We start from the raw sequence: 55,383 nt of genomic DNA on the forward strand, positions 1-55,383 counted from the left end.
TCCGCGATCCGCGCCATGGAAGACACGCTAGACCAGGCCCGACGCGGCCACGCCGGGCTGTGATCTGCGTTGCATCCGGGTTGCGGAGCGCGACCTTGCCGTATCCCGGCTTAGGCTGGCAGATGTGACCGACGTCATCCGAGTGCCGAACGCCAAGATCGCATTGTCCACCGCGTCGGTGTATCCGGAGCGCACTCCGGATGCCTTCGAGCTGGCCGCGCGCCTGGGTTACGACGGCGTCGAGGTCATGGTCGGCGCCGATCCGGTGAGCCAGGACATCGACGTGCTCGAGCGGCTCATCGACCACTACCAACTGCCGGTGCTCGCCGTGCACGCGCCCTGCCTGCTCGTCACGCAGCGGGTGTGGGGCCGCGACCCGTGGGCCAAGCTGGTCAAGGCGCAGAAGGCCGCCGAGCGGCTCGGCGCGCGCACGGTGGTGGTGCACCCGCCGTTCCGCTGGCAGCGCGACTACGCCCGCGACTTCGAGAACGGCCTCGCCCGCATGCAGGACGAGACCGACGTCGTGTTCGCGGTGGAGAACATGTTCCCCCTGCGCGCCCGTGGCGCCGAGGTGGTGCCGTACTCCCCCGGGTGGGACCCTGTCGACCAGGACTTCCCCCAGGTGACGCTCGACCTGTCCCACACGGCCGTGTCCGGCTCCGACGCCCTGGCGATGGCCGAGAAGCTCGGCGACCGACTCGCCCACGTCCACCTGGCCGACGGCATCGGCACCACCAACAAGGACGAGCACCTCGTGCCCGGCAGGGGCAACCAGCCGTGCGCCCGCATCCTGGAGCGCCTCGCCACCGCCGGGTACGGCGGCCTCATCGTGCTCGAGATCAACACGCGCAAGGCCTCCGGGCGCACCGAGCGCATCGACGACCTGGCCGAGGGTCTCGCCTTCGCCCGGCTGCACTTCGCCGCGTCCTCCACGGCATGACCACCGGCGCGGCCGCCAGGGGCGGTGTGGAAGGGGGTGGCGCCACGGCCGAGAGGCGGCGTCCCGGCCGTCGTCCGGGTACGGCCGACACCCGCGGCGAGATCGTCGCCGCCGCCCGCAAGATCTTCGCGGAGAAGGGCTTCGACAAGGCCACCATCCGGGGCATCGCCCGCGAGGCCGGGGTCGACCCCGCCCTCGTCCACCACTACTTCGACACCAAAGAGGGCATCTTCGTCGCCGCGCTGCAGCTGCCGGTCGACCCGACCACCGCTGTGCCGCTCATCCTGCAGGGGCCGCGCGAGGAGATCGGCGAGCGGCTGGTCCGGTTCGTCCTCACTCTGACCTCCGACCCGCAGGCCCGCGAGCCGGTCATGGCGCTGATGCGCAGCGCGATGACCAACGACCAGATCGTCGCGATGATGCGTGAGTTCATCACCGGCGCCGTGCTGAACCGCGTGGTGGAGGCCCTCGGCATCCGGCCGGTCCGCATGGAGGTCGCCTTCGCGCAGATGATCGGCGTGATCCTGATGAGATACGTCCTGCGCCTGGAGCCGCTGGCGTCGGTCGACCTCGACGAGCTCGTGGAGCTCCTGGCCCCCACCATCCAGCGCTACCTCGACGGCGACTGAGCGCGAGGGGCCGCCCCCTCGGGGAGGCTTCGAGCCCGCCGAGCGGAGCGAGGCCGTCGGCAGGGGCGCCCCTCGCCCCGCCGAGCGGAGGCGAGACCATGAGCAGGGCGACAAGCACTGCTTTTTCCCAGAGCATCGTTCTAGCATCGGTCGGAACGACGATGCGGCATGCCGCTTACCGCCGGTAAGTTACCGGCCGGTACCATGCGTAGTGGTCTTGCCGTCACCGTGGATGACCCTGCGTGCCCGCGCCGGGCAGCCAACGCCATAGTTTGGAGGACCCGTGCTCCTTGTAGCGATCATCGGGCTCTTGATGACCGCCGCGGCGGTCGCGCTAGCGGGTCGCCGCGCGCGCTTCCTCTATCGGCTCGCCACCAGCGGCCAGCCCGCGCCCGAGCGTGTGACCTACGCCAGGGAGAACGTCGGCACCGAGCTGAAGGCGCAGCTCGTCGAGGTGTTCGCCCAGAAGAAGCTGCTGAAGTGGACCCCCTCGGGTGCTGCCCACTTCGTGGTGTTCTGGGCGTTCGTGATCCTCGCGTCCGTCTACCTCGAGGCGTACGGCTCGCTGATCCAGGGCGCGATCACCGGCACGCCCGACTTCCACATCCCGCTCATCGGCACCTGGCCCGTCCTCGGATTCCTCCAGGATTTGATCGCGGTGGCCTGCCTCGCCGGACTGGTGTCCTTCGCGGTGATCCGGCTGAAGAACTCGCCGAAGAAGCTCGGCCGCAAGTCGCGTTTCGCGGGTTCCCACCTCGGCGGCGCGTGGCTGATCCTCTTCATGATCTTCAACGTCATCTGGACGCTGTTCCTGTTCCGCGGCGCGGCGATCAACACCGGCAACTTCCCCTACCGCTCCGGGGCCTTCGCCTCCGAGGCGGTCGCCAAGATCCTGCCCACCAGCGAGGTCCTGGAGGCCGTGGGCCTGCTGCTGCACATCGGCGTCATGCTGGTGTTCCTGGTGATCGTGGTGAACTCCAAGCACCTGCACATCTTCACCGCGCCGCTGAACGTCATGTTCTCGCGCCGCCCGGACGGCCTCGGCGCCGCTCCCGAGATGCGCAGCAACGGCAAGGCCCTCGACTTCGAGGAGGCCGACCCCGACACCGACGTCTTCGGCCGGGGCAAGCTGGAGGACACCACCTGGAAGGGCTTCCTCGACTTCTACACCTGCACCGAGTGCGGCCGGTGCCAGTCGCAGTGCCCCGCCTGGAACACCGACAAGCCGCTGTCGCCCAAGATGCTCATCCTCGACCAGCGCGACCACGCCTTCGCGATCGCGCCGTACCTGCTCGCCACCGAGGAGGAGCGCGAGAAGCTGCCCGAGGACGTCCTGGCCCTGGCCGGCAAGCCTCTGGTCGGCGAGGACGGCGTCATCCACCCCGACGTGCTGTGGTCGTGCACCAACTGCGGCGCCTGCGTCGAGCAGTGCCCGGTCGACATCGAGCACATCGACCACATCATCGACATGCGCCGCTACCAGGTCATGATCGAGTCGAACTTCCCGTCCGAGGCGGGCGTCATGCTCAAGAACCTCGAGAACAAGGGCAACCCCTGGGGCATGTCCGAGATGAAGCGGGCCGAGTGGATCGAGGAGCTCGCCTCCCGCGAGGTCGACCCGATCGAGGTCCAGGTCATCGACGAGAAGGCTCCGGACGACCTGGAGTACCTCTTCTGGGTCGGCTGCGCCGGCGCCCTGGAGGACCGCGCCAAGAAGACCACCAAGGCGGTCGCCGAGCTGCTGCACATCGCCGGGGTGAAGTTCGGGGTGCTCGGGCCGATGGAGGCGTGCACCGGAGACCCGGCGCGCCGCCTGGGCATGGAGTTCCTGTTCAACATGCTCGCCCAGCAGAACATCGAGACGCTCAACGAGGCCGGGGTCAAGAAGATCGTCGCCACCTGCCCCCACTGCTTCAACACCCTCGCCAACGAATATCCGCAGCTCGGCGGCATGTTCGAGGTCGTGCACCACACCCAGCTGCTCGCCAAGCTGGTCGAGGAGGGCAGGCTCACTCCGATCACCCCGATCGAGGAGAAGATCACCTACCACGACCCGTGCTTCCTGGGACGCCACAACAAGGTGTACGCCCAGCCGCGCGACATCATGGCCAAGGTGCCGGGCGTGCAGACCCAGGAGATGCACCGCTGCAAGGACCGCGGCTTCTGCTGTGGCGCGGGCGGCGCGCGCATGTGGATGGAGGAGCGCATCGGCAAGCGCATCAACACCGAGCGCGTGGACGAGGCCCTCACCACCGACCCGGACACCGTGTCCACCGCCTGCCCGTTCTGCCTGGTGATGCTCGGTGACGCGATCAACGAGAAGAAGAACAGCGGCCAGGCCAAGGAGTCGCTGGAGGTCGTCGACGTCGCCCAGTTGCTCATCACCTCCGTGAAGGGCCAGCCGGTCAAGGCCTGACGAGGAACGTCCTCGTTGTCCCCTCGCTCCGCCCGGCGGGGCGAGGGGCGCGGCGCCCCTCACGAATCCACATGGATGGGCGTCCTGATAGCACAGACCCGAAAACCTTTCTCCACATAACGGAGAAATCACGGTAACCTCAACGTCGCGGCTCAATCGACGGGGAGGGGGCGCGGTGCGCGTTGTCGTTACCGATGCCGAAGTCACGTTGGCCGATGTCCTCTCGCTCCGCCTCACCATCGAGGAACCCCTCGCCGAGGGCACGCGGCTGATCCTCCGGCAGCGGGGCACCGGCGTCGAGTGCGGGGTGACGCTCGGCACGTCCGGGGCCGAGGTGCGCGAGGCCTCGCTGGCGGTGTCGCTGGCACCGCTGGGGCTGAGCCCGGGCAGGTGGGACGCCCACCTCGAACACCAGGGCCGGCGCGTCCGCATCCACAGCGTGGACCCCGGATTCTCCCTCGACCGGCTCGACGCCTACGCGCTCAGCCGGCGCACCCTCGCCTACCGCGCCTACCGCACCCTCAACGGATACCTCGCCGTCAAGATCTCCGAGGCCGGCCCGGTGGCGGACGTGCGCGCGGTGTGGTTCCGCGAAGGACGCTTCGAGGTGACGGGCCTGCTGGCCTACACGGGCTTCTCCGACGACGACTCCCAGCACACCGCCCGGCTCGCCCTCCGGCGCGCCGGAGGCCCGGAGACGGCGGTGACGGCGACGGCCACCGTGAAGGGCGTGCGCTTCCACGCGGCCCTCTCCCTGTGCGACGTGATCGCCGCCACCCCCGAGTACGAAGGGCTCTGGGAGCCGTCCCTGGAGGTCGACGGGCTGGAGGCGCCGCTGCCCCTCGGGGCGCGCCTGGACGACGTCGACGGCAAGCGCCGCCGCGTGCACTACCCCGACACCGAGGTGGACGGGGTGCCCGTGCGCCCCTGCTACACCGTGGACGACGAGCTCCGTCTCGAGGTGGGCGGATGAAGATCTGTTTTCTGGTCCCCTCGGCGTACGGCATGCGGGGCGACACCAGCGCCGTGCTCAACCTCGCCACCGAGCTGGCCTCCCGGCACACGGTGGAGGTCGTCAGCGTCAAGCGGGTGCGTGAGAGCCCGTTCTTCCCGGTGGACCCGCGCGTCTCGCTGCGCTGGCTCGTCGACGCGCGGCCCGGCGTACGGCACCTGCTGCCGCGCGGTCAGATGCGCACCGAGATGGCGCTGTGGCGTATGCTGCGGGGCCTTCGCTGCGACGCGCTGGTGACCACCAGGCCGGGCCTGAGCGTCCAGGCCGCCCGGCACGTGCCCCGCGAGACGGTGCGCGTCGCGCGCGAGTGGAGCCGTCCGGCGGTGCCCGGGCCGGTGGGCCGCTTCTACCCGAAGCTGGACGCGGTGGTCGCCTCGACGGAGACGACCCGGGAGGAGTTCGAGCGGCTCCTGGGCGAGTCCGGCGGCCCTCCGGTGGAGGTCGTCCCCGACGCCCTCCCGCCGGGCCTGTGGCCCCGCTCGCGCATGGACAACCGCATCGTCTCGGCCGGCGGCCGGTTACTCCCCGGCAAGGCGTTCGACCTGCTCATCCGGGCCTTCGCCATCGTGGCCGACAAGCGTCCCGACTGGCGGCTGCGCCTGTACGGCGGCGGGCCCGAGGAGAAGCGCCTGCGGGCGCTGGTGGGGCAGCTGAACCTCCACAACAACGTGTACTTCATGGGCACCACTCCCGACCTGCGCGGCGAGTTCGCCAAGGCCTCGCTCGTGGCCGTGACCTCGCACGCCGAGACGCCGGGCATGACGGTGATCGAGGCGCTCGGCTGCGGCGTCCCCGTCGTCGGCTTCGAGGGCGCGCGCGGCCCCGGCGACTTCGTCACCCACGGCCGCGACAGCGTGCTGGTCCCGAGGGGCGAGGGGGAGGTGGAGGCGTACGCCGCGGCGCTGCTGGCGCTGATCGACGACGAGCGGCGCCGCATGGTGCTGGCGGCAGGGGCCCTCTCGACGGCCGCCGCGCACGCCGCCCCCGCCGTGGCCGCCCGTTGGGAGACGCTCCTCGAGTCCCTCGCGTCCAAGCCCGGGAGGAAGGGCGCGCGGTAGGCGGGACGCCTTCACGGCCGCCGTGGGTGATACCCCGAACAGGTACCCTGGGCGTATGCACGGCTACAGCGGAGACAAGCAGGCCTACCTGACCAGGCTTCGGCGGATCGAAGGGCAGATCCGCGGTCTGCAGCGCATGGTCGAGGAGGATTCGTACTGCATCGACATCCTCACCCAGGTGTCGGCCGCCACGCGCGCGTTGCAGGCGGTGGCGCTGGGCCTACTGGAGGATCACATCGGGCACTGCGTGAGCGACGCGATCACCGCCGGTGGCCCCGAGGCGGAGGAGAAGGTCAAGGAGGCCTCGGCCGCCATCGCGAGGCTAGTGCGGTCGTAGCGGCTTTCGCGGGTTTCCCGGCCCGGGTGGACTAGTCCTGTTAAGTGATCATGGGTTCTTTCACAAAACCGTCCCGAACCCCCGAGGAGTTCGGGACCAGTTCTGCGAGAACCTTCAGTGACTCACCGAAGTGCGCAATCCGAGCGCGTTGTCGAGCTCATCCAAGGTCAGCTGTCGCTCGCTGACGGCGACGGCGCTGAGCACCTCAGCGTAGAGCGCGATCTCGTCCAACGCGACACGGTCATGGACCCGTGAGTCCAGGTTGTCGTGCCCCACCGCGTCGTCCTTCCTTCCGCAGCCCACACCCACTTCGAGGTTACGACCGGGTGGCCTTTCGCCGACATGGCCCATCGGGACCATTCGTCACGCCCGCCCGTGTCCCCGTGGAACCATTTCCCGGAACGGGAGATCACAATTCAGCCAAATCCGCGGATGAGGGGGGTGGGAATGATATACGCGAAGTAAGGATTAAATAGCCAAATATCCCGTTTAGATCACGCTGAGTCGGTCAGCTGTGACGAATCCATTCCGATGGGGCATCAGGGACGCCCGGCTGCGTCTCGTGCGGGTCGTCCCGCTGATCCATCAGACAGCTCACCATGGCCGCCGACGACGGGAAACCGCGCGGCGGTGGCGGCGTCCCCGTCAGGCCGCACCACGCGAGCCCCGTCGCGTACGCGGCTCCCAGCAGGGCCGCCGCCGACGCCCTGTCGGGCGGCCGCAGCGCCTCCGGAGGCTCCCCGTCCCGGGGCCAGCAGCCGCGCAGCGGGTGATCGGGCTGCGCCAGCGCCACGTAGTACGTATGACGCAACTCGGCGTCCAGCCAGGGGTACAACTGAGGCGCCACCGCGGGCGCCACGGCGTGGACGTCGGCCGCGAGCAGCGACGCGGCCACCGCCCGGGGGTCGGCGCCGTGGGCCGCCACGAACGAGAGCGCCCGCACCATGTCGTACAGCGAGTGCCGGAAATGATCACCCGGCGAGGTCTCGTGCACCACGGCCCCCCTGAGATGCGCCGGGCAGCGCGCGAGCCAGGCGCGCCGTATGCCGGGAGCGTCCCGGGCCGGGTGATCGAGCCACGGCTGCGCCCGCAGGGGTTCCACCATGGCGAGCAGCGCGGCGGAGCGCGGTGCGAAGCGCGGGTCGGCGGCCAGCACGCGCGCGGTGTCGCGCATCAGCCCGGCCAGGCGCAGCGCGGTGCCCTGCGCGCCCCGGCCGAGCCGCTCGGCGTACAGGGCGACCAGCGCCGAAAGGGGCGTGGCGGGCAGCCAGCGCACCCAGTCGTCCCCCGGCAGCGGCCTGGAGAGGAACTCCCCGAACATCGACAGCAGTCGCTCGTTGCCGTCGAACGCCGGCGCGTAGGCGCACCACATGATCGTGCCCCAGATCGCGGCGACCGTCCCCTTGACGTCATTGCAGAACACCTCGGCGAGCGGCCCCACCACCGCGGGGAACTCCTCCTGCAGGCCCCGCTGCTGGTCGAGCAGCCCCCTGACCTGCTCGGTGACCCGGCGGGGCACGTCGGGGCCGACGAACGCCTGCGTCGAGCCCCGGTCGAACGCGAAGTCGGCCGACGCGGGAAGCATCTCGACGGGGATCGCCGGCGCGGGGTGGGCCGGGCGCGCCGCGGCCCGCACGCGCGGATCGGCCGGAGGAGCCGACAGGTGCCACTGCCCGTCGGCCTGGTCGTGGCGGTACCAGCGGGCGTGCGAGCCGAACAGCCAGTGCCCTCCGTCGGCGGTGAGCAGCAGGCGCGCCGCCATCGCCTGCGCCTGCGTGGGTGCGGGGACGTCGGCCCAGCGGGGGTCCGTCACCATGGCACGGACATCCCGCTCGATCGCCTCGAATGGGTCCCACTGCACGGCGGCCATGCTACTTCGGACGTCCCGTCCGATCTCAGAGCCGTACCGCCGTGCTTGATGGCCTCGCTGCGCTCGGCGGGCTCGGGGCCTCTTTGAGGCGGCGGCTTTCGTCGTCGTACGGGCTCGTCCCTCACCCTCCCTCCTCCTCAAGCCACCGCCGGCCCCGAGCCGGCTTGATGGCCTCGCTGCGCTCGGCGGGCTCGATGGCCTCGCTGGGCCAGGCGGCGAGGGGCGCTCCCGCAGACGGCTCAGGTGGCGATCGTGGGCGGGACCGGTCTGGCGGCGCGGTGGCGCGCGGCCTTCGCCATGTAGTTGTCGGGCGTGCGGGCGAAACCTGCCCGGTCGTCGTCGGTCAGCTCCCGGACGACCTTGCCGGGCACCCCCGCGACCAGCACCCCCGCCGGGATGCGCTTGCCCGGCGTCACGACGCACCCCGCCGCGACGAGCGAGCCGGCGCCGACGCGGGCGCCGTTCAGCACCACCGCCCCGATGCCGACCAGGGCGCCGGTCTCGATGTGGGCCCCGTGCACCACGGCCCGGTGGCCCAGACTGACGCGGCTCTCGAGCACGGCGGGCAGCCCGGGGTCGGCGTGCAGGCAGCACAGGTCCTGGATGTTGCACTCCTCGCCGACGTCGATCTCCTCGTCGTCGCCGCGCAGCACCGAGCCGTACCAGACGCTCGCGCCGCGCGCCAGCCGTACCCGTCCCACGACGACCGCGGTCGGCGCGACGTACGCCTCGGGGTGGACGAACGGCGTGCCGGCGTCGAGCGCGGCGATGTACGGCGGGGCCGCCGGGCCCGGAAAAGTCGGCTCGCTCATGACATCGATGATCCCACGTGACCATCCGCTGGTTTCCCGGGCTTTACTGGTGGAAGAGACTCATTCGACCGCAAGAGGTCAGGCGTTCGGGTTGCGGACTTGGGCAGATGGCAGGAAAGTCGTGTCCTGACGTCTCGTAATCAGAGCACGACCCCCACCCGAAACAAGACCCCCAGGGCTCAGCCATGACGAACCAGCACGACAGCTTTCCGGACATGATGCACGAGGACCTCGGCTTCGAGGTGGTGATGCGTGGATACAGCCGCCGCCAGGTCCACGAGCACATGGCCCGAACGCGCAACCAGATCCGTGACCTGGAAGAACGGCTGGCGCGCGCCATCGATCAGGCCGAGCAGGGCCGCATCGAGCTCGCGGAGGCCCGGCGCCGCCTGGCCGAGGCCCCGCAGGACTACGACGAGCTCGGCCAGCGCCTGAGCCAGATCCTCAAGCTCGCCGAGGAGGAGGCGATCTCCAAGCGCGAGACCGCCGACGCCGAGGCCACCAAGGTGCGTGAGGACGCCATCTCCGAGGCCGAACGCATCCTTTCGGCCGCCCAGGGCGAGGCCGAGCGCCGCGTCCACGAGGCGACGGCCGCCGCCGAGCGCCTGCTGGCCCAGGCCGGCTCCGACGCCGAGGAGACCCTCGGTGCGGCCCGCTCGGAGTCCGAGGAGACTCTGCGCAACGCCCGCGCCGAGGCCGACCGCCTCCTGACCGCCGCGCAGCACGAGGCCGAGCGGCTGGTCAACGAGGCCGCCGCCCAGGGCGAGGCGACGCTCTCCTCGGCGAAGGCCGATGCGGAGGCGACGCTGGAGTCCGCGCGCAACGAGGCCGCCGAGACCCTGGCGGCCGCCGAGCGGCGGGCCGCGTCCCTCGACGAGCACACCGGACGCCGGGTGACATTCCTCACTGACACCCACACCGAGGTCGTGCGCCGCCTCCACGAGATGGGCTCGGTGCTGGGCGACCTGCTGCAGCGTGAGAGCGCCGCCGGGGCGCTGGTCGACGAGTCCGCGGTGCTGCCTCCGCGCCCGGCCATCGGCACGGTCGACGACCTGCGCGCGATCGAGGCGCCCGCGGCCGAGGAAATCGAGTCGGTGCGGGTCGTGATCGACGACTCCGGCGACGCCCCCGAGGTCCACGACGGCGAGACCCACGCGAGGGACGACGCTCACCGTCCGCAGGACGCGGACGATCCCCAGGACGCCCGTGAGCCGCAGGACGCGGACGGATCGCAGGACGCCCGTGAGCCGCACGACGACCACGACGAGGACGCCGTCGTCGTCCGCGACCCGGCCGACCCCTTCGACGCCCGTGACCCCCAGGAGACGGTCGATGTCAGCGGGCACCCGCACGGTGCGAACGACGTGCACGTCGCCAACGACCACGACGTCCACGCGCCGGGGCGCATCCGCGGGTTCTTCGAGAGCACCGAGGTCCACGTGGCGCGGGTCGACCAGCCCGGCGGCGACGAGGTACCGGCCCAGCGGCAGTGAGCGGCGCGCGGGAGGGCTCGGCGGTGACCGCCGGGCCCGCCGGAGCGGCCGGCCGCTGACCGGGCCGGTCGTGACGCCGTAGAAGCGGAAACCTCCGCCCCCGATGGGTCGGAGGTTTCCGCCCCTCCCGATCTCCGGCCGCAGCCGTGATCAGGCCTGTTCCCGATCGCCGATCAGGTGTCCCCGTCGACGGAGGAGATGCACTCCTGCTGTTCGAGCAGCCGGTCGCGTAACCCCTCCGGATCGTCGGCGTCGATCGTCATCGCGCATCCCGCGTCACGTTCCCGCTCGGTGAGCGGGTGGTGCCGCGTGGCCCACCACCGTCCCGCGTCGCTCCTCCAGATGGTCCAGTCGGGGAACTCCCGGGCGATTTCGGCGAGGTGCCGGTCGAACGACATCCCGTCCACCCTTTCCGCGGCAAGCGGCCTGGTTTGTACGATTCCCCCTCACGTTGCGGGACATCTCTAGAGAAATCAAGGTTCGGGGTGGACAGGTCAACCTAACGCTTGACTCAGGCATCGAAGTCGTACTGAAGTACATACGACGCGGCGTCCATGATCATCATGTTCAGCTCGACGGCCCTGCCGGCGCGGGAGAAGGCCGACCGGCACACCAGGATGACGGGCGTCCCGGCGGGAAGCCCCAGCTTGCGGGCCTCCTCGGGTGTGGGCATCCTGGCCCGCACCTCCTCGGTGAAGTGCGCGGGCGCGTGCCCGAGGTCGCGCAGGCGGGCGTAGACGCCGCCGGGTCCGGTGTCCTGCGTGGTGATCGCCGTGCCGGCCACCAGTTCGGCCGGAAAGTATGAGGCCGCGAGCTGTACCGGCCGCCCGTCCACCGAGTAACGCCGCCGCCGTACCCAGACCTCCTCGCAGCCGAGCACCCGCGCGGCGTCCTGGGCGGCCGCCTCGCGGGTGATCGTCATGTCGTCCACGACGTACGGGCGGCCGGTGGTGTCGGAGTCCCAGATGGCCCTGCCGGCGCCCCACTGCTCGCGTGACAGGCGCCGGGAGCCGTGGCGGCGGATCGGGCGGAACTGCCGTACGTAGACCCCTGAGCCTCGTCTGGCCACCGCCACGCCTTCGTTGATGAGGACGGCGAGTGCCTGCCTCGCGGTCGCCCGGGCGACGCCGTATTCCGCCATGAGGGCGTTCTCGCCCGGTAAGCGATCCCCATCGCGGAACTCGCCCGCCGCGATCGCCTCGCGCAGGCGATCGGCGATGCGGCGATAGATCGGGGGTTCGTGAGGTACCGGGGATTCCATCACGCTCTATCACCCTCAGTCACAGACGCGGTCCGCGTCTCCAGAGAACTTGCCCCGCCTTGTCCACGATCGCACAGATACGCACGTTGGTCCCGTGCTTCTTTTGAGCGAATCGTGCCCGTGTGACGATCGACGGGGGTTTTGTGCGGCGTTTACCGTGGAGCGGTCCCGGCGTCCGCGCGCGCGGCGTGCCACGGCCACGTGGCCAGCGCGGCCAGTACGGCACCCAGCGTGTTCAGGATCACGTCGTCCACCGACGACACTCGCCCCAGGCGCAGCCCGTACTGCAGCACCTCGACGGTGGCCGACAGCGCCGCCGCGAGAAGGCCGACCCGCCACACGGCCGCGAAGCGCGCGGAGCGGACCGGCAGCAGCGCCCCGAGCGCCGCGAAGACCAGCAAGTTGCCCCCGACCTGCGCGAACGCCGCGCCGAACGGTCCGTGTGCCAGCTCGGCGAGATCACGCAGCGGCACCAAACTCACACCCGAGGCCCGCCCCGGAGTGAGGATCATCCACAGCCAGGGGACCGTCCCGGAGACGATGAAGACGTCGGCGTACGCCGTACGGACCGGATGGGGACGGCCCTGTCGCGCCCGCCGTCGCGCCAGCAGCCACGCCACGCCGAACGCCGCCGGCAGCCACAGAACTGTGGCCAGGACGACATACCGCCACAGGTGCAGTTCGAGGCGCACGGCGGAACGTTCAGCCGGCGAAACCGAGGCGGCGGCTGATGTCGGCCGCGCCCGCGATCAGGATGGGCGCCACCTCACGCATGCGCTCCTCATCGAACCGGTAGGCGGGCCCGCAGGCGCTCACCGCCGCCACCACGTCCCCCTCGTAGCTCCGGACGGGGGCCGCCATCGCGTTCAGCCCGATCTCGTACTCCTCGAGCGTCACGGCGTACCCCCGCGCCCTGGCGTCCTCCAGATGCGGGCGCAGCTCGGCGAGCGAGGTGATGGTCGCCGGGGTGAACCGCGGCAGGCCCGCCGCCGACAGCAGCCGTTCACGGTGCGGATCGTCCAGGTGGGCGAGCAGGACCTTGCCGCTGGAGGTCGCGTGAAGCGGGGTCAGCTGCCCCACCCAGTTGTGGACCGTGACCGCCGACGGTCCGCGCACCTGGTCGAGGTTGACGGCGTAGTGGGAGCGCACGACCGCGATGTTGACCGTCTCCCCGATCTCCTCGGCCAGGCGGCGGCAGACCGGCCGCCCCTGCTGGGTGAGATCGAGACGGGAGGCCACCCCGCCGGCCAGGCGGATCACGCCGAAGCCGAGCCGGTACTTCCCGCGGTCCTCGCTCTGCTCGACCAGACTCCGCGCCTCCAGCGCGCCGAGGAGCCGGAACGCCGTCGACTTGTGCACGCCGATCTCCAGCGCGATCTCGGTGACACCCGCCTCGCCGCGCGCCGAAAGGATCTCCAGCACGCTGATCGCCCGGTCTACCGACTGCACGCCGGCCGAGGAGTCGTTGGTCATAGCTGGGGACTGTAGGGGAGCCGCGACCACGCCGTCCATGTGGCGAAGGGTCGGCCTACGACCCGCTTTCTCGGGACTCGTCTCCCGAGTGCGATGGCTCATGTGCGTATTTTGAATAGGGTTGTGCCATGAGCAACGAGGGCGAGCGTGACAGCACGGGGGTCCAGTCCGTCGACCGGGCCCTGTCGGTACTCAAACTGCTGGCCAGGCACGGCGAGCTGGGCGTGAGCGAGATCGCGGCGGAGCTGGGGGTGCACCGTTCCACCGCGTTCCGTCTCGTCGCCACCCTGGAGAACCACGATCTGGTCCACCAGAACGACGAGCGCGGCCGCTACCGCCTGGGCGTGGGAGTTCTCCGGCTCGCGGGCGCCACCACCGCCCGGCTCGACGTCGTCCAGGAAGGACGCCGGATCGGCACCCGCCTCGCGGCGGAGATCGGCGAGACCGTCAACATCGCCATCCTCGACCGCCGGCAGGCCCTCTACGTCGACCAGATGGCCGGCACCTCGGCCCTCCAGGCGCACAACTGGACAGGCAGGCGCATCGCCCTGCACGCAACCTCGAACGGCAAGGTGCTGCTGGCCCACGCGCCCGACGAACGCTTCGAGGAGGTCGTCGCCGAGCCGCTCCCGCGATTCACCGACCACACCATCACCGACCCCGCGCTCCTGCGCGAGGAGCTCGACGGCGTGCTCCGCCAGGGGTACGCCACGGCCGTCGACGAGCTGGAGGTGGGCCTGACCGCGGTGGCGGCACCGATCCGCGGCGCCGACGGCACGGTGGCCGCCTCACTCAGCGTGTCCGGCCCGACGTTCCGCCTTCCCGCCGACCGCCTCGCCACCGTGGCCGCCCAGGCCGTGACCGCCGCCACCGAGATCTCCTCTCGCCTCGGCTGGTACGGATCGCTCTAGCTGAGGCCGGATCAGGGCTGGGGGGCGTCGAGCTGGGCGACCAGGCGCTTGGGGGCCACGAGCCGGTAGCTCTCCTCCACCCAATCGCACAGCAGCTCGACGTCCGGCGCCTCGTCGGTGAAGGACACGGTCACCCAGCCGGCCCTGCCGAGGCCGTACCCGGTGGGGGCCGCGCCCGGCAGATTGAGCGCGTGCCCGTTCGACTCACGCAGCTTCACCGAGAACCGGGGCTTCCACTTCTCGGTCTCCTCCTCGATCCCGAGGAAGACGAAGACCTTCTTGTTCACCTTGACGACGCTCTCGCCCCAGGGGAAGTCCTCGTAGGCGCCGGGAAGGCCGAGGGCGAACTCGCGCAGCCGGTCACGCGTCTCCTTCCACTGCTTCATGCCCCCATTGTGGACTCCGGGGCCGCCGCCCGTTCCCGGCCCTCGGCGAAGAAGGCGAGCAGATCCGGCACCTCGCCCAGCGGGCGCGCCGCGCCGAACGGCGCGTTCCAGAAGGGACCGCTCCTCGGCTCCCACGGCCCCACATACGCGTACGGCACCGGGATGTACCCGTCGCCGAGCGAGACGCCGTAGTTCACCTTGTCGACGGATATCCCGAGGTCGAAGTGCTCGGGCCACAGCACGGGGATCTCCCCGGGGACGAGCTCGCGCAACGCCGCGTCACCGTGGGCCAGGCTCTCGGCGAGTCGTGCGGCCGCGTCGGCATCGACGCGCAGGACGTCGTCGAGGGAAGCGCCGGAGCCGTCGGAGTAGAGGTTCTCCGGGGCGCCGGGCGTCACCCCTGCGGCGGTGCCGAGCGCGCGGAGCGACGTGCCGTTCAGCGGGACGCGTTCGTCTCCCGTCAGCAACTCGCCGCCCTCGACACGCAGGACGGGCGCGGCCACCGTCGCGAAGCCGCCGGGCGTGACCCGCAGCCGGATCGTGCCGCTTCCCCGGTACTGCGGGCCTGCCATTATCAGCTCCGCGACCGCGTGCAGAGATCTCCGTGTGTCGATCAGGTCGTTCTCATTCATACCCACAGCCTGGCCGACTCGGGGAAACGCCGCTAATCGCCCCGCTTGCCCCACCTCTCTGGAAGACGGTGTCCGATCTCGGCCAAGGCCGTCTCCGACTACTGTCTGTGATTGCTCGATATCCTTTGAGTCACTAGCCTGAACGCATGGGAACCCTCGCTGCCATCTCCGTGTGCGAGCCGCCATGCCGGTGACGATCGCAGAGCTGAAGGCCCGCTACAGCAAGGAGTGGCTGATCTCCGACGCGGTGGGCGGCGGGTGGTACGCCGTGCGCCGGCACGGCCTGTCGCGCGACGTCGTCCAACGCGGCCTGTCGAACGTCTACTGTGGCGCTTCCCTGGAAGAACTCGCCACGCACCTCGCCTCCGAGACGCAACTCGAGACCCGTCTCATACGCGGCTGCCACCACGCGGAGACTCCCTTCAGCTGCGGCGGCACCGCTCACACCTGACAGCAGAGCCCGACGCACGGTGACTCAGCGTGACATCTTTCAGTAGAGCGACTTCATGGCCGCCCGTACCTCGTGGAGGGTGTCGTCGGCGATGGCGTTGGCCCGGCGGTTGCCCTCCCGCAGCACCTTCCGCACAAACCCGCGGTCGCGGTCGTACTCCGTCCGCCGGGCGCGGATGGGCGCCAGGCGGTCGTTGACCGCCTCGGTCACCACCTGCTTCAACGCGGCGGCTCCCCTGTCGCCGATCTCCTCGGCCACCTCGTGCGGGTCCCGGTCCAGGCACAGCGCGGCCAGGAGGACCAGACTGGAGACCTCGGGCCGCGCCACCGGGTCGTAGGTGATGCGCCGCTCCGCGTCCGTCTTCGCGCCCCGGATCAGCTTGGCGGTCTCGTCCGCGCTCGCGGACAGCGCGATGGCGTTGCGACGGCTCTTGCTCATCTTGGTGCCGTCGGTGCCGAGGAGCAGCGGAGCCACCGACAGCAGAGCCTCCGGCTCGGGGAACACCGGCGCGCCGCCGTCGCCGTACCGGTTGTCGAAGCGACGGGCGATGGTACGGGCGATCTCCAGGTGGGGCAGCTGGTCCTGGCCCACCGGCACGAGGTTCGCCTTGCAGAACAGGATGTCGGCCGCCTGGTGGACCGGGTAGGTGAACATCAGCCCGCTGACGGACGCCTGGCTGGAGTGGGCGATCTCGTCCTTGACCGTGGGATTGCGGCCGAGCTCGGCGGTCGAGACCAGGCTGAGGAACGGCAGCAGCAGCTGGTTCAGCGCCGGGACCGCGCTGTGGGCGAAGATCGTGCTCCGTTCCGGGTCGACGCCGATCGCCAGGTAGTCGAGCAGCAGGTCCTCGACGTATTCCGTCAGCCGTTCGGCGACGTCCCGATCGGTCAGCACCTGGTAGTCCGCGATCAGCACGAACACCTCCACCCCCATGTCCTGCAGCCGGACCCGGTTGTGCAGCGTGCCGAAGTAGTGCCCGAGGTGCAGCCGTCCCGTCGGACGGTCCCCGGTCAGCACCCGGAACCGCCCCGGGTCCTTCCGGATGGCCTCCTCCAGCTCGGCGCTGCGCAGCTGGGCGGCGGGCACGTCGAGGTGATCGTGCGCGGGGGCCGGGACGGCGAGATCGGTGGTCATGTGGTCCTCCTGGTCGGTGAAAGGTGCCGCCGCTCTGGACGACGGCCCTGTGACCAGGGAGGAAACGCGAAGGGCCGTTCATCCGAACGGCCCGGTCATGCGTCAGGTGCGGCCGCTCCTACGTGGAGCGCCACCAGCTGAGACATGACGGACGACGCATGGCCATCAGTGTAACGACATCGACTTCAGAGAGCGAGATCTTCTTCGTCCTGTGGGCTCCCCGGTCACGTCCGGTCGATCTATCGGGGAGTTAATGAGTCGCCTCTGCTTTCCCGGCTCCTGATAGGAAGCCGGAATGGTCATAGGAGAGCGTGTACGACTTCGCGCCATCGAACCGTCGGACGGGGAGGCGCTGTGGCGGTGGCACGGCGACCCTGAGGTGATGCGGTGGATGAACGCGCCCTATCCGCCGTCGCTGGCCCGGACCGTCAAGCAGATCGAGGAGCGCGCCCCCGACACCTACGGCGACCTGCAACTGATGATCGACACCCTGAACGGCCGGGCCATCGGTATCGTCGCGCTGCGCGAGGCCGAACCGGAGACCGGTGACGCCACCCTGGACATCTATCTCGGCGAGAAGGACACCTGGGGCCAGGGCTACGCCACCGACGCGATGCGGGTGATCTGCCGCTACGGCTTCGACACGATGCGGCTGCACCGCATCTCGCTGACCGTGGTCGCCGACAACACCAGTGCCCGCCGGGTCTACGAGAAGGTCGGCTTCGTCGAGGAGGGACGCCGGCGCGAGGCGTTCCGGCGCGACGGGAAATGGCACGACAAGATCATGATGGGCCTGCTGGAAGGCGAGCTACGCTGACCCGTGCTCCGTCGGCTCGGTGCTCAGAAGTGGGTGGTGATGCCGAACGTCTCCCGGAGCCGGGCCATGTCCTGACGGTCCCGGTCGCTGGGTTCGTATCCCTGGTGGAAGTGGTTCTGCTGGGTGGCCGACAGGCACCGCACCCGCACGCCGTCGATCGTCCCCGTGACGAAACAGTCCGCCGGGTACGTCAGCGTGCCGCCGCGGGTGTCGAGCCGCTGGACGGCCGAGCCGTCCGGGGCGAACAGCAGCGGGTGGAGGTCCAGCTCCCGGCCGTCCCGATCGGCCATGACGAACCGCGCAGGTCGCCCCGGCGAGATGCCGGACCGCTCGGCGAACCCGGCTGATTCCAGCGTCCGGATCAGCAGAGGTTCCTGTTCGACGCGGTGCAGCAGGTCGAGGTCGCGGTGTTCCCGGGTGATCCTGCCGACCAGGGCGTCGACGCCCCATCCCCCCGCGATCCAGACGTCACAACCCGCCTCGGTGAGCAGGTCCATCGTTCGGATCACTTTGGCTGCTTCGAACACCGGAACACCTTGTCAGCTCTGCCCGAGCCGCGTCGATCGGTTTTCGAGGCCGCCGCGTGACGAGAAGAAGTACCGGCGTGACCACGAGCAACGCGATCATCATCTGGATCGCGCCCTCTGTCAGCGCGATCCGAATGTCGTGATGGTCGACGAACCGCCGTCCGGCCGTCCCTGCGAAGACGGCGACGCTCAGGGCCGCGCCCCTGATGATGGCGGTACGCGCGTTTCTCGGGTAGGCCATGAGCTGAGGGTAATCGCGAGCCCCGGTCCCGGCACCTGGCTGTTTCCACACCGGTGCACTCACCGGCGTAGGGCGGCGTGGATGCCGACCATCCGGCTGTCCCGCGCGATCCAGCCCGCCGTTCTGTGACATGGAGGCACCCACGTCACAGGCGGCCGGGCTGTCTCGTCTCGAATAGCGGAGACAGACACTTGCGTCGGGAAGGTGACGTCATGCGGGTGTTCGTGGCGGGCGGGGCCGGGGTGCTGGGACGGCGACTGGTGCCGCAGCTTGTCGCGCGTGGCCACCAGGTGACGGCGACGACGACGAGTGCGGCCAAGCTGGACCTGCTGGAGCGGTTGGGCGCCGAGGCGGTCGTGATGGACGGGCTGGATGCGATGTCGGTCGGTGAGGCGGTGGCCGCTGCCCGGTCGGATGTGATCGTGCACCAGATGACCGCGATCTCCGGCACGCCCGATATCAAGCACTTCGACCGCTGGTTCGCCGCCACCAACCGGCTGCGTACCGAGGGGACGGACCACCTGCTGGCCGCCGCCGAAGCGACCGGTGTATCCCATTTCGTCGCGCAGAGCCACGCCTCCTGGAACGGCATCCGCAAGGGCGGATGGGTGAAGACCGAGGAGGACCCGCTGGACCCGACGAGCACGGGCAAGGGGGCGGAGGCGATCCGCCACCTCGAGGAGGCCGTCGTCAAAGCCGGTGGCGCGGTCCTGCGGTACGGCGCGTTCTACGGACCGGGTGCCACCGGCGATCAGGTCGAGCTGGTGCGCAAGCGGCAGTACCCGGTCGTCGGGAACGGCGCCGGCCACAGCTCGTGGGTGCATCTCGACGACGCCGCGAGTGCCACCGTCCTGGCCGTGGAGCAAAAGGCCAGGGGCGTGTTCAACATCGTCGACGACGAGCCGGCCCCGGCCGGCGAGTGGCTGCCCTACCTGGCCGCGTGCGCGGGAGCCAAACGGCCGATGCGGATCCCCACCTGGCTGGCCAGGCCACTGGCGGGGAAAGTGGCGGTGACGATGATGACCGAGGGGCGGGGCTTCTCCAATGCCAAGGCCAAGCGGGAACTCGGCTGGCGGCTGCGCTACCCCTCCTGGCGGCAGGGTTTCAAGGAGGAACTGGCGTGACCCGGGCCGAGGAGTTCGAGGCGTAGGCCCGCCGGCCGATGGATTGAACGCCGGAGGGGACCGTCCGGCGTGCACCGGCTTCCACGCAGGAGGGCCGCACGTTGATACCCGTCGGATACACGGCTGCGCGCCCGCGGATACCCGGTCGATACGGGGCCGCAGGAAAGGGCCTGCACAGTGGCCAGATGTGGTGAAGGGCGCCAAGATCACAGCGAGAGGAGTCGTCCGCCGCGCGTCGGACCCGGGACATGGGCGTACGGCCGGCCGTCAGGGCGCCTGCCGGCCGGTGCCGTCATCGGGCTGCTCGCAGGCCTGCGTGCCGCTTAACTGGAACCGGTCAGCACACGTCGGTAGATATGGTGCATTTTCGTGACATCCCTGCTGCTCGTCGAGGACGACGCCGTCATCCGCGCGTCGGTCAGCCTGGCCCTGGAACGCTACGGCTATCGCATGACCACCGCCGCTGACGGGCTGAGCGGTCTGGAGGCGGCCCTGGCAGGCGGCCACGACCTCCTGCTGCTGGATGTGATGCTGCCCGGCCTCGACGGCATCAGCTTGTGCCGCAGGATCCGGGAGACCAGCCAGGTGCCGATCCTCATGATGTCGGCGCGCGGCGACGGCCTGGACATCGTCGCCGGGCTGGAGAGCGGCGCCGACGACTACGTGGTCAAACCGGTCGACCTGCCGGTGCTGGTGGCCAGGATCCGTTCGCTGCTGCGCCGGGCCACCATCGCCCAGCCCCAGCCCGCGACCGAGCAGGCCGCCGCGAGTGCGGCGCTCACCTTCGGCGAGCTGAGCATCGACACTGGTTCGCTCGAGGTACGGCGGGCCGGGCGACGCGTCGAGCTGAGCCCCACCGAGCTGCGGCTGCTGCTGGAGTTCGCCGCCCATCCAGGCATCGTGCTGGAACGGGCGACGCTGCTGCGCACCGTATGGGACTACGGATGGGACGGCGACAGCCGGGTGGTCGACCTCTGCGTACAGCGCCTGCGCAAGAAGATCGGCGCCGAGCGCATCGAGACGGTCCGCGGGTTCGGTTACAAATTGAGCGTCACATGAACCCGGCTTCGCTGCGATGGAAGATCGCGGCCCTCGTCACGCTCGCCGCCACCGTCGTCGCCGCCATGGTGGGGCTCCTCGTACACCGGTTGACCTGGCAGCGTTCCCTGGACCTCGGCAAGGCCCGCGCCGAGATCGCCCTCGACAAGTCCCTGGCCCCCGCGCGTCTGCCCGGTGGCACGCCCGACGACGTGGTGACCGTCGAGGAACTCCCTGACGCTCTGGCCGCCCAGCTCCGGCCCGGCCGGCCGGTGCTCTGGTACGGGCTCGACCACCGGGACGAGCCGTGGATGTGGGCCGCCCAACCGTACGGCAGCGACGGCGGCCAGGCGGTGAGCGTACAGATCTCGATGGGCCCGGAGCTGCTCAGCCTGTACGCGCTGGACCGCAACATGGCCAAAGCCGGACTGTTCGCGCTGGCCGGGGTCGTGCCGCTGTCGGTGCTCGCGGCCGAACTCCCCAACCGGCGGCTTCGGCGCATGGCCCGCACCGCCCGCGAGATCGCCGACGGCAACCTGGCCGCCCGCACCGACGTGCGCGGCCGGGACGAGATCGCCGAGATCGGAGCCGGGCTCAACTCGATGGCCGCCAGCCTGCAGCGGCGGCTGCTGGCCGAGCAGCGCTTCACGGCCGACGTCGCGCACGATCTTCGTACCCCGCTGATGGGGCTGCTCACGGCCAGCCAGTTGCTGCCGGACGGACAGGCCACCGACATGGTCCGGGACCGGATCGGCGTACTACGCGGCCTGGTCGACGATCTGCTGGAGATCTCCCACCTGGATGCCGCCGGCGAACACGCGGATCGGCAGCCGGTGCCGCTGGCCGACCTGGTACGCGAGTCGCTGCACCGTGTCGACGTGCCCGCCGACCTGAACGTCGTCCAGGACCAGGGCGAAACGACAGCCGTCACCGATCCACGTCGCCTGGAGCGCATCGTCGCCAACCTGCTCCTCAACGCCCGCACGCACGGCGCGGCCCCCGTGATGATCACCGTGCGCTCTCGCCAGATCGTCATCCGCGACGGCGGGCCGGGTTTCCCGCCCGACCTGCTTGCCGACCTGAACAAGGGACAGTCGCAGCGCTTCCGCACCGGACGGACCGAGCGCGGCCACGGGCACGGGCTCGGCCTGACGATCGTGCTCGGCCACGCCCGCATCATCGGGGCGACCCTGCAGTTCGCCAACCCGGCCGACGGCGGCGCGAGCGTCACCGTCACCCTGCCCGACTGAGCTTCCCACGACCGAATCGCAGCGCTCCGGGCCCGGTGGCCCCTGCTGCTGGTTCCATGGACGGTTTCGAATCTTGCTCGGCCTTTCACCTTGACCTCGACATTGCTTGAGGTTCTATGGTGCTTCCGCCAACGATCATTCCTTGGGGGGCATCACACACATGACGACCCAGCACGGCACCGATGCCGAACTCGCCGCACAGCCGGCCGCGTACTGGACCGGAGCGGCCTACGAGGCCCTCATCTCGTTCACCCGAGCCCGGCAGGCCGAATTGGGCTTCACCCAGCCCCAATTCTGGCTGCTGCGCAACCTGTCGAAGAACGACATCTCACCCGATGGCCACGGCATGACGATCCCCGAACTCCAGCAGGCCATGAGTTCTTACATCAGGCCCGAAGACGACCTGCAAGCAGAAGCGGAAGTCCTGCTGGAGCGCGGTTGGCTCACCCGCGATTCCGAGGGACGGCTGTGGATCACCGAGTCGGGGGAGGAAGCCCGTGTCCGTCTCAAGCAGCACGCGCCGGCGATCCGGGCCCGCATCCATGAGGGCATCGACGACGCCGATTACGTCACCACAGTGAAGGTGCTCCAGCAGATGATCCGGAACACCAGCGGCACCCCGGCCTAGCCGGCCCTGCCCGCCCCAACCGGGATGATCTGTCAGCACGCATCCTGGGAGCGGTGAACGTCTGGTCGCGGTAGCCTGCGACCAGCCACAGCCCGCTAGGAACCGACAAGGGTGTGACGGCCGCGGCCACAGCGGCGGAGACAATGCTGGACAGCACCGGGGGCCGTCACCCCGCACCCAAATGGTGGCTGTGCTGCAGAGCCGGGAGAGCCCGGTCGCACTTGCCGTCCACCGATATCACCATGAGCTGTAACAGTCGGGCTCCAATGAGATCACGGAGCTATGGTGCGAGGTCGATGTTTTTTTAGCCTGCGACTATGCGGCGATTGTTAAGGGGCGCAATGGCGGTCGTGATTACCGTGGGCGTCACGGCTTGCCTGCCTGGCTATCCTGGGGCGCCCCACATAGTTGGGGCGATCGGGATCAGTGTCGATACAGAAAACCATCCGATCATCGTTTTGACGTGGTGCGATGGTGCCACCCCGGAGGATGTGACCGTCTCTCACGACGAACCGTACTCAGGTGTCCCAGGTGCCGGCAGCCTGGGCGATCGGCAGCTCGTGCCAAGCATCGCCGCATCGAATCATTCGGTCGAGGACGCGAAGTTCAGCGCGCCCCCTCTTGACGGACGGAGCGCATCGGTACGCCTTGACGCCCCGGCCGACGGCTGGACCGTAGAGCCGGAACCGCTTGTCCTGAAACCCGGGATCGCCTATGACGCAACCGGTGGTAAGGGCAGGGGCTACAGCAGATTCAGCACCTCCAACGTCAACTTCACCGCCGAGGACATGGCGAAGCTCAAGCCGGGCCGGGTCCTCATCCAGAGAGCGAAGGAGTCCCCGCTGAAGACTCCAGAGATTCCTGGGGTGGACACGGAGATGACCTGGGTTGACAGGGTGATTTCCCGGGAAGAGTTCGACCGCGAAGGCCAGGACCCGACCTACTGTCGATATTAGGAACAGTGGTCGGAGCGACCAGGAAGCGACGGCGCGCCGCGACATTGCCAACTCGGAGGTGGCCACGTGTCCGGTGAACCGGGGCTGTGGAACGAACTCCCGGACCTTCGATCGCCCCCAACCGCGTGATGACGGCCGGCCGCAGCATGGCGATCGTCTGTTGCGTCATCAGAAGTCGTTGAACAGCAAGTACAACAGGAGAAGTCCGGCTACGGTCACGGCCACCGCTTTGATTACAAAGGGGGCAGGTCGTACCTGTTGCGGTTCCTCATCTGGATGGTCCAACGCATGAGAGGCGGCCTTCCTGATCTCTTCGCCTTGGCCCAAGGTTCCTGCTAACAGAGCGATCATCGCCACAACCCACATCGCCAGCCACTTGGCCTGCGAGGAGTCATGGTCGGTAAAGAAGGCGACCTTGACCACTAGGCTGGCGAAAGCGAGGAAAAATCCGATGGCAACTCTCGCTCGATAGCTCCAGGTGGGCATCAGCAGGCCTAATCGCAATAATGGGAATAAGCTCGATAGTCCCGCCAGTAGCCATAAGTAGCGAGAGTCTAAGTCGGCAAGCGTCATGGGTGACCTCCTCATAAGCGTAAAAGGAGAGTACTTCGGCGCCGGTCTGGTCACAAGATCTTTCTCTGTTTCTCCTTTGCAAGGTCGAGCGGATCGGATGGGAATCGGACTGATTCTCGAATCGGCAAGGTCGCGGCGAGGCCTGGTTGCGACCGGCTGCCCCGCCTGATCATGGCCGTGGGACTCGCCGGCAAGCGAACCCTAAGAACAGGGCCGCCAGGCCCCGAGCACTGAAAGCCGCGCGGCAGTCGATCGCCCCGCTCACTGTGGGGAGTACCGAAGTGAGCGATCGCCACGGCCTTGGGTGGTCACTCTGGCGGTTCCTGGGGCGCGCGGGCGGTCCCTGCCCGTATCGGCCGAGGGCCTCAGTCAGGCACGCGGACCGACCGGCGCTCTCAGCCGACCGCGCAGCGGGCCGCCTTTAGCGGGCCGATCCACTCCGATACGGTCACCCAGCTCATCCGCCACCTGGTGAAGGCGTAGAACGCCACCGTCCAGGAAGACGGGCAGCGCGAGCCGCTTCCCTTCGCCCGGCTGCACGACCTTCACCACGTGCACGCGACCACGCTCCTCCTGGCCGGCGTGCCGGTGCATGTGGTCGCCGCCCGGCTGGGGCACGCCGATCCCGCGATCACACTTCGGGTGTACGCGCACGTGATCCGTGCGGCGGAAGCCTCGGCGGCCGGCGTGTTCGCGCAGGTTCTCAAGTCGCCTTCGTAGGCGCTGTCAGCAGAAGCGTTAGCAAACGCCCCCGGACCAAGGCCGGTCCGGGGGCGTTTTGGCTGGTGGGCCGCCAGGGACTCGAACCCTGAACCTACGGATTAAAAGCGCGGACGATCATGGTGCCAAGCAGTTCAATGCAGGTCAGCGGGCATACAGGGTCCATACTGAACGGCTTTGTATCACCCTGAACTGCAACCCAAACTGCAACCCTGGTCGAGATTCGACGTTGCCCATCCGCTTCATAAGCTCATCGAGAGTTAGCCTGACGTCTAGATTCCATAATCTAGGCAGGGGTGACGAAGTGAGCAGCAAGAAGCTTAAGAGCGCTGGCCGACTCGTCTGGCAGCTACTACTGGCCGACGTCAGCACTACTAGGACTAGAGGAGCGGGAATGTCAGCGGTGGATGCTGATGCGGCGCACTTGGCGGCTGGGTGGAGTTGGTTCACCCTTACCGCTCTTATCCCTCTGCTCGGAGCTCCGGTCCTGTGGACGCGGTCCGTTTATTGGTCCCCTCCGGTTCTCTTATTAACCGGACTCGCGGCCGGAGAAGCCGTGATGGCATACGTCTCACATTTGCGCGCTCGTTGGACCATGTCGCATGACTCGCCAAAAGCCGTGTATGAGCCGATTCGTTTCTACGGCTGGTGGGTCACGGCAATCGGTCTCGCCGTGACCTTATTTTATTTGATCGGCATGCTGCGACATGGCTAAGTTGGCTAGCACCCTTCGTCAATGTGCCGCCCGCTGCCTGTACCAGGCGGAGGTGCTCTGGGGACCGAACCAAGGAGAAATAGGCGGCTTATGCCCCCGTGCTAGTGTATTTTGCCTGTATGAACGAGGCGGACTTGGACCTGGGTGACACCAGTAGGCTGACGCTTGAGCTGTGGAAAGCTGACGCGGTCGTGCTGTTCGACTGGCTCATGCGAGTGGAACTTGATGAGCTGCCCACACAGCATGCCGCCGAAAGCAAGCCCTTATGGATCTCCCGACTCGGCTCGAAGAAAGCCTTATCCCTCCAACTCCTGAGCAGATCGTCTGTGCACGCGACCTAGTCGCTCGCGACATGGGTTGGTAGGAATCGGAATCAACTACGGATGCACCTTCGCTGCTCCGTTGGGCTGGGGCTGAGGAACGAAGTCCCGGCCCTTCGATCGCCCTCTACCCCGTACGGCGACCGACCACAGCGCGATCGCAACCTGTAGTGGTGTGATGGCCCACCCATACCTCGGCCATCTACGACCCTCGGGCCAGAGCCACGAAGGTGCACACTTGGATCATGCGCCAGCGGACGTTCCTCTTTTTCATCCCAGTGGCCACAAGTGCGATGGCAGCGGGACTTATGCCCTTGTCGCTGACGGCGGGAATCGCTCTTTGGATGCTCACCATGCTCGTCGCTATGGGGCTGGCTTTCTGGGCGCTGGACCGTGCGAATGCGGAACGTGACCGGCGCGAGCAGGCGCAAGGGGCTGCACCCGTAGTCGCTCGTAGCGCCTGGGCGGCGGCGGGCCGGTGGTTGGCGAGGCACTGATGTACGGCGGGGTGCGTCTACGGCGATGCCCCGCGCGGCGCCCGCGCCGTGACCGGCCCCCAGGCCGCATGCGCGGCGCGGGGACGGCGGCGCAGGGCGTACGGCGGGGCGGCGCGCCGCCGCTTGACAAGGGCATGATCCGCGTCTTCTGGCAGATCAAGCATCAGCGGTACCGCCACGGATGCGAAGATCACCACGCGTGCGGTGAACGTCTGCACCGGTACCCGTGCCCCGAAGGATTGCCCGAAGTCGAAAAGGACGTCGGGGCGGCGGCACGTGTGTCTTCGGCAGTGTCCTCCTCGGTGTCGGCAGCACGGCGGGAAGTGCCCGAAGTTCTGTCCCCCGGATTGCACCGGTCACGCGCCCTCGTGCCCTGAGCGTGTGGGTGGCTGGGCGTTCGTGAAGCCCAAGGGCAAGGGAAAAGGACGGCCGCCCCCGCTGATCCCGCTTCTGAAGCTCCAGCGGGAGGCACAGCGCGCGGAGGAAAAGGCGGCCGGAAAGAAGTGGCGGGGAATGGATCTGGTCTGGTGCCGTCTCGACGGAAGCCCTATCGTCCCGGGGGACGACTGGGACGAGTGGAAGGAACTCCTGAAGGCGGCCAGGGTCGGGAAGGACGCCCGCGTTCACGACGCCCGGCACACTGCGGCGACGCTGCTCCTGGAGCAGGGCGTTGACATCAGCGTCGTGCAGGAGATCCTTGGGCACTCCCAGCTGACCACGATCAAGCGGTACACGCACGTGACGTCCAAGCTGGCAAGTGAGGCGGCGGCTCGGATGGGTCGGGCGCTGCGGGGATGGCTGAGGCCGGCGACCGCAACCCGCCGATGACAACTGCAACCCTGGGCAGACTTCCCGATCACGGCGACCGGGAGTCTGCCCAGGTCGTTATGGGTGGGCCGCCAGGGACTCGAACCCTGAACCTACGGATTAAAAGTCCGCAGCTCTGCCATTGAGCTAGCGGCCCGGCTCAGAATGCAGAGTACTGAGCGTACCGCGCCTTGCGCGAGTGGCTTCCCGTCTTCTCGGGACGTTGTGGTCCAGAGCCGGGCAGTGGAAGCCTCCACGTCACGTGTTTCCCCGTCAGGGTGAGACCCAAGCGGGCTTTCGAACGCTATCAGGGTTCAGGGCGCCACCAGGGTAGGGCCAGGGGGAATCCCGATGTGCCAAAGGACCGCCAGGGGGCAGTCTGGAGACATGAACGAGATGAACACCCACGGTCACACCACGGCCAAGCAGCTCCGTCGTACTCGTGAAGGCAGGATCGTCGCCGGAGTCTGCTCCGGTGCCGCCGAGTTCATCGGCGTCGACGCCAACATCCTGCGGCTCGCGCTCGCCGTCGCCACCTTCTTCGGCGGTCTCGGCGTCGGTGTCTACGCCGTCGCCTGGCTGCTGGTCCCCGAAGAGGGCAAGCGGCAGTCGATCGTCCAGGACCTGATCAACAAGCAGAAGAGCGACTCGGGGTCGGCGTGGAACCAGGCCTCGGCCTACTGGCAGAAGCAGACGGAGTCGTCGTACCCGAACGGGACCCCCTACCCCGGCCAGGCCCCCTACACGGGCGCGACCGCCTACCCCGGCCAGGCGCCGTACACGCCGCAGGACGCCCCCGCGTCCTACCCCGGCACGGCCCCCGCGGCCGGTGGCCAGGCGCCGTACTCGGACCCGCAGGCTCCTGTGGACAAGCCGCAGTCGCCTGTCGACGAGCCTCCTGCGAAGGCTTAGGTCACCTGAGTGCGGACCCTGGTGATTATCTCGGCACGAGACCCGGTCCAGAGCATGGCGAGCAGCGCCGCGACGGTGAGCCCCGCGGCTCCGGCGAGCGCCACCACCGGCTCTGGACCGAGGGCTTGCGCGGTGGCGCCGCCGGCGAGGATGCCGAGGCCCTGTACGGCGAGCAGCCCCGACTGGACGAGCCCGAACGCCTGCCCCCGCCGGTTGGGGGGCACGCACTGCACGAACGCGGCGTTGGCCGCGAGCTGGTAGGCCTGCCCCACCCCGGCGAGGACCCACAGGCCGAGCACGACGGCCAGCGGGGGCCGCAGGGCGCAGCCGACGAGGGGGGCGCAGCTGAGCATCGCCATCCATCCCATCACGCGCAGCCGCCCGGTGGGGGTCACCAGCCGGCTGAACAGGAAGCCCCCGATGACCATGCCCGTGGGCATGGCGGCCATGAGCAGACCGGTGATGAGCGTGATGGCGTGAGGATCCTCGCTCAGGGTCGTGGCGTACGGCACGGCGATGCCCTCGGGGAGCACGTAGAAGCCGCACAGCCAGGCGAACAGCACGAGCATCCGCAGACGCCTGTCACCGAAGACCAGACGAGCCCCGCTCTTGGTCATGGCCCACATGGACGGATGCCCGCCTTCGTCGGGTTCGGGTGGGGGACGACGGCGCACACCGGCCGCGAGGATCAGCGCCGAGGCCACGAAGGTGGCCGCGTCGAGTGCGAGGCCGCGGTAGGCCCCTATGGCGGCGATCACGCCGGCCCCTCCGGCGAAGCCCAGCATCTGCACGGCCTGGTTGGTCATGTTCTGCAGCGCCGAACCCGCGACGTACCGGTCGCCTTGGAGGATCTCGGCCAGCAGCGCCGCCCGCGCGGCGGTGAACGGGGAACTGAGCAGCACCACGAAGAACACGAGCGCGCACAGCACCGGGAAAGGCATCGCGGGCACCGCCATGAGAGCCACCAGTACGGCTCGCACGACATCGCACGTGATCATCACCCCGCGCCGGGCGTACCGGTCGGCGAGCCCCGCCAGCAGTGGTCCGCCGAGGATCGGCGGGAGATAGGTCAGCGCGTAGACGCCGGCGGTGGCGAGAGGGGAGCGGGTGCGGTCGTACACGAGGAGGGCCAACGCCACCTGGGCGAGCTGATCGCCGAGTAGGGAAAGGCACTGGCCGAGCCACAGCGCTCGGAACTCACCGATCGCGATGACCTCGCCGTACGTCGCCTGGCTTTCGGGCAAGCGGCGGTGCCGCCCGGGCAGCCGGCCTGGCCTCGTGGCCGCCATATGTCTCCGCTGGGCTCGCTGGGCCGTTCCTGACCGTCCGTGTTCAGTATGTCACCTACGGTGCCCGTTCCGCTCGCGGTTGCGCAAGACCGATGGGGCAAGGATCATCGGAATCCCCGGACGCGGGAGCCCTTAGGGGTTACCAGCCCAGCTCGTGCAGGCGGTCGTCGTCGATGCCGAAGTGGTGCGCTATTTCGTGCACGACGGTGATCCGCACCTCGTCGACCACTTCGTCCTCGTTCTGGCAGATCTCGCAGATCGAGTTGCGGTAGATCTCGATGCGGTCGGGGAGGACGCCGGAGTACCACTCGCCCCGCTCCGTCAGCGGGATGCCGGTATAGAGCCCGAGAAGCCCCGGCTCGGGGGGATTGTCCACGACGACGATGACGACGTTCTCCATGACCTGGGCGAGTTCGGGCGGGATGGTGTCCAGCGCCTCGGAGACGAGTTGCTCGAACTTCTCCCGGGAAACCTCGATCACGGGTACATCGTGTCACCGGCATCCGCTCCCGCGGTACCGGGCGCGCGCACCACGCACCCAAAGGCCGGACGAACGGGGGCAATCCCCATCTGACTGGTCCCGCCACACCGGCTGACAGCCGATTGCTATGAGTAGGACGGCGTTTTCGGGTAGGCAAGACGGCGATGAATTCGATGCGTTGGAGGGAAACGGCTGATCGGCTGAAGGAGCGACGCGGCCTGCGCCGGACGCTGAACGTCCTGATCGTCGGCCTGGTCGCGCTGGCCGGTGCGTGGCTCGGGATCGCCATAGGCGCCAACGTCAGCACCGCTGTGGGGCCCGCGCAGGTGGGCATGAGCCTGCAGCCCTCATGGAACGGCCAGACGGTCCTCGACGTACGCCCTCTCGGCACCCTGAGGTTCGACTCCCATCATGGTCCGATACAGCTCCATCTGAGCCTGGACGGCATCCACGCCGACGTCGCCCAGCAACTGCTCGAGAGCCCCCGCTGGGCCGAGACGTTGCCGGGCCTGATCGAGGCCGACCTCCAGTCGGGTCTGCGCGAGCTGGCCATCAGGGCGGTCGTGTGCGCCGTCGTCGGGGGGTTCCTGACCGGTCTCATCGTCTTCCGCACGTGGCGGCGGGGGCTGTGGACGAGCCTGGGGAGCCTCACGGCGGTGGCGCTCGTCGCGCTGCTGTCGGTGATGACGTTCAATCCCCGCTCGATCGCCGAGCCGCGCTACACCGGACTGCTCACCGGCGTGCCCTCGCTCATCGGCAGCGCGGAGTCGATCGTCACCCGCTTCTCGGAGTACCGGGGGCAGCTCGCCAAGCTCGTCACGAACGTCTCGCAGCTGTACCACGCGGGGACCACGCTGCCGGTGTACTCCCCCGATCCGAACACACTGCGCGTTCTGCATGTTTCGGATATTCATCTCAACCCCGTCGCGTGGAACATGATCCGGTCTCTGAAGGACGAGTTCCAGATCAACATGGTGATCGACACCGGTGACATCGCCGACCACGGGACCCAGGCCGAGAACAAATTCGTCGAAGACATCGGCAAGCTCGGCGTGCCGTACGTGTACGTCCGTGGCAACCACGACTCCATCAGCACCCAGCGCGCCGTCGCCCGGCAGAAGAACGCCGTCGTCCTGGACGGCGCCGAGCGGACCGTGGAGGGACTGCGCATCTACGGGGTGGGCGACCCGAGGTTCACGCCCGACAAGACCGTCAACGTGCAATCCGACGAGGAACTGCTCGTCAACCTCGGACGCCGGCACGCCGAGCGCCTGATGCCCGACCCGGAGCCTCGCGGGGCGGTCAGGACGAAGCCTTCGCGTGATCTGCCGGGCTCCGGGAATCGGACGACCGCCTCGAAGCCGTCACCCACGGCCTCGCCCTCGCCCGACTTGCCCAAGTCGGAACCGGGCGAATCGGGCGGGCCGAAGATCCCTGTCGACATCGTCGCCGTCCACGATCCGACGGTCGGACGGGCGTTCGGCGGCGCGACACCCCTGGTCCTGGCCGGGCACGTCCATGCGAGGTCCACCGAGATGCTCAAGTCGGGCACGCGGCTGATGATCGAGGGCTCCACCGGAGGGGCGGGGCTACGCGGCCTGGAGCACGACGAGCCCACGCCGATCCAGGCGTCGGTGTTGTACTTCGACCGGAAGACCCACCGCCTCCAGGCCTGGGACGACATCACGCTCGGCGGCCTCGGCGAGCAGTGGGTCCAGATCCAACGTCACCTCGAGCCCGACCCTGGCCGTACAATTTCTCAGGAGCCGACACCTACCTCGTCGCCAACGGGAGGGAGTGGCGGCACACCGACACCGTTCCAGAGGTGACCACTTTGGCATCGGGGGCCCGCGTCCCCTATGCTTCAGGAGTCCCCGACGGAAGACGTCACGGATCCAGGACGAAAGTCCTGAGCCCCCATCGTCTAGCGGCCTAGGACACCGCCCTTTCAAGGCGGCGGCACGGGTTCGAATCCCGTTGGGGGCACGCGTGAGCAAAGCTCACCGGTAAGACGGAAGGTCAAAGGCCCTCCGAGGAGCTGGTAAGCTAAACAAGCGCAAAGGCCGAAAGGCAGCAAGCAAGGTCCTGTAGAGCAGTTTGGAGTGCTCGCCACCCTGTCAAGGTGGAGGTCGCGGGTTCAAGTCCCGTCAGGACCGCTCTGGTAGGTGTCGAATTCACCACCGGGTCAGGTAGCTCAGTCGGTACGAGCGTCCGCCTGAAAAGCGGAAGGTCGGCGGTTCGACCCCGCCCCTGACCACATCACCTGGACAGCTGAAACGCCCCGAGCCTCTGTGCTACGGGGCGTTTTGATATCCAGGGACAGCAACAGTCACAGGCTAGGCAGGCTTCGGGCACTAGGGAGCTATGCCTGTACTCCGGGAGTGCCGCGAGCGCTCACTTCGGGTGCATTGCGGAACTCCGCGTCTTCCAGCCGAACAAGCAAGCGCGCGCCAAAAAGGCCAACAGCTTTTCGACCAGCTCACGCATTTTTCGAGCTCAGATCCATCGATAGATCGAGATCGTATCGCTAGCTGTCCAAGAGGCTCTGTGCGACCGGCGAGCGCAACGAGGACACAAATGCGACAGGACGGTTGTCCTGGGGCGGCTAGAGGATCATGAACGGCTAGGGCGGTGTCCGCAAATGTTGGCCGGGTCTGTGGAATCGCTCTCTGGCACCGTGTTGGGGGGAGAGGATGACGGGATGGCTCACATTGCCTTGTTCCATTCCGTGTACGGGCTCCGCGCTGTTGAGCGTGCTGTCGCCGACCGCTTTCGTATCGCCGGGCATGAGGTCGTCACGCCTGACCTGTACGAGGGCGAGGTGGCCACGACGATCGACGATGGGATCGTCCTGAAGGATCGGATCGGCTGGGAGGGCATCGTGGAACGAGCTCGCGACGCGGTCCGCGAGCTGCCTGCGGGCATCGTTCTCGCCGGTGTTTCGATGGGGGCTGGAGTGCTGGGGTCCTTGCTCGCGGGCGGGGTGGATGCGGCCGGTGTGCTGCTCTTGCATGGAATCACGCCGATTCCCGCGTCGGCGCGGGCCGGCCTGCCCGTACAGGTGCACGTCGCCGACCCGGATGCGTTCGCACCTCCCGCTGCTGTCGCCGCCTGGGAGAAGGCCGCGAGGGACGCGGGCGCCGCTGTCGAAGTCTTCACCTATCCGGGTGTCGGACACTTCTACACAGACGCGAGCCTGAGTGATCACGACGCAGAAGCGGCCGAGCTCACCTGGCGGCGGAGTTCGGACTTCCTGGCTCACCTGTGAGCCACTGAGTCGGGTGGAGGCCCCGGCCCGATGTGCTCTCCGCGCCGAGCCCGATCTCGTGGCGGCACCGGTCACCGTTCGGAATTCCTCGCCGTGCTAGCCGCACAGGGGCAGGTCGACAGCGGCGCCGGCCACGTGCGGCGCGACAACGGGTGGGGAGATGTAGCGGCCGGCCTGCTGGTGGTACCGGTTCTCGTTGCGACCGGGTGGGAAATCTAGAGCCGGTCGACGTGGGCGTCGAAGTACTTGGCCTGCGGTTCCACCGGCCGGAAGCCCTCGACGATCAGTAAGCACAACCCGGGCCGCGGGGCCCAGCTCGCGCTCACGGGAGATCCTGCCGACCTCGATGTTGCTGTCGGCGATCTGTTCGGCGGTCATCCGCGGTGTCAGGCCGGTCGGGCGCAGCAGCAGCATGAGCCAGCTCAACCGCCGGAACAGCTTCCGGATCCGCTGCTCCATGGCCTCGTCGAGCCAGTCGTACGGGAACGCGCCGTCGACCAGGACCGCGCCCACGGTACGGTCCGGGTTCCGGCCGGCCCAGTGCGCCGCGACATACGCTCCGTAGGACCAGCCCACCACCAGCGCCCGGTCCGCACCCCTGGCCGCGAGAACGGCATCGACATCCCGAAGGTTCGTCTCGAACGAAAGGTCCGCCGAACGCTTCGACTTGCCGCGAACCCGCATGTCGTAGGTGATGTGCCGCCACCCGGTCCCCAGTTCGGCGATGACCCGCCGCCAGTATCCCTGAGTGGCGACGTGACCGTTGAGGTAGACCACGGGGATGCCGGGACCGCCGGTGTCGGTGACGGCCAGCGCCGTATCGTCAACCCGCACCATGCCGGTCCACTTCGCAGTGGTCGGGGAAATGCTGTTCTTCGTCATTGGTTCCACCTGGGCGCGTCGAGTGTCTTGTACGACTGCTCCAGGCCCTGCACGCGGATCGCAGGTCCTTGGGCCTGATCGGCTGTCATCTGGAAATCCGTCCTCTTTTGTCGCCCGCGACGCCGTCGCCCAACACTGAATAGCTGGGCGGTAAGTGGCCGTGGCCGTCCGGGCGGTGCCCGGGTCTCGCGGCGCTCGCTCCGTGAGGCGCACCCTTGCTTCCGAACCCGCCCATACGGGCCGAATCAGTTGCTCTCGGTTGATATTGGACCACCGAGGGTAACAAGTGGTCGAGGAGGGAGCATGGATGCGGACGAAGGGGATAAATCCGTCGGCCCCGGTCGCCTGCTGATCATCGGGGGCGCCGAGTGCTGCGGTTCCGGCCTGCTCGAACGGTTCGTGGAGCTGTCCGGCGGTGAGGCGGCCCGGATCGTGCTGGTCACCACGGCCACCGGGGTGCCCGAGGAGGTGCACGCCGACTACGAGCGGGTGTTCCGCACGCTCGGTGTGGACCACAGCAGGGAACTGCGGTTGCGCGGGCGCTCCGACGCCGACGGCGACGACGCGGCCAAGCTCCTCGACGAGGCCACGGGCGTGTTCTTCTCCGGCGGCGACCAGTCGCGGCTGCGCGCCCTGGTCGGCTCGCGGGCCAACGAGATCCTGCGTGACCGGCTGCGCGCGGGCGGCGTGGTCATCGCCGGGACCAGCGCCGGCGCCACCGCCATGGGCCGCACGATGATCCTCGGCGGCGAGGGTCCCGGCGTGTCCGCCGCCACCGTCCGTACCGGCCCCGGGCTCGGCCTGCTCCCGAAGGCGCTCATCATCGACATGCACTTCAGCGAGCGCGGCCGGCTCCCCCGGCTGCTCAGCGCCATGGCGCTCGACCCGGAGCACCTGGGCGTCGGCATCGGCGAGAACACCGGGATCCTGGTCGACGGCACCCGCTTCGAGGTGTTCGGCACCGGCGTGGCCACGGTGGCCGACGGGCGGGACGCCACGGTCATCCACGCCGCCGGGGAGGAAGACCCGATCACCCTGTTCGGCGTCCGGCTGCACCTGCTGCCCGCCGGGTGCGTCTTCGACATCGCGACCCGCGAGGCCGCCATCGGGCCTGCGCACGACAGGTACTGAGCGCCGCCAGCCCGCCCACCCGCCCGACCCTTAGGGAGCGTCTCGTGCGCCTGGACGACCTGCGTCACCTGAGCGGACCCAACTCATTCAGCACCCGGCCGGTCACCGTCGCGCGGCTCGAACTCGAGGAGCTGACCGGCCGGGAGACCACCGAGTACCCGGGCTTCGCCGGCCGGCTGACCGCGGCCCTGCCCGGGCTGGCCGAGCATCACTGCGCGGCCGGGCGTCCGGGCGGGTTCCTGGAGGCGATGGCCCGGGGCACCTACTTCGGCCACGTCACCGAGCACGTGGCGCTGGAGCTGTCCAGCCTGGTGGGCCGCGATGTGTACCTGGGCCGGACCATGTGGGCCGGCGCCGACGGCCGCTACGACGTGGTGACCGAGTGCCCGCAGGACGAGCCCGCGCAGTCCTCGGTGCCGGCCGAACTGCTGGAACTGGCCATCACCACGATCAAGCACATTCTTCTCGAACGCGTCCCCGACCTGTCGCTCGACCTGGCCGGGATCGCCCAGGTCGTGGAGCGGGAGCGCCTCGGCGTGAGCACGGCCGCGCTCGCGCGCGCCGCCCGCCGCCGGGGGATACCGGTCCGCCGGGTCGGCCGGTTGAGCATGCTGCGGCTCGGTTACGGGCGCCATCGCCGGCTGGTGTGCGCCGCGCTGACCGAGCGGACCTCGGCGATCGGCGTCGACATCGCGGGCGACAAGATGCTGGCCAAGCAGCTGCTCAGCGGCGCGGGCATCCCGGTGCCCGATGGGGAGGTGGCCTGGAGCGCGGCCGACGCCGCCGCGGCGCTGGACCGGCTCGGCGGGCCGGTCGTGATCAAGCCGCTCCACGGCAACCACGGCGCCAACGTGACCGTCGGCGTGACCACCCCCGCGGCGGCGGCCACGGCCTACGCCCAGGCGGCGGCCGGGGACGAGGGCGCGATCGTGGAGAGGTTCGTGCCCGGCACCGACTACCGGGTGCTGGTGGTCGACGGCCAGGTGGTGGCCGCGGCCGAGCTGCGGCCGGCCTCGGTGACCGGCGATGGCGCCTCCGACATCGCCCGACTCGTCGACGTGGTGAACGCCGACCCGCGCCGGGGGGAGGGACACTCCCGAGAGCTGACCAAGATCAAACTGGACGAGCGCGTGCTCGCGCACCTGGAGACCCAGGGCCTGGGCCCGGCGTCGGTCCCGGCCCGCGGCCGGCTCGTGACCCTGCGCCGGAACGCGAACCTGTCCACCGGCGGGACCAGCCGCGACGTGACCGACCTGGTGCACGAGGACGTGGCGGACATGTGCCGCCGGGCCGCGGCCGTGGTCGGCCTGGACGTCTGTGGCATCGACGTGCGGCTGGCCGACATCGCGGCACCGATGCGGTGCGGTGGTGCCGGTCCGGGCGAGGACGAGCACGGGGCCGTGATCGAGGTCAACGCGTGCCCGGGGCTGCGGATGCACCTGTCCCCGGCCGAGGGCACGCCGCGGGACGTGGCCGGCGCGGTGATCGACAGCCTGTACCCGCCCGGCGCCCCGTCGCGGGTCCCGGTCGTCGCGGTCACCGGGACCAACGGGAAGACCACGACGGTCCGCATGATCGGCCACATCCTGAGCAAGGCCGGGATGCGGGTGGGGATGTCCACCACGGACGGGGTCTACTCCGGCGGCCGGCTCGTCTACGACGCCGACGCATCGGGCCCCCGGTCCGCGGACATGGTGCTCGACGACACCAGCATCGAGGCGGCGGTGCTGGAGACGGCGCGCGGCGGGATCATCCGCGGCGGGCTCGGCTACGACCAGGCCGACGTGGCCGTGGTCACCAACATCACCGCCGACCACCTGGGCGCGGACGGCGTGGACGATCTCGACGAGCTGGCCGGGGTGAAGGCGCTGGTCGCCGAGGAGGTCCGCGAGGGCGGGATCGTGGTGCTGAACGCCGACGACCCGGTGGTCGCCGCGCTCGCCGACCGGCCGCGTGTGCGCAGGCACGCACCCGTGATCAGGTATTTCAGCCTGGTGAACGGCAATCCGGTCGTCGAACGGCACCGGCGGGCGGGCGGCCTGACCTACGAGCTTCGCGACGGCGAGCTGGTCGAGTTCGATGCGGAGCGGGAGCGGGCGCTGCTCAACGTGGCCGAGCTGCCGGGCGCGTTCGGCGGCCTCGCCCCACACGTGATCGCGAACGCGCTGGCCGCGGTGGCGGCCTGCCGCGGGCTCGGGGTCAGCGTCAAGGACATCCGCAGCGCGCTGGGCACGTTCACGCCGGGCGAGTCGAACCCGGGACGCGGCCACGTCCACCTGGCCGGCGGTGGCCCGGTGATCGTGGACTACGGCCACAACGCCGCCGCGCTCCACGCGACCGGCCGCATGATCAACGATGTCTGGGGCGGCGAGCCCGTGGCCGTGATCACGCTGCCCGGCGACCGCCGCGACGACCTGGTGGCCCGTTCGGCCGAGGCCGTCGCCACGTGGTTCGGCCGGGTCGTCGTCTACGAGGACGCCGACAAGCGCGGCCGCCGGCCGGGCGAGATGACCGGCCTGATCACGGCGGCCATGCGCCGGACCCGGCCCGGCATCGGCCTGGTCACCGCCGATGGACCGCAGGCCGCCCTGCGCGTCGCGGTCACGATGGCCGCCGGCCACCCGGTCCTGTTCCTCTACGAGAAGCTGGCCATGGCCCGCCAGGCCCTCGAGGCCCTGGACGCCCGCCCCTGGCACTGGAACTGCTCGTCGTGGCAGTCAAGCCAGAGCGAAGGGCCCGAGTCTCACGACGCGTGAACTCGGTCAGCCCTGGGATCTATCTCGAAAGGCGCCGAATTACTGCGGCACGAGATTGATCTGCACAGGGCATACCCGTGCCCCTTTTTCCCTTGCGTTAAATTTGTCGAGAGAATAGCCAATATGGCCGACCGGTTCTCTGTCCGTACGCACTGAAGGTCCGGGAGGATCGGCATTCACCGTCCAGGGCGACGCCTCTGTTTATCGATCACGGCCGGGGGGATATTGCTGTCGCAATCGCCCATATCGGGGCGAATCGGTACATTCGGGAGGCTGACATGAATGGACACCTACCGTATAGCAGTACGGGCCCGGCTCCCCGCGTCGGGGGCGTGCGCAACTGGCAGGCCGACATTCTTCGCGGCCAGGCGTAACTGAGTGAGCAGAGGTGCTGCGGTCCGGATAGGCCGCAGTGCCTCGACCTGTCTCCGGCGGGGCGATGCTTTGGGGGCGTTCGTGGCGCGATTTTCCTACCCTGCCGCTCGGCGCAGTGATGTGGTGGAGGATCTGTTCGGATTCCGTGTCTCCGACCCCTACCGGTGGTTGGAGAACGGCGATGATTCGTGCGTACAGGACTGGGCCGCGGCCCAAGATCGTCTCTTCCGCGCGTATCGCACCGGATGGCATGAGAAGCGGTCGTGGGCGTCGCTGGTGGATCAGGTGTCGTCCTTCGGCGTCTCGGAGCCCCCGATGGCGCGTGGCCCGGTCATGTTCCTCGCCGAGCAGCTCCGCGGGGATGAGCAACAGCGCCTCCTCGTCGTCGACGCCGAGGGGAACAGGCGGGTGCTGGTCGATCCGGTGGAGATCGATCCGTCCGGCCATACCGGGTTGTACGCCTGGTGGCCATCGCGCGAGGGCGAACGTGTGGCCGTCCAGATGGAGGTCGCCGAGCAGCCCGGCAGCGACATCATGGTGCTGGACGTGCGTACCGGCGAGACGGTGGACGGGCCGTTGCCCCGCGCCCGCAACACCTCGCTTGCCTGGCTGCCTGGAGGCGATGCGTTCTACTACGTCAGCCGGGTTCCCGATGAGGAACTGGCCCCTGACGACATGCGCCTGCACCGGCGGGTGAGGTTGCATCGGATCGGTTCGCCCTGGCAGGCCGACACGGTGGTGTTCGGTGACGACGATGCCCCGGACCACTACTACGGGCTCACGGTCAGCGCCGACGGCCGTTGTCTGGCGATCACCGCGACCGTCGGGCCCGCCTCGCACAACGATGTGTACCTGGCGGAACTCGTCGATCCGGAAGCCCCGCACCTCGTCAAGATCGTGGACGGGCCGACCCTACGCGCCCGTGTCCTCCCACGTTTCCTCGCGGACGACCATCTGCTGCTGGTCACCGACTACCAGGCCCCGTGCGGACGCATCTGCACGGCCCGCCGGCACGACACCGACCCGGCCGCATGGCACACGCTGGTAGCCGAAGATCCTCAGGCCCCTCTGGACGAGTGTGTGGTCCTGGACGATCCGGCGCTTCCGCGGCCCCTCCTTCTGGTGGCACGCACCCGCCACGGCACCTCCGCCCTGACACTGCACGACCTGGCCAGTGGCCGGCCGCTCACCGAGCTGCCCCTTCCCGGCGCCGGCGTCGTGTCATCCCTGCGCGCGAACATCCCGCACGGACGTCACGCATGGTTCAGCTACTGCGACGCGGCCACGCCCCCCACCATCTATCGCTACGACGCCGCCAGCGGGGAGACGGAACAGGAGACCGGCGCCACAACGGCCGGAAACACTCCGGAGATCCGCAGCCGCGGCGTTCGTTACCGGGCCGGCGACGGTACCGAGATCACGCTGTTCCTGTTCACCCCGGCTGAAGAACATCAGGGCTCCCGCCCCACCCTCCTCTACGGCTACGGCAGCTTCGGCATGCCGATGCGCCCATGGTTCCTCCCCCTGGCAGCCGCATGGGTCGGCGCCGGCGGCACCTACGCCGTCGCCTGTGTGCGCGGAGGCGGCGAAGAAGGCCGGCGTTGGCACGATGCCGGTCGCGGACCGCACAAACACCGCGCGATCACTGACTTCAACGACGCCGCGACCTGGCTCATCAACACCGGCCGGACCACCAGCGACCAACTGGCGATCTATGGCCAGTCCGCCGGTGGACTGCTGGTCACCGCCGCCGCCACGCAGCGACCGGACCTGTACGCCGCGGTCATCGCCGAAGGCCCGCTGTGCGACATGGTGCGCTACGAACGCTTCGGCCTGGGATGCACGTGGACCGACGAATTCGGCAGCGCCTCCGAACCCGAACAACTCCAATGGCTGTTGTCGTACTCCCCCTACCACAACGTCACGCCCGGGACCCCGTATCCCGCTTTCCTCTTCGCCGGCGCGGTGACCGATCTGCAGACCGGAGAGGCCCACGTGACCAAAATGTGCGCGGCCCTGCAGAGCGCCACCGACAGCGACCGGCCGGTTCTCATGCGTCGAGAACCCGACACCGCCCACGCCGCGTCTCCCGCGAGTAAAGAACGCGCCCTGGTGGCGGACATTCTGGCCTTCGCCGGAAGGTACACCGGCCTGTCAGTGGAAGAGACGACCACGCGTGTTCGCGAGACCGCCGGAGAAGCACACTGAGAACGGCTACAGGAGTCACGGGCCGTGGCACATCGACACGCCGCTGCTGAGCGGCAGGACGGTCATGCGCTGACCGGCTTGCAGGCCAGCAGATAGCCAACACCCGGTAGAACTCGGCGAAAACGCGCTGCTCTTCGCGAAGAGCAGCGCGTTCGTGCGACTACGGCCGGTCGGAAGAGACTCAGCCTGTGTAGTCGGTGGTACGGGTACCACCGTCCGGCCATAGATACTTGCCGTTGTCGGCCGTCGAATAGGTTCGGTTGCCGTCCCCCGCGCGGGCTTGGATGAGATTGCCGCGCCAGGTGGAGCCACGGGACGATCCGCCCCAGATGTTGCCGTACAGGAAACCGTACAACTGCTCGAGCTCGGCCGAGAAGATGTTGCCGGTCACCGTGATGTTGGTGGCGTTGTCGACGTCGCCGATGTGCACGGCGTAACCCCAGCCGGAGACATAGTTGTCCGTGAAAGAGATGTGATCGTAGACACCGCTGCCCTGCAGGGCCAGGGCATTGGTGTTGCCCAAAGAGGCCAGGGTGTTGTGGTGAACGACCATGGGGCCGCCGTTGCCTTCACTCTGCGGACCTATGCCGTCATGGTGATAGACGTCATGTGACGTGTCGGCCATGTCATGGATGTAGTTGTTCGTCCAGGTCGACGGGCGGCCGGGGAAGCCGGTCACCATTTCCAGGCCCGCGTTCCCCCAGATGTCGTTGTGGTCCATGACGGCAACGGCTTCCTTCATCGTCGTGGCCAGCTGCCAGGACTTGTCGAAAGGCGTGCCAGGCTTGGAATGGGACGACGAAACGGTGCCGTCGTTTCCGGGTGGCATCGAGTAGGAGCTGGGCTTGAACGTCGAGTACAGGAACTTGATGTTGTTGTCCGAGTAGATCTGGACGAGGTTGTCGTTGGGGTCGGTGCCCTCGAACAAGCAGCCGACGAACGTGAGATTGTCGCCGTAAATCACTGTCTTGAGGGCCAGGAAGCGTTTGAAGGATATGACGCTGTTATCCGGGTACCTGAGCGTCAGCGGCTTGCCGGCACTCATGTTCGACGTATAGTCGGTAAGGCGGCCGGGGTACGCGCCAAGGCCCAGACCGCCGGCATTGGCCGGAGTATTCGCATAGCCGGTGTTCGAGAAGTCCGGCCAATATCCGGAGCCGTCGTTGGGCCGTGCCTCGATCGCCGAGACGCTGTCGGCGGACGTGTGTGCACGGGAGTCGGCGCTGGCAGCGGCGCCTACGGTGAGGGTGGCCGCGATGAACACCAGAGCGGCGGCGGAGACGCGACTCCGGATGTTCATGCGGCCGGCCGGAAGGCGGCGGGGCTTGTACAGGGCTCGGCGAAGTAATGTTTTGATGTCATTCTCCAGTGTCGTCGAAAGACGATTTCGCGATGCCGGGCCGACGAAGTCGTCTGATTATTTCGACCGGGGCCCCGGGATTCGGGGAGGCTGCACGTGATCGGGACGTTATCAATCTTGGTATGGGGCCGTCAATATTCATGTTCGGCGATTAGTCAATCACTCATGGTGATGAGAGGTGTAAAGGCCGGTAACCCCGTGCATTTTCATGATGAATTCCGGGTGGCCCGCCGGGTCATGTGCTACTCTCGTGATTTTTCCCGGCCCCGGGCGGATCGGGCGGGACCGGCCGCCGCGTGAGCGCGGGTACGAGCCGTGATGAGCAAGCAGTTGACCCGGCACCGCATTGGCCTCTGCCACGAGTCAGGACCACGGCTGCCCGACCCCACCACCGGCCAGGACCGGGCCGCTCGCGAGCGGCCCCGGCTGGAATATGACGAGGGCTATGAGAAGGACGAGATGACGAGCCAGACGGACGAGACCACGACCACGATCACCACGGCGAGGTCCCTGGGGTGAACGGGGATCCTGCTCCACAGGCGGCGTAGCGTCCGGGCCGGTTTCGGGGTGGGCAGGGCGGTGATGGCGCCGGCGACGATCAGATGCCACTTGATCAGGCTGGGGAGCTGGGCGACGTCCGTCCCGTAGCAGCTCAGGTAGGCGACGATGTCGAGCAGGGCGAAGCCGGCGAGGACCAGCCCGGCTCCCACGGCGGCCGGCCGTGCCCACCGGCTCGAGAGAGCCGCGCAGGCCGCCGCGAGGGCGACGACCACGACCGGCAGGCCGAGGAGATCGGCGTCCGACACCTGCGCCGGCCAGGCGACCTCGTAGATCAACCCGGGTCCCTGGACGCCCAAGGTGGGGATGGCGTACGCCTCGGAGTAGTCGTGGTCCGGCGTGAAGATCGGTATGCGGCAGGAGAACGGCGTCCATCCGGCGAGGCACACGGCGGCCGTCCAGGCGGCCACCGGGCGCCGCGGCACGGACAGCGGTGACCGGCCGGCGGCGAGCAGCGCCGCCGTGGCCAGGGCACAGCAGACGATCAGGAGCCACGGCGGTGTGATCGCGGGCATGTGGCCGTCGCACGGATCGGTGCCGGGCAACACGATCGCCGTGAACAGCCCGAGCGCGAGCACCGCGCCGACCGCCGACACCGCGATGGTGGTGGCCCGGCGCGGCGGACGCAACAGGAGACCGGCGAGGACGACCGGTAACAGGAGCTCGGACCAGAACAACGTCTCCCACGGCCCGCTGTCGAGGGCGAAGGGGCCGGCGTCCGCGCCGGCCCAGAACCAGGCGGCGCTTTCCCGGCCCACCCCGAAGGCCGGCAGGAGTACCGGGCCGGCGGCGGCCAGGACCGCGGCGAAGTGGAGTCGTGTGGTCACCGGAGGTTCGGGTCTCGCTCCGGGTGCCTCGGCCATGGTGTCCTTCCGTCGTGGCGTCGAGCAGAGATCATTCCACCTGCGCCGCTCGATGGGGGCCGCGGTAGGGGAGGGTCTGGCTGTAGACGATGTTCGTCGTCGTGCTGCCGAACTGGGCGAGCTCGTTGATGAGCTCTTCCAGGTGGGCCATGGAGGTGGCGGTGACCTTGAGGGTGTAGCAGTCGTCGCCGGTGGTGCGCAGGCACTCCAGGATCTCCAGGCGCTCCTTGAGCAACTGGTGCAGCGGCTGGTGACGGCTGCCCGGGTACTTCAGGCGTACCACCGCGAGAACGGCGAAACCGACCTTCACCAGGTCGACGTGGGCGTGGTAGCCGGTGATGACCCCTGTCGTCTCCAGCCGCTTGACGCGCTCGGTCGTGGCGGACGCGCTCAGGTTGACGCGGCGTCCGAGCTCGGTGAGCGACATGCGGCCGTCCTGCTGGAGCTCGGCCAGGATCGCCCAGTCGGTGGCGTCAAGATTCTCGGGCATCAGGCGAATATACCGGTGAATCCACGGCTCACCGGCCGGTACGCCGTGAAGATTCCCTTCCGATGACGCTTGACCGCTGGATAGCCTGAACGAGTGGAAATAGGGGTAAACGTCCCAAACTTCGGGCCCGGTACGAATCCCGATGTGCTCCGCCGGTGGGCGCAGACGGTGGAAGGCCTCGGCTTCGACCTGCTGGTGGTCTCGGACCACGTCGTGATCACGCCTGACGTCGCCCGGCAGTACCCGGCGCCGTTCTACGAGCCGTTCACCACCCTGTCCTGGCTCGCGGGCGTCACCAGCAGGGTCCGGCTCGGGACGACCGTGCTGATCCTGCCGTACCGGCATCCGCTGCTCACCGCTCGCATGGCCGCCAACCTCAACGCGCTCAGCGGGGGACGCCTGGTGCTCGGCGTGGGCGCCGGCTGGGCGCGGCAGGAGTTCGAGGCCCTCGACGTGCCCTTCCACCAGCGCGGGAAGCTCAGCGACGATTACATCCGGGCGATGCGTGCCGCCTGGGAGGACGGTCAGGACTACGTCGGCGGGACGGTGCCGATCTGGGTCGGCGGCAACAGCGACGCCGGCATACGCCGGGCCGTCCGCCTCGGCGACGCCTGGCATCCCCTGCGCAACACCCTCCCGTGGATCCGCGAGGCACTGGAACGGCTGAGGCGCATCGCGGACGAGGAAGGACGCCCCGTGCCCGCCCTGGTCCCTCGTATCCTTCTGCGACTCACGCCCACGCCGGTGGACGACCCAGGGCGGCGCGCCGGGGAGGGCACCCTCGACCAGATCATCGGTGACCTCGAACAGCTGCGCCTTCTCGGCGCCGAGACCGTCGTGCTCGACCCGTTCGAGGGCGACCCGAGCGAAACGTGCCATCCGGAGGCGGCGTGGCAGGCCCTTGCCGCGGTGGCCGCGTCCTTCGGCACCCGCACCGAGGCCACCCGCACCGAAGCCACCCACACCGAAGCCACCCACACCACGATGGAGCGACCGTGACACACGACGAGGAACAGCTTCTCCGCCGGGCCATCGAGCTGGCCGCCAAGTCCCGCGCGGGCGGGAACCCGCCCTTCGGCTCGCTGCTGGCGGGCCCGGACGGCGAGGTGCTGATCGAGGAGCACAACACCTCCCTCAGCGACGACGACATCACCGCCCATCCGGAGCTGAAGCTGGCCCGGTGGGCGGCACGGGAACTCGACCCGGCGACCGCGGCCGCCACCACGATGTACACCAGCTGCCAGCCCTGCGGCATGTGCCAGGGGGCCATCGAGCGCTCCGGCCTCGGCCGGGTCGTCTTCGCGCTCTCCGGTGAGCAGCTCGCGACCCTCAAGCCGCCCGCCACCGCATCGGGGGTCCGCCTGGACGGGCCGGCCCTGTTCGACGAGGCCCGGGTCCCGGTCGAGGGGTACTACCTCTGACCGGCGACCGCGACGGCGGGCACCCCGCGGATCGTTCCGGGCGGCGAGGCGACAATGAAGAGTGACCCGCTGGGTGCTGCACGTCGATCTCGACCAGTTCGTCGCCGCCGTCGAGCTGCTGCGCCGCCCTGAGCTGCGCGGTCGCCCGGTCGTCGTCGGCGGCGACGGCGACCCCACCAAGCGGGGCGTCGTCAGCACCGCCTCCTACGAGGCCCGCGAGTACGGCGTTCACTCCGGCCTGCCCCTGCGCACGGCGGCCCGGCGCTGCCCGGACGCGGTGTTCCTCCCGGTCGACCGGGAGGCGTACGACGAGGCGTCCCGCGAGGTCATGGCCGTGCTGCGGGAGCTCGACGCCGTGGTCGAGGTGCTCGGCTGGGACGAGGCGTTCGTCGCGGTCGACGACGACCCCGAGGGGACGGCGCGGCTGATCCAGCGCCGCGTGCGCGAGTCCACCGGCCTGGAGTGCAGCGTGGGCATCGGGGAGAACAAGCTGCAGGCCAAGATGGCCACGGGGTTCGGCAAGCCCGCCGGAGTCTTCCGGCTGACCGGCGGGACGTGGTCCGAGGTGCTCGGCGACCTGCCCACCGACGCGCTGTGGGGCATCGGGGCCAAGACCGCCAGGCGGCTCGCCGAGACGGGCATCCGGACGGTGGCCCAGCTCGCGGCGGCCGACCCGCAGGCCCTGGCCGCCCGGTACGGCCCCGCGACGGGGCCGTGGCTCGTGCGGCTGGCCCGTGGTGAGGACGACTCACCTGCCGTCGGCACGCCGTACGTCGCCCGGTCGCGCAGCCGCGAGACCACCTACCAACAGGACCTGGACGACTGGGACGAGGTGCGGCGCGAGGTCGCGCGCCTGGCACGGCGCGTGGCGGGGGACGTCGCCGCCGAGCGGCGGGCGGCGGCGCGGGTCGTGGTGAAGGTCCGCTACGCGCCCTTCGTCACCCGCACACACGGGGAGGCCCTCGTGGAGCCGGCCACCGACGCGGCCGAGATCGAAGGCGCCGCCCTGGCGGCTCTGGACGGATTCACCGAACGGCGGCCGGTGCGACTGCTCGGCGTCAGGGCCGAGTTCACGCGTGAGTGAGCCCACCCCTCCCGCACCCGCGGTCGAACGCGTCGACCCCCCACCGTGAGGAACACCACCCCCCGGACGGGGCTTCGTGCCTCATGCCTCCGATCCTCTGGGGAAGGTAACTGGAGCCGGCATATCTGAACGGGCCCGTGAGTCAGGAACGGAGAGGAGAGAGGAAGGGGATCAGCATGATCGCCACGATTGATTGGTCCGCGCTCATCTTGCTCATCGTGGGCGCGGCGGCCGTCGCGGGCGCACTGTCCTACGGCGTGATCGTCGCCGGGCGTACCGGCAGGCGGGAGGAGATCGGCCCCCGCACGGCGCACCCGACCCCGGTGGCGGAGGCGGAACGCGAGCGGCAGCCCGCCGGAATCCGCTGACCGAGAACGCGGCGCCGAGCACCATGCGCCGGCGAGAGAAGGCGTAAGGGAGTCAGGAAGCGAGTTTCTCCCGGTCGTGCCGGGCGTCCCAGTCGAGCACGGGGCCGGCCGGCACGATTCTCGTCGGGTTGATCTGCGGATGGGTGCGGTAGTAGTGCCGCTTGATGTGGTCGAAGTCCGTGGTCCCCCCGAAGGCGGGACGCTGGTAGAGATCTCTGGCGTACGCCCACAGGTTCGGGTAGTCCACGAGCCTTCGCAGGTTGGCCTTGAAGTGGGTGACGTAGACCGTGTCGAAGCGGGCGAGCGTCACCCACAGCCGTACGTCCGCCTCCGTGAGGCGATCTCCGAAGAGGTACCTCCGGGTGGCGAGGCGTTCGTCGAGTTCGTCGAGAGTGGCGAACAGCTCGGTGACCGCCTCGTCGTACGCCTCCTGGCTCGTGGCGAAGCCGCAGCGGTAGACCCCGTTGTTGACGGCGGCGTAGATCCGGTCGTTGAGCGCGTCGATCTCGGTCCTGAGGTCGGCCGGGTAGAGGTCGACGCCCGGGTGGGCCCACTGCTCGAACTGGGTGGCGAGGTCGATCGTGATGTCCGGGAAGTTGTTGCTCACGATGCGCCCGGTCGTGCGGTCCCACAGCACCGGTACGGAGACGTGCCCGTCGTAGCCGGGCTCGCTCGCCTCGTAGGCCTCGCTCAGCAGCCGGAAGCCGTTCACCGGGTCGGGTCCGTGGCCGGGGCCCTCCCGGAACGCCCACCCGCGGCCGTCGCGGACAGGATCCACCACCGACAGCGAGACGACGTCCTCGAGCTTCTTCAGGGCCCGCACGATGATCGACCGGTGCGCCCACGGGCAGGCCAGGGACACGTAGAGGTGGTAGCGGCCCGGTTCGGCGGGGTGGCCGCTGCTGCCGTCGGCGGTGATCCGGCCCCGGAAGCCGTACGGCGGCCGGGCGAAGGCACCCTTCGGGGTGGTCGAGGACTTCAGCCCGTAGTCGCCGTACAGGGTGAAGTCCGCCGGGCTGGCAACCACGCTCGTATCGCTCACCGTTCCGATCCTTCCCGTGATGTTCCCTTCATACAGGTGACCGCCCCTCGGAGGGGAGGCGGTTGATCGGGCGGTCGTTGCCGGACCACAGATACTGCACGGCGTAGGCCCGCCACGGCCGCCACGTCCCGGCGTGGCGGGTGAGCGCGGCGGGCGTGGTGGGGAGGCCGGCGCCACGGGCGGCGACGCGGACGCCGACATCACCGTCACGGCCGCCCGGGGGCACGCGCGTAGGAGTTGTTCACCCACGGCGCCTGCGCCTCCCTCGCCGGCGCCTTCGCGTCGCGATCCTCGATCATGCCGCACGAACGCATGATCTAGGATGGCTTCCGGTTTCGCATCCGAGGTGTGGAGCCGCTTTAATCTCAGCAGTAGTCGCGGAGCGAACCGATCGCTCGTCCGTGCTCGCGTCCATCCCGTGGGGGTAGGACTCGGCGGGCGGGAGAGCCGTTCGACACGCCGATTCCGGTGTCAAGTGGAGAACCACTTGGCCGAAGTCACGTGCCGCACTACCCTTTGTCACAGATCATTCCGCCCTGTGTCCGCGGAGCTTCCTCATATGGAGGTGGCACCGCCATTGGCACGGGCGTCGACCATGTCCAGCGCGCCGGGGTATCGCATGCCCTCGGCCGCGCTCGCCGATCCCTTCCGTTCCGCGGACGGCGTCTTCGGTGTTCCCGCGTTCACCGCCCGGATCGCAGCGCGATCCGGGCTCTTCGGGTTGGCGCTCCACCGGTGTCCACAGAAAGCGGGACTGTTGTGCCCGATTTCGGGCAGAAGTGATGTGGAACCGCATGCCTCTGCATGACCGCGCCGGCGCAAGGGTGACGATCACAAGAGGATGGGAAATGACACGTATAGATCCGGAGGCCCTCGTCGCGAGCCTCAGGGGCCTGCAGCGGGCCTCTGAGGCGACGGGCGTCGTTCACCACCTGGAACGCATAGTGCGCGTCGTCGATCGGCTGTTCGGTTACGCGGGTGCCGGTCTGATGTTCGCTGACGAAGGCAAGATGCTGCGCTACCTGGTCACGACCGACGAGGCGGGACGCAGCCTTGAGCACGCCCAGGCGGCGATCGGGCGAGGGCCTTGCGTATCGGCGTATTTCAACAACACGGCGGTCACCACCCGGGACGTCCAGGTGGACGAACGGTGGCCCGGTCTCGCCGATCTCCTGCACCCCAGCGTGCGGGCCGTGGCGGGCGTCCCCGTACGACTGGGGGACGGGCCGGTGGGCACGCTGAACGTCTACCAGGCCGAGCCGCACGAGTGGGAGGACTCGGACACCCAGGCCCTTCTGGCCTACGCCCATGTGATCGAGGAAGTGCTCGCCGCCGCGGTGAAGGCGGAGGAGAAGAGCGCGCTGGCCGACCAGCTGCAGTACGCGCTCGACTATCGCATCGTGATCGAGCGGGCGATCGGGTACCTCATGGGCAAGCACGACCTCACCGCGGCCCAGGCCTTCACCGGCCTGCGCAAGCGGGCCCGGGACAGCCGCCGCCGCGTCGCCGACCTGGCCGCGGAGATCCTGGGTGAGCAGGCCCCTCCCGGCTGAAGGGGCGGCCGGTGAGACGGCGGGCCGTGACCGGGCCTCTTCCCGGCCCGGACGGCCGGGCGGCCGCCGATCCCGGCTACGCTGATCCGTGATGTATCGATTGCTGTTCGCGCAGGTGCTCCGGCGGTTCGACGCCGAGGCGGTGCACCATCTGACCGTTCGCGCACTCCGGGTCCTTTCGCTCGTCCCCGTCGTGAAGCGCCGCCTCTACAAGAGGCTGGCGCCACGCGACGAAGCGCTACGCCTGCAGGCGTTCGGCGTGCACTTCCCCAGTCCCTTCGGCCTGGCCGCGGGGTTCGACAAGGACGCCGGCTGCGTCGAGGCGCTGGCGGCGTTCGGCTTCGGCCATGTCGAGGTCGGCACGATCACCGCGCACGCCCAGCCGGGCAACCCCCGCCCGAGACTGTTCCGGCTGGTCGCCGACCGCGCGATCATCAACCGCATGGGCTTCAACAACCGGGGTGCCCGGCAGGCGGCGCGCCGGTTGAGCAGGCCGCGGAGCCTGCCCGTGGTCGTCGGGGTGAACATCGGCAAGACCAAGGTCATCCCCGAGGAACTCGCGGCGCGCGACTACGTCGCCAGTGCCGCCCGGCTCGCCCCGCTGGCCGACTACCTCGTGGTCAACGTCAGCTCCCCGAACACCCCGGGTCTGCGGAACCTCCAGGCCGTCGAGCTGCTCCGGCCGCTGTTGAAGGAGGTTCAGCGGGCCGCGGGCCGCACGCCTCTGCTCGTCAAGATCGCTCCGGACCTGGCCGACGAGGACGTCGACGCCGTGGCCGACCTCGCGCTGGAGCTGGGTCTGGCGGGCGTCATCGCCACCAACACCACCATCGGCCGCGAAGGCCTGTCGAAGTCCGACCCCGACGTGGCCGCCGAGACCGGAGGCCTGTCCGGCCGGCCGCTGAAGGCGCGCTCCCTCGAGGTGCTGCGCAGGCTGCGGGCACGGGTCGGCGACCGCCTGACGCTGGTCTCGGTGGGCGGTGTCGAGAACGTCGACGACGTGTGGGAACGGCTGCTCGCCGGGGCGACCCTGGTCCAGGGGTACACCGGGATGATCTACGACGGCCCGCTCTGGGCGTGGCGTATCAACCGCGACCTGTCCCGCCGGCTGCGCCGCCACGGCCACACCTCGATCCGTGAGGTCATCGGCCGGGTCAGCGGGTAGCCCGGCCGCGGGCGGGTCCGGGTACCCCGGTCCTGGGATGTCGGACGCGAGGCCGGGCGGCCGGCGGCGTACCATACCCAGGAAGGGTACCGGCGGCCTTCGTGCCGCCCGAGCCGTTCCAGCGCCGGAAAGGGATGACAGATGAGCACCAGCACATACATCGTCAAGGGCATGACCTGCGGCCACTGCGTCAGCTCCGTCAAGGAGGAGGTCGGCGAGGTCCCGGGCGTCACCGGCGTCGAGGTCGACCTCGACAGCGGGCGCGTCGAGGTCTCCGGAGCCGCCCTCGATGACGCCGCCATCCGCGCCGCCATCGAGGAAGCCGGCTACCAGGTCGCCTGACCTCCGCCGGACCCGTTTCCGCACACCGCGGCCCTCATCGGCCTGTGTCGAAGCCGTACGTGCCCTCCGAGCAGGGCGATCCGGGCCGGGGCGGGAAACAGGCCTAGATGCTGGGGCGGGTGGAGTCCGCCTCGTGGGTGAGGGCGTCCAGGCGGCGCATCACCTCACCCACCTCGACGGCCCCCGGGCGGTGGCGGCGGTCGCCCGTGCCGCCCCGCTGCCAGGGCCTCGGCCCCGCCGGGGGACGGTACTCCACGCCGTAGGCGTCCAGCCGGGTCAGGTGGGCGGGCAGGGCCTCGGCGAAGCCGTCCGCGCCGCCCGACCAGGTGACCTGGGCCACCGCGCAGCCGCGCGGCCAGGCCCGGTAGTCGAGGGTGCGGGCGTCCGGGATGCGCTCGGTCCACAGCTGGAACTGGGCGCCCAGCACCCGCCCGGCGACCTCGGGCTCCCAGGAGGACGGTGCCGGTTCGAAGGCGGCCACGTCCTCCACGGTGATCGCGTCGCCGATCGCCGCGGGCTCCTCGGCGGAGCCGGCCTCGGCGTAGTCGAAGTACAGGGGGAAGACGGGGGTCGCCACGATGTCGTGACCCGCCTCCGCCGCCCGCCGCCCGACCTGCGCCCCGCGCCAGGGCATCACGATCGTGTCGTCACGGAGCATGCCGCTCACGAACGCCTCGTCCCAGACCACCGCGCGGGAGCCCCGCTCGGCCAGGATGTCGGCGAGCCTGCGCAGGAACCAGGCGTGCAGGTCGCCCACGGAGCCGAGCCCGAGCGACCGCCGGTAGGCCTCGATCTCGCCCGAGGCCGCCCAGTCGTCCAGCACGCACTCGTCGCCGCCGATGTGGAAGTACGGCACGGCGCCCAGCGCGTCGATGATCTCGCCGAACACCGCCGACAGGAAGTCGATCGTGGCGGGGAGCGGGGACAGGATGGCCGGGGAGATGCCCCAGCGGTCGAGCACGTCGTACCGCCGGGCGGGGGCGGCGCCGAGGTGAGGGTAGGCCGCGAGGATGGCCGAGGCGTGGCCGGGGACGTCGATCTCCGGGACGATGGTCACGGCGCGGGCCCGCGCGTACTCCGCGATCTCCGACAGGTCGGCCAAGGTGTAGTAGCCGCCGTGCGGGGTCCCGTCGAAGGCCGGTTCCTGGCCGCGGAACGGCCTGGTCGTGGTCTGCGCGCGGTGCGATCCGACCTCGTGCAGCAGGGGGTAGGCCCTGCTCTCCACCCGCCAGCCCTGGTCGTCGGCCAGGTGCAGATGGAGGCGGTTGAGCTTGTGGACGGCCAGCAGGTCGATCATGCGGAGCACTTCACGCTTCGGCAGGAAATGCCGGGAGACGTCGAGGTGCGCGCCGCGCCAGGAGAAGCGGGGACCGTCCTCGACGCTCACGCACGGCACGCTCCACCGCACGCCGGGCAGGGCCGAGGACCGGTAGGCGTCGGGTGGCAGGAGCTGGCGGAGCGTCTGCCCCGCGTACAGCGCGCCGGTCGCGTCCCCGGCCCTGATCTGTACGGCCTCAGGCGTCACGGTGAGGGCGTAACTCTCAGGTCCAAGGTCTTTGTCCCGTTCCACGGTGATACGCGGCTCAGGAGCCCCTACAGCCCTGCCCGTGAGGTCGAGCGCCGGCAGAGCGAGTCGTACGGCGTCGGTGAGGTCGGCGGGACCGGAGACTGGTTCCCGCCGCGTGAACTCGAACGAGCCCGGAGAGGTACGGACGGCACGCGGACGCGGGATGAGGGCGCTCATGCCTTCAGATCATGCCAAACCGGACCTGGGGGCCGTCCAGAGCGGTCGGAGACTCAGCCCAGGTAGTTCTCGATGCCCTGCGTGAGCGACTTGGCGATCCGCTGCCGGAACTGGGGGTCCTTGAGCTTGGCCGCGTCACCCGCGTTGCGCATGTTGCCGGTCTCGATGAAGACCTTGGGCACGGTCGAGAGGTTCAGCCCGCCGAGGTCGCCGCGGAAGTCGAGGGCGTTCTTGCCGATGTAGGTGGAGTAGGAGACGCCGGTGCCCTGCCGGTAGGCGTCGCGCACGGCGACGCCGAGCTTCCTGGACGCGCCGACCACCGGGTCGACCGGCCCGTTGATCTTCTTCGGGATGATGACGTGGAAGCCGTGGCCGGAGGCGGGGGCGCCGTCGGCGTGGATCGAGATCGCCGCGTTGGCGTGGGCCTTGTTGCCGATGGCCGCGCGCTCGGTGATGCACGGGCCGACGCCGTCGTTACCGGAGCGGGTCAGCTTGACGGTGGCGCCCTTGGCCTTCAGCAACTTGACCATGCGGGCGGCGACGTCCCAGGTGAAGGCGGCCTCGGAGTAGCCGTCGTTGGTGGCGGTGCCGGTGGTGTCGCACGCCTTCCACTCGGTGAGGACGTTGACCTTCTTGTTGATGATCTCCGGGTGACGGTAGTTGCCGCCGTTGTGGCCCGGGTCGATCACGATGACCTTCCCCGCCAGCGGCTGGGCGGGGGTCGGGGTGCCGGCGGAGGCGGCCCTGGCCTCACCGGCTTCACCGGAGGCCGACTTGGTGACCTGCTTCATCTGCGCCGCGTGCGCCTCGCCGGACCCTGTCGTCTCGGGATCGTCCGTTGCGCCGCACGCCGAGGCCCCGAGCCCGCACAGGACGAGGCATGTGGCGACGAGTGCTCGACTGATCACGGTGATCCCCTTCGCAGACGACTGTCCCTCCAAGCTACGCGCATCGGAGGAATGGACCGGCCGTTCCACGAAAGATGGCGGATCTCACCAGGCGGGCTGGCCGATCTCCTGCCTCTGGAGGAGCGCGGCGAGTTCCCGGGCGTCCTCGGCGTCGAGTCCCAGGACGACCCGCGGGCGGCCCCACGGATGGTCGATGGAGTGGGCGACGTAGCTCGCGACGGACTCCGTCGCCTCGCCGTTCCTGCCCCGGGCGGCCCGCCAGTGCGCCCAGGCCTGCTCGAGTTCGGCCGCCGCGTGCTGCGCGCACGAGATCAGTTCCGGATCACGCATGTCTACCCCCCGGTCGGACGCCGGCCGTCTCGCCCGGCGGGCGTTGCCTGCCCGCCCGCTGCCCCCATGACAAGCGAGCGTTCCGGCCCTCCGCGGGCCGGTCCGGCGCGCCGGGGGGCCGGCGCCATGCTCATCCAGTCAACACGGGGACGGCGCCGATCCCGTGGATGTTGACCTACCCTTGGGGATCACTTGGAGCCGGGCCGGTGCTGCGCCGTACGACCAGCCGCGGGGTGACCTCCCTTGTGCGCGCGGCCTTGCCGGGATCGGTGATGCGGTCGCTGAGCAGCGCCGCCGCCGACCGGCCCATCGCCCGCCGCGGCTGGTCGACGCTGGTCAGCGAGATGTGGTGGATGGCCGCCAGGTTGGTGTTGTCGTACCCCACCACCGACAGGTCCTCCGGGACGCGCAGCCCGAGCTCGCTCGCGGCGGCCAGGACGCCGAGGGCGACGACGTCGTTGGCCGCGAAGATCGCGGTGGGGCGCGGGTCGCGTTCGAGCAGGGCCCGCGCCGCTCGCCGTCCGCCCTCCTCGGTGAAATCGCCGTGCTCGACCATGATGTGGGGCGCCAGCGAGTGCCGTCGCATCGCGACGAGGTACCCCTCGCAGCGGAAGCGGGCCGAGGACGACGGGGTGCCCTCGATGTGGGCGATGCGCCGGTGGCCGAGCTCGACCAGGTGGTCCACCGCGAGGCGGGCGCCCAGCTGGTCGTCGTCCACGACGATGTCCACGCCGCCCAGCTCCACGTCGCGCTCACCGACCACGACGGTCGGGGTGTAGGCGGCGGCCTCGGCCAGCGTCTCGCTGGAGGGGGCGACGCCGATCAGCACCAGGCCGTCCACCCGCAGCTCCAGGAACGCCTCCACCGCCTCCTCCTCGAAGGCGGGGTCCCAGCGGCCGCTGCCGATCAGCAGGCGCAGGCCGTCACCGTGCAGGCTCTCCTGCAGGCCGTCGAGGAACTCGGCGTAGAAAGGGTTGTGCAGGTCGGCCACGAGCGCCCCCACCAGGTGGGTGCGCCCTTCGACCAGGCTGCGGGCCACCGCGTTCGGGCGGTAGCCGAGCTCCCTGGCCGCCTGCAGCACCGCTTCGCGCCGGTGCTCGCTGACGTGCGGGGACCCTCTCAGCACCAGGGACACCAGCGACTTGGAGACGCCCGCGCGTTCGGCGACGTTCCGGATCGTCGGCCGGGGCCGCGGGCCGTGGGCGTCGCCCAGCCCGGATTCGGGCGTGCCGAGATCGGAACGGTACCGAGCGGTCGTCTGCATGGACGGTCCTGACATGGTTCTCCCCACGCTGCGTGGATGTGCACCTGTCAGACCAAACGATCGAGTCGCGTCAAGGGATACGGGTATGCGCCTCGGCAGATGGTCATCGGGGCCGCGCTTATTGGCACTCTCTCCGATAGTGTGCGCATTGTGGGTGCGACATCAAGGGCCCCGGGGGAGCGCGACGGCGCCGACCCTGGGGAGGCGCGTCCGGTCCGGCGCAGGCTGAGCGTCGACCGCCGCCGCGAGGAGCTCATGGCGGCGGCACTGGAGTTGTTCAGCAGACACGATGCCGAAGACGTCTCGATCGACGACGTCGCCACAGCCGCCGGCGCGTCCCGGGCGCTGGTGTACCACTACTTCGGTGGAAAGCAGGAGCTGTACGTCGCGGCGCTGCGCAGCGCGGCGGCCGAACTGGAGGAACGGCTCCGTCCGGTGCGGGGCGGCACCGCGATCGAGGAACTGGCCGAGGGGCTGACCCGCTACTTCGACTTCGTGGAAGACCACGCCGCGGGATTCGCGGCGCTGCTTCGGGGAGGGCCGGCCAACCGCGCGGGTGAG

Annotated in this window: 57 protein-coding genes and 4 tRNA genes (2 of these 61 running past the window's edge); 35 read left to right on the top strand and 26 right to left on the bottom strand. The window is 69.4% G+C overall.

The genetic code is table 11. The annotated features are described in order from the left end of the window. Window positions 1-17: the start of a class I SAM-dependent methyltransferase gene (locus KIK05_RS25010; RefSeq protein WP_214413255.1), read on the bottom strand. The gene continues 682 nt to the left of window position 1, outside the view; 17 of the gene's 699 nt are visible here — the first part of the coding sequence; it begins with the start codon at window positions 15-17; its stop codon lies beyond the left edge, outside the window. A gap of 107 nt (window positions 18-124) precedes the next feature. On the opposite strand from KIK05_RS25010, the gene KIK05_RS25015 reads away from it, so the two are divergent. From KIK05_RS25015 to KIK05_RS25040, 6 genes are all read left to right on the top strand, one after another. Continuing rightward, window positions 125-940 carry a sugar phosphate isomerase/epimerase family protein gene (locus KIK05_RS25015; RefSeq protein WP_214413256.1) on the top strand — a complete coding sequence of 272 codons (816 nt, stop codon included), beginning with the start codon at window positions 125-127 and terminating at the stop codon, window positions 938-940. Next, window positions 937-1,569 (top strand): TetR/AcrR family transcriptional regulator, encoded by a 633-nt coding sequence (locus KIK05_RS25020; RefSeq protein ID WP_214413257.1) that lies wholly within the window; start codon window positions 937-939, stop codon window positions 1,567-1,569. The genes KIK05_RS25015 and KIK05_RS25020 overlap by 4 nt, the downstream gene beginning before the upstream one ends. Window positions 1,570-1,852: 283 nt before the next feature. Next, window positions 1,853-3,985: a (Fe-S)-binding protein gene (locus KIK05_RS25025; protein ID WP_308250102.1), complete on the top strand. Its 2,133-nt coding sequence runs from the start codon at window positions 1,853-1,855 to the stop codon at window positions 3,983-3,985. Window positions 3,986-4,160: 175 nt separating this feature from the next. After that, window positions 4,161-4,958 carry a hypothetical protein gene (locus KIK05_RS25030; protein WP_214413258.1) on the top strand — a complete coding sequence of 266 codons (798 nt, stop codon included), beginning with the start codon at window positions 4,161-4,163 and terminating at the stop codon, window positions 4,956-4,958. After that, window positions 4,955-6,055: a glycosyltransferase gene (locus KIK05_RS25035; RefSeq protein ID WP_214413259.1), complete on the top strand. Its 1,101-nt coding sequence runs from the start codon at window positions 4,955-4,957 to the stop codon at window positions 6,053-6,055. The genes KIK05_RS25030 and KIK05_RS25035 overlap by 4 nt, the downstream gene beginning before the upstream one ends. 55 nt (window positions 6,056-6,110) lie before the next feature. Beyond that, window positions 6,111-6,392: a metal-sensitive transcriptional regulator gene (locus tag KIK05_RS25040; RefSeq protein ID WP_214413260.1), complete on the top strand. Its 282-nt coding sequence runs from the start codon at window positions 6,111-6,113 to the stop codon at window positions 6,390-6,392. A 508-nt stretch (window positions 6,393-6,900) separates the two neighbouring features. Here the strand turns inward: KIK05_RS25040 and KIK05_RS25045 are convergent. Together KIK05_RS25045 and KIK05_RS25050 are read right to left on the bottom strand one after the other, a co-directional pair. Further along, on the bottom strand, window positions 6,901-8,262 hold the full coding sequence (locus KIK05_RS25045) for a hypothetical protein (RefSeq protein ID WP_214413261.1): 1,362 nt from the start codon (window positions 8,260-8,262) through the stop codon (window positions 6,901-6,903). A 239-nt stretch (window positions 8,263-8,501) separates the two neighbouring features. Beyond that, window positions 8,502-9,074 (bottom strand): gamma carbonic anhydrase family protein, encoded by a 573-nt coding sequence (locus tag KIK05_RS25050; RefSeq protein ID WP_214413262.1) that lies wholly within the window; start codon window positions 9,072-9,074, stop codon window positions 8,502-8,504. A gap of 185 nt (window positions 9,075-9,259) precedes the next feature. Between KIK05_RS25050 and KIK05_RS25055 the strand changes: the two genes are divergently transcribed. Continuing rightward, a complete protein-coding gene (locus KIK05_RS25055) occupies window positions 9,260-10,567 on the top strand; it encodes a coiled-coil domain-containing protein (RefSeq protein WP_214413263.1) in 1,308 nt (435 codons plus the stop codon). A 173-nt stretch (window positions 10,568-10,740) separates the two neighbouring features. On the opposite strand, the gene KIK05_RS25060 is transcribed toward KIK05_RS25055, so the two are convergent. The 4 genes from KIK05_RS25060 to KIK05_RS25075 all read right to left on the bottom strand — a co-directional run bounded on the left by KIK05_RS25060 (window position 10,741) and on the right by KIK05_RS25075 (window position 13,301). Then, complete coding sequence (locus tag KIK05_RS25060; protein ID WP_214413264.1) at window positions 10,741-10,965, bottom strand: hypothetical protein; 225 nt, start codon at window positions 10,963-10,965, stop codon at window positions 10,741-10,743. Between the two features lie 113 nt (window positions 10,966-11,078). Beyond that, window positions 11,079-11,828: a GntR family transcriptional regulator gene (locus tag KIK05_RS25065; protein WP_214413265.1), complete on the bottom strand. Its 750-nt coding sequence runs from the start codon at window positions 11,826-11,828 to the stop codon at window positions 11,079-11,081. Between the two features lie 152 nt (window positions 11,829-11,980). Further along, complete coding sequence (locus KIK05_RS25070; protein ID WP_214413266.1) at window positions 11,981-12,520, bottom strand: VanZ family protein; 540 nt, start codon at window positions 12,518-12,520, stop codon at window positions 11,981-11,983. A gap of 10 nt (window positions 12,521-12,530) precedes the next feature. Next, a complete protein-coding gene (locus KIK05_RS25075) occupies window positions 12,531-13,301 on the bottom strand; it encodes an IclR family transcriptional regulator (RefSeq protein ID WP_214413267.1) in 771 nt (256 codons plus the stop codon). Between the two features lie 128 nt (window positions 13,302-13,429). Here KIK05_RS25075 and KIK05_RS25080 point away from each other — a divergent pair, with 128 nt between their 5' ends. Further along, window positions 13,430-14,212 carry an IclR family transcriptional regulator gene (locus tag KIK05_RS25080; RefSeq protein ID WP_214413268.1) on the top strand — a complete coding sequence of 261 codons (783 nt, stop codon included), beginning with the start codon at window positions 13,430-13,432 and terminating at the stop codon, window positions 14,210-14,212. A gap of 11 nt (window positions 14,213-14,223) precedes the next feature. Here KIK05_RS25080 and KIK05_RS25085 read toward each other — a convergent pair whose 3' ends face one another. Next, on the bottom strand, window positions 14,224-14,598 hold the full coding sequence (locus KIK05_RS25085) for an MmcQ/YjbR family DNA-binding protein (protein ID WP_214413269.1): 375 nt from the start codon (window positions 14,596-14,598) through the stop codon (window positions 14,224-14,226). Next, complete coding sequence (locus tag KIK05_RS25090; protein ID WP_214413270.1) at window positions 14,595-15,230, bottom strand: hypothetical protein; 636 nt, start codon at window positions 15,228-15,230, stop codon at window positions 14,595-14,597. The genes KIK05_RS25085 and KIK05_RS25090 overlap by 4 nt, the downstream gene beginning before the upstream one ends. A gap of 172 nt (window positions 15,231-15,402) precedes the next feature. Here KIK05_RS25090 and KIK05_RS25095 point away from each other — a divergent pair, with 172 nt between their 5' ends. After that, on the top strand, window positions 15,403-15,681 hold the full coding sequence (locus KIK05_RS25095; RefSeq protein WP_214413271.1) for a hypothetical protein: 279 nt from the start codon (window positions 15,403-15,405) through the stop codon (window positions 15,679-15,681). 39 nt (window positions 15,682-15,720) lie between these two features. Here the strand turns inward: KIK05_RS25095 and trpS are convergent, their stop codons facing one another. Continuing rightward, window positions 15,721-16,815 carry a tryptophan--tRNA ligase gene (gene trpS, locus KIK05_RS25100; RefSeq protein WP_214413272.1) on the bottom strand — a complete coding sequence of 365 codons (1,095 nt, stop codon included), beginning with the start codon at window positions 16,813-16,815 and terminating at the stop codon, window positions 15,721-15,723. 295 nt (window positions 16,816-17,110) lie between these two features. Between trpS and KIK05_RS25105 the strand changes: the two genes are divergently transcribed. Further along, window positions 17,111-17,632, top strand: coding sequence for a GNAT family N-acetyltransferase (locus KIK05_RS25105; RefSeq protein ID WP_214413273.1), 522 nt, complete (start codon window positions 17,111-17,113; stop codon window positions 17,630-17,632). Between the two features lie 23 nt (window positions 17,633-17,655). Here the strand turns inward: KIK05_RS25105 and KIK05_RS25110 are convergent, their stop codons facing one another. Beyond that, window positions 17,656-18,141 (bottom strand): nucleotidyltransferase domain-containing protein, encoded by a 486-nt coding sequence (locus KIK05_RS25110; protein WP_214413274.1) that lies wholly within the window; start codon window positions 18,139-18,141, stop codon window positions 17,656-17,658. Continuing rightward, window positions 18,101-18,400 carry a hypothetical protein gene (locus KIK05_RS25115; protein ID WP_214413275.1) on the bottom strand — a complete coding sequence of 100 codons (300 nt, stop codon included), beginning with the start codon at window positions 18,398-18,400 and terminating at the stop codon, window positions 18,101-18,103. The genes KIK05_RS25110 and KIK05_RS25115 overlap by 41 nt, the downstream gene beginning before the upstream one ends. A gap of 212 nt (window positions 18,401-18,612) precedes the next feature. Here KIK05_RS25115 and KIK05_RS25120 point away from each other — a divergent pair, with 212 nt between their 5' ends. The 5 genes from KIK05_RS25120 (at window position 18,613) to KIK05_RS25140 (ending at window position 23,396) form a co-directional block, all read left to right on the top strand. Beyond that, window positions 18,613-19,524: an NAD-dependent epimerase/dehydratase family protein gene (locus tag KIK05_RS25120; protein ID WP_214413276.1), complete on the top strand. Its 912-nt coding sequence runs from the start codon at window positions 18,613-18,615 to the stop codon at window positions 19,522-19,524. A gap of 369 nt (window positions 19,525-19,893) precedes the next feature. Further along, window positions 19,894-20,583, top strand: coding sequence for a two-component system response regulator CseB (cseB, locus tag KIK05_RS25125; RefSeq protein ID WP_214413277.1), 690 nt, complete (start codon window positions 19,894-19,896; stop codon window positions 20,581-20,583). Beyond that, window positions 20,580-21,812 carry a sensor histidine kinase gene (locus tag KIK05_RS25130; protein WP_250563383.1) on the top strand — a complete coding sequence of 411 codons (1,233 nt, stop codon included), beginning with the start codon at window positions 20,580-20,582 and terminating at the stop codon, window positions 21,810-21,812. Before cseB ends, KIK05_RS25130 begins: the two co-directional genes overlap by 4 nt. A gap of 160 nt (window positions 21,813-21,972) precedes the next feature. Continuing rightward, a complete protein-coding gene (locus tag KIK05_RS25135) occupies window positions 21,973-22,440 on the top strand; it encodes a winged helix DNA-binding protein (RefSeq protein ID WP_214413279.1) in 468 nt (155 codons plus the stop codon). 341 nt (window positions 22,441-22,781) lie between these two features. After that, window positions 22,782-23,396, top strand: coding sequence for a hypothetical protein (locus tag KIK05_RS25140; RefSeq protein WP_214413280.1), 615 nt, complete (start codon window positions 22,782-22,784; stop codon window positions 23,394-23,396). Window positions 23,397-23,564: 168 nt separating this feature from the next. Here KIK05_RS25140 and KIK05_RS25145 read toward each other — a convergent pair whose 3' ends face one another. Continuing rightward, window positions 23,565-23,969 (bottom strand): hypothetical protein, encoded by a 405-nt coding sequence (locus tag KIK05_RS25145; RefSeq protein ID WP_214413281.1) that lies wholly within the window; start codon window positions 23,967-23,969, stop codon window positions 23,565-23,567. Between the two features lie 534 nt (window positions 23,970-24,503). Here KIK05_RS25145 and KIK05_RS25150 point away from each other — a divergent pair. The 3 genes from KIK05_RS25150 (at window position 24,504) to KIK05_RS25160 (ending at window position 27,049) form a co-directional block, all read left to right on the top strand. After that, a complete protein-coding gene (locus KIK05_RS25150; RefSeq protein ID WP_214413378.1) occupies window positions 24,504-24,689 on the top strand; it encodes a tyrosine-type recombinase/integrase in 186 nt (61 codons plus the stop codon). A gap of 834 nt (window positions 24,690-25,523) precedes the next feature. Beyond that, entirely contained in the window at window positions 25,524-25,745 is a 222-nt protein-coding gene (locus KIK05_RS25155; RefSeq protein ID WP_214413282.1) for a hypothetical protein, read from the top strand. 857 nt (window positions 25,746-26,602) lie between these two features. Continuing rightward, window positions 26,603-27,049, top strand: a complete 447-nt coding sequence (locus KIK05_RS25160) for a tyrosine-type recombinase/integrase (protein ID WP_214413283.1) — start codon at window positions 26,603-26,605, stop codon at window positions 27,047-27,049. A 64-nt stretch (window positions 27,050-27,113) separates the two neighbouring features. Here the strand turns inward: KIK05_RS25160 and KIK05_RS25165 are convergent. Next, window positions 27,114-27,185 (bottom strand) — tRNA-Lys (locus KIK05_RS25165). Window positions 27,186-27,415: 230 nt separating this feature from the next. Between KIK05_RS25165 and KIK05_RS25170 the strand changes: the two genes are divergently transcribed. Beyond that, entirely contained in the window at window positions 27,416-27,940 is a 525-nt protein-coding gene (locus KIK05_RS25170; RefSeq protein ID WP_250563384.1) for a PspC domain-containing protein, read from the top strand. Here KIK05_RS25170 and KIK05_RS25175 read toward each other — a convergent pair. Both KIK05_RS25175 and KIK05_RS25180 read right to left on the bottom strand, forming a co-directional pair. Then, window positions 27,937-29,184, bottom strand: a complete 1,248-nt coding sequence (locus KIK05_RS25175) for an MFS transporter (RefSeq protein ID WP_250563385.1) — start codon at window positions 29,182-29,184, stop codon at window positions 27,937-27,939. The two genes, KIK05_RS25170 and KIK05_RS25175, sit on opposite strands and share 4 nt — an antisense overlap. 184 nt (window positions 29,185-29,368) lie before the next feature. Continuing rightward, on the bottom strand, window positions 29,369-29,710 hold the full coding sequence (locus KIK05_RS25180; RefSeq protein ID WP_214413285.1) for a metallopeptidase family protein: 342 nt from the start codon (window positions 29,708-29,710) through the stop codon (window positions 29,369-29,371). A gap of 173 nt (window positions 29,711-29,883) precedes the next feature. Here KIK05_RS25180 and KIK05_RS25185 point away from each other — a divergent pair, with 173 nt between their 5' ends. From KIK05_RS25185 to KIK05_RS25205, 5 genes are all read left to right on the top strand, one after another. After that, window positions 29,884-31,539 (top strand): metallophosphoesterase family protein, encoded by a 1,656-nt coding sequence (locus tag KIK05_RS25185; RefSeq protein WP_214413286.1) that lies wholly within the window; start codon window positions 29,884-29,886, stop codon window positions 31,537-31,539. Between the two features lie 84 nt (window positions 31,540-31,623). Continuing rightward, a tRNA-Glu gene (locus tag KIK05_RS25190) sits at window positions 31,624-31,696 on the top strand. Window positions 31,697-31,791: 95 nt separating this feature from the next. Next, window positions 31,792-31,866, top strand: a tRNA-Asp gene (locus KIK05_RS25195). A gap of 27 nt (window positions 31,867-31,893) precedes the next feature. Next, window positions 31,894-31,967: transfer RNA gene (locus tag KIK05_RS25200), tRNA-Phe, on the top strand. A gap of 444 nt (window positions 31,968-32,411) precedes the next feature. After that, complete coding sequence (locus KIK05_RS25205; RefSeq protein WP_214413287.1) at window positions 32,412-32,978, top strand: dienelactone hydrolase family protein; 567 nt, start codon at window positions 32,412-32,414, stop codon at window positions 32,976-32,978. Between the two features lie 96 nt (window positions 32,979-33,074). Here the strand turns inward: KIK05_RS25205 and KIK05_RS25210 are convergent, their stop codons facing one another. After that, the gene (locus KIK05_RS25210) at window positions 33,075-33,860 is read right to left on the bottom strand and encodes an alpha/beta fold hydrolase (protein ID WP_250563386.1); all 786 of its coding nucleotides are present in this window, start codon (window positions 33,858-33,860) and stop codon (window positions 33,075-33,077) included. A gap of 303 nt (window positions 33,861-34,163) precedes the next feature. Here KIK05_RS25210 and KIK05_RS25215 point away from each other — a divergent pair, with 303 nt between their 5' ends. The 3 genes from KIK05_RS25215 (at window position 34,164) to KIK05_RS25225 (ending at window position 40,330) form a co-directional block, all read left to right on the top strand. Further along, window positions 34,164-34,991 carry a cyanophycinase gene (locus tag KIK05_RS25215; protein ID WP_214413288.1) on the top strand — a complete coding sequence of 276 codons (828 nt, stop codon included), beginning with the start codon at window positions 34,164-34,166 and terminating at the stop codon, window positions 34,989-34,991. A 44-nt stretch (window positions 34,992-35,035) separates the two neighbouring features. Then, window positions 35,036-37,747, top strand: a complete 2,712-nt coding sequence (cphA, locus tag KIK05_RS25220) for a cyanophycin synthetase (protein WP_214413289.1) — start codon at window positions 35,036-35,038, stop codon at window positions 37,745-37,747. Between the two features lie 456 nt (window positions 37,748-38,203). Beyond that, window positions 38,204-40,330, top strand: a complete 2,127-nt coding sequence (locus KIK05_RS25225; RefSeq protein WP_308250103.1) for a prolyl oligopeptidase family serine peptidase — start codon at window positions 38,204-38,206, stop codon at window positions 40,328-40,330. 181 nt (window positions 40,331-40,511) lie between these two features. Here the strand turns inward: KIK05_RS25225 and KIK05_RS25230 are convergent, their stop codons facing one another. From KIK05_RS25230 to KIK05_RS25240, 3 genes are all read right to left on the bottom strand, one after another. After that, the gene (locus KIK05_RS25230; protein WP_214413291.1) at window positions 40,512-41,630 is read right to left on the bottom strand and encodes a hypothetical protein; all 1,119 of its coding nucleotides are present in this window, start codon (window positions 41,628-41,630) and stop codon (window positions 40,512-40,514) included. Between the two features lie 503 nt (window positions 41,631-42,133). Then, window positions 42,134-43,075 (bottom strand): hypothetical protein, encoded by a 942-nt coding sequence (locus tag KIK05_RS25235; RefSeq protein WP_214413292.1) that lies wholly within the window; start codon window positions 43,073-43,075, stop codon window positions 42,134-42,136. 67 nt (window positions 43,076-43,142) lie between these two features. Continuing rightward, window positions 43,143-43,601 (bottom strand): Lrp/AsnC family transcriptional regulator, encoded by a 459-nt coding sequence (locus KIK05_RS25240; protein ID WP_214413293.1) that lies wholly within the window; start codon window positions 43,599-43,601, stop codon window positions 43,143-43,145. A gap of 144 nt (window positions 43,602-43,745) precedes the next feature. Here KIK05_RS25240 and KIK05_RS25245 point away from each other — a divergent pair, with 144 nt between their 5' ends. The 4 genes from KIK05_RS25245 (at window position 43,746) to KIK05_RS25260 (ending at window position 46,474) form a co-directional block, all read left to right on the top strand. After that, window positions 43,746-44,600, top strand: coding sequence for a TIGR03619 family F420-dependent LLM class oxidoreductase (locus KIK05_RS25245; RefSeq protein ID WP_308250104.1), 855 nt, complete (start codon window positions 43,746-43,748; stop codon window positions 44,598-44,600). Continuing rightward, window positions 44,597-45,022 (top strand): nucleoside deaminase, encoded by a 426-nt coding sequence (locus KIK05_RS25250; protein ID WP_214413296.1) that lies wholly within the window; start codon window positions 44,597-44,599, stop codon window positions 45,020-45,022. The genes KIK05_RS25245 and KIK05_RS25250 overlap by 4 nt, the downstream gene beginning before the upstream one ends. A gap of 61 nt (window positions 45,023-45,083) precedes the next feature. After that, a complete protein-coding gene (locus KIK05_RS25255) occupies window positions 45,084-46,106 on the top strand; it encodes a DNA polymerase IV (RefSeq protein ID WP_214413297.1) in 1,023 nt (340 codons plus the stop codon). Window positions 46,107-46,282: 176 nt separating this feature from the next. Then, window positions 46,283-46,474 carry a hypothetical protein gene (locus tag KIK05_RS25260; protein ID WP_214413299.1) on the top strand — a complete coding sequence of 64 codons (192 nt, stop codon included), beginning with the start codon at window positions 46,283-46,285 and terminating at the stop codon, window positions 46,472-46,474. 52 nt (window positions 46,475-46,526) lie between these two features. On the opposite strand, the gene KIK05_RS25265 is transcribed toward KIK05_RS25260, so the two are convergent. Further along, window positions 46,527-47,516, bottom strand: a complete 990-nt coding sequence (locus KIK05_RS25265; RefSeq protein WP_214413300.1) for a glutathione S-transferase family protein — start codon at window positions 47,514-47,516, stop codon at window positions 46,527-46,529. A gap of 28 nt (window positions 47,517-47,544) precedes the next feature. Then, on the bottom strand, window positions 47,545-47,742 hold the full coding sequence (locus KIK05_RS25270) for a hypothetical protein (protein WP_214413302.1): 198 nt from the start codon (window positions 47,740-47,742) through the stop codon (window positions 47,545-47,547). Window positions 47,743-48,364: 622 nt separating this feature from the next. On the opposite strand from KIK05_RS25270, the gene KIK05_RS25275 reads away from it, so the two are divergent. From KIK05_RS25275 to KIK05_RS25285, 3 genes are all read left to right on the top strand, one after another. Continuing rightward, a complete protein-coding gene (locus KIK05_RS25275) occupies window positions 48,365-49,069 on the top strand; it encodes a GAF and ANTAR domain-containing protein (protein ID WP_214413303.1) in 705 nt (234 codons plus the stop codon). Between the two features lie 91 nt (window positions 49,070-49,160). Further along, window positions 49,161-50,234, top strand: a complete 1,074-nt coding sequence (locus KIK05_RS25280) for a quinone-dependent dihydroorotate dehydrogenase (RefSeq protein ID WP_214413305.1) — start codon at window positions 49,161-49,163, stop codon at window positions 50,232-50,234. Window positions 50,235-50,375: 141 nt separating this feature from the next. Continuing rightward, window positions 50,376-50,576, top strand: coding sequence for a heavy-metal-associated domain-containing protein (locus KIK05_RS25285; protein ID WP_214413306.1), 201 nt, complete (start codon window positions 50,376-50,378; stop codon window positions 50,574-50,576). Between the two features lie 103 nt (window positions 50,577-50,679). Here KIK05_RS25285 and KIK05_RS25290 read toward each other — a convergent pair whose 3' ends face one another. From KIK05_RS25290 to KIK05_RS25305, 4 genes are all read right to left on the bottom strand, one after another. Further along, a complete protein-coding gene (locus tag KIK05_RS25290) occupies window positions 50,680-52,320 on the bottom strand; it encodes a beta-N-acetylhexosaminidase (protein ID WP_214413307.1) in 1,641 nt (546 codons plus the stop codon). Between the two features lie 53 nt (window positions 52,321-52,373). Further along, window positions 52,374-53,228 carry an N-acetylmuramoyl-L-alanine amidase gene (locus KIK05_RS25295; RefSeq protein WP_214413308.1) on the bottom strand — a complete coding sequence of 285 codons (855 nt, stop codon included), beginning with the start codon at window positions 53,226-53,228 and terminating at the stop codon, window positions 52,374-52,376. Window positions 53,229-53,312: 84 nt separating this feature from the next. Continuing rightward, on the bottom strand, window positions 53,313-53,558 hold the full coding sequence (locus KIK05_RS25300) for a hypothetical protein (protein WP_214413310.1): 246 nt from the start codon (window positions 53,556-53,558) through the stop codon (window positions 53,313-53,315). Between the two features lie 175 nt (window positions 53,559-53,733). After that, a complete protein-coding gene (locus KIK05_RS25305) occupies window positions 53,734-54,837 on the bottom strand; it encodes a LacI family DNA-binding transcriptional regulator (RefSeq protein WP_214413311.1) in 1,104 nt (367 codons plus the stop codon). 135 nt (window positions 54,838-54,972) lie between these two features. On the opposite strand from KIK05_RS25305, the gene KIK05_RS25310 reads away from it, so the two are divergent. Then, a protein-coding gene (locus tag KIK05_RS25310) for a TetR/AcrR family transcriptional regulator (protein WP_308250105.1) crosses the window boundary here: on the top strand, window positions 54,973-55,383 show its 5' portion. The gene runs 282 nt beyond the window's last position; 411 of the gene's 693 nt are visible here — the first part of the coding sequence; the start codon lies at window positions 54,973-54,975; the stop codon falls past the right edge of the window.

This window comes from Sphaerisporangium fuscum (assembly GCF_018531465.1).
In the GTDB taxonomy this organism is placed as follows: domain Bacteria; phylum Actinomycetota; class Actinomycetes; order Streptosporangiales; family Streptosporangiaceae; genus Sphaerisporangium; species Sphaerisporangium fuscum.

What these genes read in the sequence shown, in the direction of transcription:
- KIK05_RS25020 (WP_214413257.1), top strand. Translation starts at nt 937, where the DNA reads ATGACCACCGGCGCGGCCGCCAGGGGCGGTGTGGAAGGGGGTGGCGCC.
- KIK05_RS25035 (WP_214413259.1), top strand. Translation starts at nt 4,955, where the DNA reads ATGAAGATCTGTTTTCTGGTCCCCTCGGCGTACGGCATGCGGGGCGAC.
- KIK05_RS25040 (WP_214413260.1), top strand. Translation starts at nt 6,111, where the DNA reads ATGCACGGCTACAGCGGAGACAAGCAGGCCTACCTGACCAGGCTTCGG.
- KIK05_RS25045 (WP_214413261.1), bottom strand. Translation starts at nt 8,262, where the DNA reads ATGGCCGCCGTGCAGTGGGACCCATTCGAGGCGATCGAGCGGGATGTC.
- KIK05_RS25050 (WP_214413262.1), bottom strand. Translation starts at nt 9,074, where the DNA reads ATGAGCGAGCCGACTTTTCCGGGCCCGGCGGCCCCGCCGTACATCGCC.
- KIK05_RS25055 (WP_214413263.1), top strand. Translation starts at nt 9,260, where the DNA reads ATGACGAACCAGCACGACAGCTTTCCGGACATGATGCACGAGGACCTC.
- KIK05_RS25060 (WP_214413264.1), bottom strand. Translation starts at nt 10,965, where the DNA reads ATGTCGTTCGACCGGCACCTCGCCGAAATCGCCCGGGAGTTCCCCGAC.
- KIK05_RS25065 (WP_214413265.1), bottom strand. Translation starts at nt 11,828, where the DNA reads ATGGAATCCCCGGTACCTCACGAACCCCCGATCTATCGCCGCATCGCC.
- KIK05_RS25075 (WP_214413267.1), bottom strand. Translation starts at nt 13,301, where the DNA reads ATGACCAACGACTCCTCGGCCGGCGTGCAGTCGGTAGACCGGGCGATC.
- KIK05_RS25080 (WP_214413268.1), top strand. Translation starts at nt 13,430, where the DNA reads ATGAGCAACGAGGGCGAGCGTGACAGCACGGGGGTCCAGTCCGTCGAC.
- KIK05_RS25085 (WP_214413269.1), bottom strand. Translation starts at nt 14,598, where the DNA reads ATGAAGCAGTGGAAGGAGACGCGTGACCGGCTGCGCGAGTTCGCCCTC.
- KIK05_RS25090 (WP_214413270.1), bottom strand. Translation starts at nt 15,230, where the DNA reads ATGAATGAGAACGACCTGATCGACACACGGAGATCTCTGCACGCGGTC.
- trpS (WP_214413272.1), bottom strand. Translation starts at nt 16,815, where the DNA reads ATGACCACCGATCTCGCCGTCCCGGCCCCCGCGCACGATCACCTCGAC.
- KIK05_RS25105 (WP_214413273.1), top strand. Translation starts at nt 17,111, where the DNA reads ATGGTCATAGGAGAGCGTGTACGACTTCGCGCCATCGAACCGTCGGAC.
- KIK05_RS25115 (WP_214413275.1), bottom strand. Translation starts at nt 18,400, where the DNA reads ATGGCCTACCCGAGAAACGCGCGTACCGCCATCATCAGGGGCGCGGCC.
- KIK05_RS25120 (WP_214413276.1), top strand. Translation starts at nt 18,613, where the DNA reads ATGCGGGTGTTCGTGGCGGGCGGGGCCGGGGTGCTGGGACGGCGACTG.
- KIK05_RS25130 (WP_250563383.1), top strand. Translation starts at nt 20,580, where the DNA reads ATGAACCCGGCTTCGCTGCGATGGAAGATCGCGGCCCTCGTCACGCTC.
- KIK05_RS25135 (WP_214413279.1), top strand. Translation starts at nt 21,973, where the DNA reads ATGACGACCCAGCACGGCACCGATGCCGAACTCGCCGCACAGCCGGCC.
- KIK05_RS25140 (WP_214413280.1), top strand. Translation starts at nt 22,782, where the DNA reads ATGGCGGTCGTGATTACCGTGGGCGTCACGGCTTGCCTGCCTGGCTAT.
- KIK05_RS25145 (WP_214413281.1), bottom strand. Translation starts at nt 23,969, where the DNA reads ATGACGCTTGCCGACTTAGACTCTCGCTACTTATGGCTACTGGCGGGA.
- KIK05_RS25155 (WP_214413282.1), top strand. Translation starts at nt 25,524, where the DNA reads ATGAACGAGGCGGACTTGGACCTGGGTGACACCAGTAGGCTGACGCTT.
- KIK05_RS25170 (WP_250563384.1), top strand. Translation starts at nt 27,416, where the DNA reads ATGAACGAGATGAACACCCACGGTCACACCACGGCCAAGCAGCTCCGT.
- KIK05_RS25185 (WP_214413286.1), top strand. Translation starts at nt 29,884, where the DNA reads ATGCGTTGGAGGGAAACGGCTGATCGGCTGAAGGAGCGACGCGGCCTG.
- KIK05_RS25205 (WP_214413287.1), top strand. Translation starts at nt 32,412, where the DNA reads ATGGCTCACATTGCCTTGTTCCATTCCGTGTACGGGCTCCGCGCTGTT.
- KIK05_RS25210 (WP_250563386.1), bottom strand. Translation starts at nt 33,860, where the DNA reads ATGACGAAGAACAGCATTTCCCCGACCACTGCGAAGTGGACCGGCATG.
- KIK05_RS25215 (WP_214413288.1), top strand. Translation starts at nt 34,164, where the DNA reads ATGGATGCGGACGAAGGGGATAAATCCGTCGGCCCCGGTCGCCTGCTG.
- KIK05_RS25230 (WP_214413291.1), bottom strand. Translation starts at nt 41,630, where the DNA reads ATGAACATCCGGAGTCGCGTCTCCGCCGCCGCTCTGGTGTTCATCGCG.
- KIK05_RS25240 (WP_214413293.1), bottom strand. Translation starts at nt 43,601, where the DNA reads ATGCCCGAGAATCTTGACGCCACCGACTGGGCGATCCTGGCCGAGCTC.
- KIK05_RS25260 (WP_214413299.1), top strand. Translation starts at nt 46,283, where the DNA reads ATGATCGCCACGATTGATTGGTCCGCGCTCATCTTGCTCATCGTGGGC.
- KIK05_RS25275 (WP_214413303.1), top strand. Translation starts at nt 48,365, where the DNA reads ATGACACGTATAGATCCGGAGGCCCTCGTCGCGAGCCTCAGGGGCCTG.
- KIK05_RS25280 (WP_214413305.1), top strand. Translation starts at nt 49,161, where the DNA reads ATGTATCGATTGCTGTTCGCGCAGGTGCTCCGGCGGTTCGACGCCGAG.
- KIK05_RS25285 (WP_214413306.1), top strand. Translation starts at nt 50,376, where the DNA reads ATGAGCACCAGCACATACATCGTCAAGGGCATGACCTGCGGCCACTGC.
- KIK05_RS25290 (WP_214413307.1), bottom strand. Translation starts at nt 52,320, where the DNA reads ATGAGCGCCCTCATCCCGCGTCCGCGTGCCGTCCGTACCTCTCCGGGC.
- KIK05_RS25300 (WP_214413310.1), bottom strand. Translation starts at nt 53,558, where the DNA reads ATGCGTGATCCGGAACTGATCTCGTGCGCGCAGCACGCGGCGGCCGAA.
- KIK05_RS25305 (WP_214413311.1), bottom strand. Translation starts at nt 54,837, where the DNA reads ATGTCAGGACCGTCCATGCAGACGACCGCTCGGTACCGTTCCGATCTC.